The following is a 57,671-nucleotide window of genomic DNA, read 5'->3' on the forward strand; positions in this document are numbered from 1 at the left end:
GGATAAAGCGGCTGTCGCATGGGTTATGAAGCTGTTGACCGTCCAGAAGAAGCTTATCCGTAAGCAAACGCTGTTCTGGATCATCGCAGGAACGGTATTATTTGTGACTTTGCTGTTAATAGGTATCGGTTTCTCATTTGTTCCGGAGAGCCGTTAATTCATAACTAGGAGGCTGCTATGAATTCAGGTTTGGTTAGAAGTATGGCTTTTAATTGCCATCAGCTGCTTGCTCCTGCCCAGGAATGCAGCGACAAGATGAGTACTGCGATCGGAGGCGTATCTGATTACTGGGTAGATATGGGCGGTGAGGAGTTTAAGCAGCATTGCACAGAATGGATTAAGAAAATGAATCAGTTCAAGGCCGCCATTGTCCAGATTGAATCAGAAATGATGAGTTATGCAACTGAATTACAGCGGACAGAAGAGGCGGAGGCTGCAAGAGTGAAGGAAGCACAGCGGCAAGCCAGTGAAAAGGCTGCGGCTGAAGCAGCAGCTGCAGCTGCAGCGAAAAAGACAGGGAAAATCAAATAGGGATGGAAATGAGGTCATGAAGTGGCAGTACGCAAGCGGAAAAAAATGTTGAGATACACGATAATTTCAGGTTGTCTTGTTGCCGTCGCAACATCCGGGGTATGGTTCGCAACCTACCGTCACTACAATGCCAGGCTAATTGATGAGCGGGCCGCTTATGAAGCACAGCTGGCGGACAAGGATGATGTCCTGCAGCGGTATATGGACCAGTCCCAGACAGCCTATGTTCTCGTCTCCGCCAAGCTTGCCGGTGAGGCAATTACCGCAGAGGATGTAATGGCAGAGAAGCTTCCCAAATTCTCTTCTCCGGACAATCTGATCGGCGATTCCAAGGGAATCGTCGGCAAATACCTGAAGATCAATGCCATGCCGGGGACAGCGGTAACTACTGAGATGGTGCGTGATGAGGCGAGACTTGAGCCTTCGGAACGTAAGGAAGAGACAGAGTATATCAAGCTTCCGCTGCGGCTGACCAAACGGGATGTTGTCGATATCCGAATCGTATTTCCTAACGGTGAGGATTACATAGTTGTTGGAAAGAAATCGCTCGAGGATGTTGACCTGGGGAATCAGTATACATTCTTCAACGATAGTGAAGAAGAAGCGCAGCTGCTTCAGGCAGCCTTAGTGGATGCCTATATTAACAATGCTGAGCTGTATATGAAGCAGTATGTGGAGCCTGAGCTTCAGCCGGAGCCAGTAGTGAATTATGTGCCTAACCTGGATGTATTGAAAGTCATTAAAAGCAATCCCTTTATTATTGATCAGGCCAAGTGGAGCCTGGCTGAGGATCTGCGTAAAGAGCTGGAGAAACGGCTTGAAGCCCTTGAAGATGAAGATAACATACGTGTCGGGGCCGACGCCCCTAGCGGCAGCGGTGTAATTAAGCGGAAATCGGAGCAGGGAGCTGCAGCCGCTGAGGCTGCCCAAGTGGACAACAGCCAATCGGTTAACGGAATCATTGACCAGAGTAATCAGGCACCTGTGGATTCCAGCGCAGACCAGAGTTCGGCGGGCGGGATGAATACAGAAGCTACAGGCGAAGACAGTCTGCTGGAAGGAGAGTGACAGATTTGAATATTGTTGTCGCCGGAGATTGTGAGAAACATGATTTCATCCTGGTAGCCGCTATTCTGTTAAAAGGCTATTACAACAATGACGTCATGATCATTTCGGACAATCACAGGCATTATCAATATTTCGATGGAGAAGTATCGGGGATACAGATACGGGATGCTGAGCCGGATGTGGCTGACAGACCGGATATTGTCCTGTATGACTGGCATCATGGTTATCCGGAAGGACTGGAGGATGAGCAGATTGTGTTTGCAACCAGCTACGAGCGCCAGGCTATGGAACATGTGGATAAATTGCTGGATCAAAAGCATATGCCTGCTCTTCTGGTTGTTATCGAAGAGGAATGCGGGCTTGGACTGAAATATGTGGACCGGTATTACCCGGTAATCACCTCCAAGATTAGTTATATTACCAGCGCAGAGCGGAGAATTGACTGGGTTCATGATGGACGGGTGAATCTTAAGGTGGATAAGGATTTTGCCGTGGCTGTAAATGATTTTTTAATTGAAATCGGCAATGTGCCTAAGAATGACATCAAGAAATTATGGCAGTATGCGAGGAAACGGGGGGAGTAAAGGTGCTGGTAGCGTTTTGGGGGCCTGCCCGAGGGCAGGGGAGAACAACTTCAAATATGGCCGTTGTGGCGGCAACGATTGCACTGGATCATCATATCCGGGTGCTGATGACGCACACGCATTTGAAGCAAGGGGTGCTTGAACATGTATTCTCTCAGACAAGGGCGGCTGCTCAGGCGGCGACTTCCGGGGGGATGGATGCCATTGAGCGGCTGGTGCAGTGCGGGATGCTTACCCCGAGGGGATAAGAGATCATGCGGAATCTATTCTTAAAGACCGCCTGGAGCTGTTAAGCGGATCTTTGAATACAGAGAAGCACACGGCCAAGCTTTTACTTCCGCATATTTTCAAAGATTACAGAAGATTTTATGATCTTCTGTTTGTGGACCTCTCGGCCGAAGATGACCCGGAGGTGGTATCACTGGTTATGGAGCAGGCGGATTTGATTGTTGTGAACCTGAGTCAAAATCAGGTGAGCCTGAACACCTACTTTGAGACAAGCGGAAGATCGCCTGTGCCGGGCGACAAGCAAGTGCTCTATTGCCTGGGTGCCTACGAGCGCAGCTCAAGGATGAATAAGGAAAGAATTATTAAACAATACCGGCTGAAAAAATCTGCTGTCGGCATAGTTCCTTATCATACCGGGTTCATGGATGCACAGAACGAGCGCCGGACCGTGCCGTTCCTGCTGAAAGCTAGGGAGGTCCGGACCCGTTTTCTGGAATTTAGTGAAGACGGAACTTTCACTGCTGCAGTGCGGGGGATGGGCCAGCTTATTCTTCAGACGCTGGAAATATCCGCCTTGCCGGAATTGGAAGCTGCAAATGATTAATCTTATCCTGATATTTATAGTCCTGATTATTATTGGAGTATTCCTGTTCTTATGGCTGGGCAGACGTAAAAACTCGGCTCCGCCATCCGTGCAGCTGAAATACGATATGAATGAAATCGTGCTGTTTCTGAGACGTGCGTTCGAGGAGATTATCGCCTCTTCCCTCTATGAAGGCAGTCCGAGCGAAGAAGAATATAACCGCCGCAAAGCACGGCGCAGAGAATTGCAGAAGGCACTTAGAAGCTGCATGCATGGTGATTTATCCGCCAAGAAATACGTCAAGCTGTACATGAAGGATCTGCTGGTGCAGACCTATGGTCTGGATGAAAGAAATGTGGACAAGATCATCAGCTTCGGCCATGCGGGCCGTCTGACTTCACAGGATTGCTTCGATATCCTGCTCCATGTCTTCAAGAAAGATCACGGGCAGGATGCCTTTAATGTAATGGTAAGCAAATATAGTCTGGATACTCTGCAAAGACTGCCTGACGGTTCCCGGGGATATAAGATTACAGAAGAGCAGATCCGCCACATCTATCAATCGGAGCATCCGGGATTGTCCATGCAGGACAAGATTGAAATTATTGTACAACGGGCCTATCAAATTTATAAAGGTCTTGGGGTCATTGATGAGCTGCGGGATCAGAATATCGACGGTGTGAATGGCGGAACAAGCGGGATGCCTCCGGATGTCGTGCAAACCACTGATTTTCTGGAATATACCAAACAGCAGCATTTCATTCCGCAATCCTATGATGCGGTATGGACGTTTTACCGGGGGAAATCGCTTCATCTGGAATTCTTGAGCTTCGGTTCCGAAAAGGAGCTGAAGCGGGTCTGCCAGAACATTTACGGCTTCGGCAATCCAGGCCAGCTGAATGAATCCAAGGGTTATATCATCAACGATATGGCTGACGGTAGCCGTGTCGTGGTGGTGAGGCCCAAAATGGCAGAGAGCTGGGCGTTCTTTGTCCGCAAATTCAATGATTCACTGGTAGAACTGGACCAGCAGATCAAAGATCAGGGTGCGCCGCTTGCTATTCATATGCTGGTCTACCTCATCCTTGGTCATCAAGTAACTGCAATTACAGGAAGACAGGGATCGGGTAAAACAACGCTGCTCAAAGCGCTAATCAAATATATTGATGCGAAGAATATCCGGATTCAGGAGACCTCTTTTGAAATTTGGGCGAGAAAAATGTATCCGGGTAAAAATATCCTTTCTTTTCGGGAAACGCCCTCGGTCAGCGGTCAGGACGGGCTGGATGTACAAAAGAAAACAGATGGTGCGGTTAACATTGTCGGCGAAGCCGCCACTCACAGTGTGGTCAGTTATGTCATTCAGGCAGCCCAGGTGGCCTCTGAGTATACCTTGTTTACCCATCACGGCAAAACACTGGCGAATCTCGTCAGTGCACTCCGCAACAGCCTGATTGCCTCGGGAGCATTCAGCAATGAAAAAATTGCCGAGGTGCAGGTGGTTGAGGCGCTGGGCTTCAACGTCCATCTGGTGCTCAGAGCCGGCAAACGTTATATTGAGCGGATTACAGAGATTATTCCGGCCGACCCTCAGTTCGAATATCCCCGGAGTTACGCGGAGCGCGCTGAAATTACGGACAAGCTGGATGCTTTTATGGATACCATGACTGAATATTTCGGGCGGATGACTGACAGGCGTTCTTATGATTACAAGGATATCATTGTCTGGGAAGCCGGAGAATACGTGGTCAAGCATCCAATCAGCAGCCGGAAAATTGATGAAATGCGCAAAAACATGGATGAGGATGATGCGGCGGAGTTCACTGCATTTATTGATAAGTACTGGGGGCAATCTGCATGAGTCTGCAAAATATAGTGCTGATTGTTCTCGTTACATCCGTCATCCTGCTGGCTCTCCTGCTTGTCCTGCTCAGCATTGTGCAGCGTAAGCTGAAGGGCACGCAATATCAGGAGCAAAGGCGCCTCAAGGCACTGCTGCCTACACGTACCAAGGACAAAAGATGGCTGGAACAAGCTCATAAGGCCTATCCGGTACTTGATGAACTTCCGGTCATCAAAAAACTGCTCCACCGGATGCGGTCCCGCCTCACCTTAATTCATGCCGGAAATGAAATTATGATCAGAAGCCGTGCAGCTGCACTGACTCTAATGATCGTTGCCTGTATTCTGCTGATCTCGCTGCTGTCCTTTCTCTGGACCTCTTCCTGGGTCAGCCGTGCAACCATTATGCTGGTTTCCATTTATCTGGGAGGAATTCTAAGCGACCTCTTCATAGGCCGTCTGGCCAAGCAGATGCTGTATGACCAGTCTTCCATGATTCTGGATATCCGCCATGAATATCATCAGACACATATGGTGCAGGTCAGCCTGGAGAATTCTGCAGAGCGTTCCAAGCCTATGGTGGCTATGCATGCCAGACAGATTGCCGGCATTCTTGCAGCGGTGGACCCGGAAGATGAGCTGCAGCGGTATTATGAGGTTGCACCTAACCGGTATATGAAGCAATTGGCCGGAGTGAGCTACAAGATAGGTGAATATGGCGATGCGGATATTCATAAGGGCGAGCGCTCTATCTATCTGTCCATGCTTGGCAATATCAGAGAAGAGATCCATATGGATATCAACCGCCGTGAGCGGATTGACCGGTTGTTGTACGGGATTGTCTTTGTAGCGGTGTCACCGGTATTCATGCTGGACCCGATCCGTAAATGGGCAGAGAGCATGTTCCCGATTGTGACTAATTACTATAATTCCGCTTGGGGATTGTATTCACTGATTCTGCTGTACATTACGTTTATTGTATCGTTCGTTGCCTTGCGGATTCTGAAGGGTGTTGATGAGGATACGCAGGCTATTAAGGATGAAGGCAAGTGGTTAAACCGGCTATTGAAGAACAAGTGGGTCTACAGAGTAACGGACCGGATTACTCCGGAAGAGCATGAACCCGTCCACTTTAAGGTAGCGGGTGTTCTGAAGGATGCCAACTCCGGCCTCTCCCATCATGCCTACTACTTACAGAAGACCCTGGCTGCAGTGGGCATATTCCTGCTCGTAGTGATTATTCAGTTCTCTATCCATGTGAATATCAGACATAACCTCCTCCATCCCAATGTACTGATTACGACGGGCGGGAATCAGACGGAATCCCAGAAGATGCTCAGTGAGGAACGGTATGCCTTCGAGCAGTCGCTGATTGGAGAACTGGTAGCGAGAGATATTACACCGGATCAGATGCTGCTATATATTCAGGAGCAGGCCGAGCATAAGCCGTTTCTTCAGTCCAGCCTGGACCAGAATGCCTATGCACAGCAGCTGATGAACAGAGTGGAGCAGTACCACCGGGAATATTACAAATGGTATGAGCTGCTGCTGGCATTCGGGCTGGCTGCGGCAGGCTTCTTCCTCCCGGATGCTTACCTGATTATCCGCACCCAGCTGCGGAAATGGGAAATGCAGAATGAGGTGGACGGCTTCAATACGCTGTCGATGATGCTGTCGCAATTTCCGAATATCAGCGTGTATGAAATTATAGAGTGGCTGCACCGTTACAGTTATATCTTTGAGCGGCAGCTGCTGCGCTGCATGCTGGATTATGAAGCGGGAGGCTGGGATGCCATTGAGAAGCTGAAGGAGGATGCGCGTTTTGTTCCCCTGGAACGGCTGGCTGACCGCCTGCAGGTTGCTGCTGATCTGATTCCGGTAAAAAAAGCATTCGATGATATGGATGCCGAAAGAGCGTTCGCGATGGATCAGCGCAAGGAGCACTACGAGAAGGTAATCAGCAGGAAAAGTACACTGGGCAAAATGTTCGGGTTCTTGCCGATGCAGGCAACGTTCACCTTATATTTACTGCTTCCCTTCGTCTATATGGCCTTCCAGCAGCTGGGCGACCTGACTGTTGTGACCGGCAAAATGTGAAGGAGCTACAGGCATGGAGAATATAGCAAGCTTTTTGAAAACAACCATATCCATTCTGATCACGCTGGCCATTATATCCTCCGGCCTGTTCCTGTGGGGGAAAACACAGCCTGTAGTTGAGCTTGCGAACAGCCAGGCGGCGGCTCAGGCGAGGGCGTTGTCGGAGCAGCAATATTCCGCCTTCGACAATCAGCTGGTCAGCGGCTCGCAGATTCTTACGGCTTACCGCCGCTATGAGTCACAGCCGGGCTTCTGCCTTTATGTTCAAAGACCTTATGTCTACGGTCAGGATGTATCCACCAGGGAATTTAGTATGAATCCGAGCGGGGAGGGCTCCTGCCGTAATTTTAATTATTCAAGCGGGGAGTTCAAGGAAGGGACCAGTATTAGTTATACCCGGACAGATGAGGAAATTTCAAATGCCTCCGGCCCGGTTTACATCAGCCCCCAATCCAGGTACAGGGCTAAGCTGATCAAAGACAAGAACGAGCGGATTGCGGCTATTTATTTTCAGGCACAGTAGTGTTGTTGGACTGACAGTATATAGAAGCAACCTTTCAATATAAAGTGAGGAGGAGAACTTCATGGAAAATATTTCAACGGGTCTAAAATGGGTCATCGGCATTATCGTTACCATTCTAATCATCGCCGCAGGTGTAAGTATTTACCTGATCATTAACAACTACTTCATCCGCGCCCAGGAGCAGACACTGGCTCAGACCCAGATGATTAATCAGGCGGAATTTAACAGCTATGACAACAAGGATGTGTCCGGCCAGGATGTAATCAATGCGGCGATGCGGTACAAGGGGCGTCCGCAGTTTGCGATTAAGATCATTACCGGGGAAAATACTACAGGGTTTTATGCAGAGAATACATATGGGAAGAACTATACTCAGCCTACTGATATAAATAAGCCTATTGTTGATTTGACGAAAACTGAAAATTCCGATGCAGGCATCGGTGTTTCAGAAATGCTGGATCAGACCAAGATACCATCCTCCTACGGAGATAAAAATCATTTGGTAAATACGCTATCCGTCTTTAAAGCTGTTGTTTACAGGGACAGTAATCAGGAAGTGCGTTTAATTGTGTTTACGCAGAAATAAATATTCAGGAAGGAGTTATTGAAGATGGAGAATATTTCAACGGGTCTGAAATGGGTTATCGGTATTATTGTTACCATCTTAATTGTTGCTGCAGGGGTAAGTATTTATCTGATTATTAACAATTACTTTATCCGTGCCCAGGAGCAGACACTGGCCCAGACCCAAATGATCAATCAGGCGGAATTCAATATGTATGATAACAAGGATGTGTCCGGTCAGGATGTGATTAATGCTGCTATGCGGTATAAGGGAAGACCTCAATTTTCCATTCTGATTAAGACAGGCGTCAATAAGAAAGGTTTCTATGCCCGGAATACATACACAACTTATTATGTGCCAGCGAAAGCGGCTGTCGAAGGAACAGCGGCTACAGAGCTTAATCTTTCAGATATAAACGATGATGCTGACAATTATTCCGTATCCCAAATGCTCGATCAAAGTGTAAATGCGGCTAATGATTATAACTGCAATATTAATACGCTCTCTATCTTTACAGCCACATTGCATAGGGATAAAAACGGTGAGGTCCGGATTATTGAGTTTAATCAAGACCCTGTGAAGTAATGAAAACCGCCACCCAATTCCTGCTAACCCTATTCGCCTGGATCATGTTCGTAATTGGCGGCTTTACGTTTCTGCGCCTGGAAGCTGACAGCACTGTTCAGGCCAGTCGGCCGGAGCAGCCTACAGTTGCATTAGCCCCCTATACAGGGACTGGTGATTTGAAGAAAGTCTCAGGAGAGCAGCTAATTGGTATGATTCCTCAGGCACTCGAAGGGGATTACATTTTAGTGATAGACGGCATTGTATTTAATGAAGAAACAGACCTTGATGCAGTGGATCTGCGGGGTGTGCCTGGTGTTGCTTATGAGCTAAGGGTTACGCGGACTAATGAGATGGTTACGGAAATCTCTGCTGCCCGCTGAGAAAGGAGGAGCCGCATGGCAGATGCGCTAAAAGGTGTAATTATCGTGATTCTGCTGGCATTTGTGTTTGGAGTCTACCCGGCCTTCCGCCAATCAGAGGTAGTAGAGAGGAATACGAAGCTTGCAGCGAATGCGGCTATGGTGGAGTTCGTAGATACGGTTCGTGCCAAAGGGTATGTGGATGTCGGAGATTATGAGAGGTTTCTTCATACGCTGGATGCTTCATATGCAGTATTCGATGTTCAAATGGAATATTACAAAAAGAACCTGGAGCCTCTATACACCAATCCTGATGATTATTCGACCTTTCAGAACAGCTTCAGTGTCAGGTATGACGGATATTTTAATAAGGATATATTGGGAGTCCTGTATCCTGGATCAGCAGCTTCGCTTGCTGCAGATGCTCCCGGCAGAAGGTTCACCATGCATGTCGGTGATCTGTTCAATGTCCGGGTGGAATCCGCAGGGACGACACTGGCTTCGCGGATGCGGTCCATGTTATTCCATAGTGAGCTGATTCCGCTCAATTTGAAGTACGGGGGAATGGTGCGAAGTGAAGCCCCTTAGTGTAGTGCTTGTTTTTCTGATTATAGTAATACCGCTAGTGCTTATTAATGATACTAGAGAAGACCTCCGGGTCTTTAATGAAGACCAGTACAAACGTTATTCCGATGATTTTCAGGCCGCAGTGGATGATGCCGGAGACTATCTGTCCCGGCTGGAAATGCAGCCGACGATAACAGCAGTCCATTATGGCCGGGAACGCCAGCTGAAGCTGGATCAGGATGTGCTGAGTGTGTTCTACAGTAACCTGGCGCTGAAATTCGGACTGGAGAATAATAGGACTGAATTGAACAATCTGAAAATGCATATGCCGGCCCTTGTGATGTTCGGTTATAGCGGATATACGCTGGTTACGCTCGATGATACAGCCAGTAATGGAGGAGAGAAGGAGCTTAAGCCTGTCAGCTGGCCGGAACGGCCCTACTACTATAAGCTTCAGAATGGTAACTTGCTCTATTTCACTTTGGACGATAATGCACGGGTATACGACACTGGGACCAATGAATTCTATGAAGGAGAGTATGCGGAGCTGGCTGCAGAGACGAGTCTCGCACCTATCAACTCACTTGAGCTATTCCGTGAGATCCGCCAGAGCACGATCACTTCACTGGTCGAACAGGATCTGGCCACGGCCATTAACAGGCACCTGGAGCTGGTGAAGCGGATGGGCTTGTCCATCCAGTTCACACTGCCGCGCGGTCTTCAGGAGCAGTCGATACAGGATGTGGGGATGATGGCTTTTATACAAGGCTATCCGCTTCCCGGCGGAGAGCTGCTGGATGCTTATTCCCTCGGCAGCGGCGCGGTCATGCGGCGCAAAGTGCTAATCGGAACCCGGAAAGCAGGCCGGCGTACAGCCTACGGTGAAAGCTGCTTGCCTGCCGGAGCAAATGTGATTGAGAGCCTGTTCGATCCCGAGGAGGCTGCGAGGAAAGGGTATTTTGTGGAGGATTGTGCGGTTAGGTGAAATCAAATGAATGAGTTCAATCCAATAGAGGAGGGACAGGATGAAAAAAATAATACTTAACAGCCTATTAATTGTTTCTATGGTATGCACAAGTTTGTTGGTGCAGAGTCGTCCAGTGCTAGCAGCAGAGCAGTCTGCTACATTTACGGACATTAAAGGACATTGGGCCAAAGCAGCTATCGATACGGCGGTAAAAAATGGCTACTTCAAAGGTTATGCTGACGGCACATTCAAACCGAATGGATCAGTAACCCGGGCAGAGTTCGCGGCATTGTTGGCAAGGGCGTCGAAGGCACAGCCTGAGACAACACAACCGGGAAATTTCCCGGATCTGGCAGGGCATTGGAGTGAGACTGAAGTGAACCGGGCAATTGGACTGGGGTACATTAATGTCAGTGATTATCCGAATGGGTTCAAGCCAAGCACGCCCATTACACGGATGGAAATTGCCAAATGGATGGCATCCGGACTTGCGGCAGCCGATCCAGAGTATAAGCAGGCCTTGCAGGACACAGTTACAACGGTGCTTCCGGTAAAAGAGTATTTTAAACCGGGAGTCTCACAGTCCCAAGCTCCGTATATTGCGGTTTCGCTGGGGACCAAGCTGATGAGCGGCTATCCGGACGGATCCTTTGGATTAACTCAAAAAGCGACACGAGCGGAAGCATCCGCTATCCTGCTGCGTTTGAATGAGGTCGGTCAGCAGCCGGCAGCCAGTTTCGTGGGATTAAATGAGCTGCGGGAAGTGGGAACCAAGCGGACGAATATGGAGAGCATCAGTCCGTTTACGACGGGTAAATCTTCCTTTAATGATGCTGCTGAGAAAACATTCACATTCAAAAATAAAAGCTGTATTGTCAAATTAAATCATTTCATTTTTGTGAATGCACAGGATCCCAAAAATCCTAAAGGGATTTATGCACCTTTGTTTTTCGATGAAAGTGAAATAATAGCTGAACAAGATAAACCTGGAGTATATAGGGCGTATGTTGAAGTTACTATTTATCCGTTGAAAAGTCCATTCTCCATAGGTGATTATTACAGTGATCATGATAGTGGTTTATTTACAGGAAATAGAACAAGGACTGATAATCTTAAAAATAAATATGGATATAATACTTTACCCTATGATGAACCTCAGCAATTCTTTGCAAACTATATGGACGGAAAAGGGGTTACTTTATGGCAGGTGCAATTCATAGAAGTTGGGCAAAGTAAAAAGGGTTTGACGATGGATGACGGATACTGGCTCTATTATAAACCGAAAGAGGAATAGGTGAGGCGGTATGAAAAAGTGGGGCGTAGGTTTACTCCTTCTAGCTTTAATACTTGCTCTATTTCCAGTTCCGTCTTATGCAACAGGATTTAATCAGGGATACCCGGAGGGGGTCCTAGACATTGATGTAACTCCGCAAGGTCTGGCACCCATGCAGACTGTGAAAGTAAAAGTAAGAGGTGAGAAAGAGGCACGTCCCAAAGTCGTATGGGTGCAATCAGATGGTCCCGAATGGACAGCAACTTATACAGGCGGGCCAAAAACAACTTTAACGAATGGATCTGGAGACTCTGCGGTTCCGAAGAAAGAACGTACCGATTTTATTTTGGATATGAGAGATTATGCCCCTGAATCCATGAAAGACCAAAGAGAAAATGCATTCCCCATATCTGAAATCAAAAATCTGGAAATATCAGATATGGCATGGAAAGCAGTTGGGGCCACTTATACGCCAGCTGTGGCTGGCGGAAATCCGGAGTTTCAGGCAGGTACAATGACAGCTAACATCAAGGTCTATACGGGCTATCCGTTAAATTATAATCTAAAAACAAAATTTGGTACTAGAGCGGATGGGGCGAATAAATATACAGCAGAATACTATATTCCAATGGATGTAAAATACGAAGGATATGTAGTTGAAAAGAAACAAATGCGTGTACTCCAAAATGCTACTCTTCAAGTTAATGATTCGAAAAATCTGCAGGCTCAGGTGCGGACAATGGCTACTGATATGACCGATTTCTCCAACAATTGGAACGATGTGACATCGGCGACAACGAATACGATCTGGAGCTCAGATAATTCAGCAGTAGCTACTGTAGACCAGTATGGGAAAGTAGTGGCCCATGCAGAAGGAACTGCACATATCACAGCCAAGTGGAACAAATATCCATATTCCCTATATGGAACTGCTACCATAACCGTAGGCGGGGGAGAAGGCTCCGGCTCAGGCGAATGCACCTACACCATTCAACCTCCGAACAAGATTGCGGCTCCGCAAGCATCATTTATGGACCCGGCAGCGAGCGGGGTCATTCTGGGTGATGATGCAGCGAATGGGATACATTTTGATGCACCGACCGGAATTCCTACCTCAGATCATTTATACGCCAATGCGTGGGGAAAGAATTATTTGTTTGAACATACCTTTGCCAATATGGCAGGGCAGATACGCTATTCCTGCAGTGTGGATGTTACCTATCCTACTAAATGGGAGGAAGCGCAGCCGGATCTTCCGGGAGAGGATGGTGGAGATCCGATCCCCCAAGATCCAATTCCCAAAGATTCATCCTTTGACAAAACCTATACCTTTGAACTGACGCCTAGAGAATATGCGTACTGGCAGATCGATCAGTTATCTGTCTATCAAATCGACCGGGCACTGATGGAGAACTATGCACTGCCGGATGGTTCAGTCACACTTTACCCTAATAACTATAATCCTCCAGCGCTTGAACTTGCCAATAGCACAGTGGTGGAAGAGCATGTTGTTCCCCAAGAGACAGGAACCCTATCGTTTACGCCGGAGGTGGTTGATGGTGGGGACCATGAACCTGGCCCGGACGATGTTGATGATTCAGCGGAGCTTAAGAGTCTTGCAGAATCGCAAACGAACGATCCAAAGGTGCAGAATGACCGGCTGGTATTCAACGGACAGATAATTATGGATGACACTGTCTCTACAAAGACCGGGCCCGTTCCGGGAAGGATTGCCGATCCGCAGGATACCGGAGGCGATGTACTTTATCAAGGCCAGTTGATGATTAACCGGAGTCTGCTCAACCGGGCAAATGCGGCCAGTTCTGGCTCAATATATTACACGATGCTGCCCGAGAATGTGGAGGGACGCGGAGACCAGTCGTATCCGATCAATGGTATTAACTCCGTAACCGTACACACACCAGTCGTCAACTATTCGCTTCTCCCGGATGATAACCGTCCTTACGACCAGAGGATGGATCCGGATTACGACCGGACGGTGCTGATTCTGGACCGGCCCTTTACTGTTCATTTCACAGAGAGCGGGCAGCACCTGAACATTCCCGGCTACGGCAACCGGGATTATGGCAAGTACACGCAGAACAAACGCATCCAGTTTCCGTTCGATGTGTTCCAAGAGGGGCAGTATTACCCGGAAAACACCTGGATCAACATCCCTGTCGGGACACCGTACATGAACTTTACCATGCCTACTTGGGTTAACGAAGGGGACTATACCATTCATACACAATCCTGGGCAATTAATGCACCTTCAGACGGGGCGGAGTTGTGTCAGGTAAATCTGAACGGTAATCTGGCGAATTACTGCGCAGCGGAGAGCTTCAATGTCGGTGTGGTCGGCCGGCTGTTCGATTTTCGGATCTGGGATATCGGGGATTTCCGATTTGAAAAAGTATTCCGCACGGGAACGGGCAACCTTGACCATAGCAGCGCAATGTATTATACGGGCGGGAACGATGAGAATGGTGCACCAACGGCTTTAAGCGGACAAAGACAGTGGCATCACCCTATCCGCAAAGGTTCACATCCCACGGAGCAATTGACCATTCCGCATAACGGCTATTCGTTTCTATTCGACTTTCGGACCATCGGGAATCTGTGGCAGCCGGGAGAGGGAATCCGGATTGAGCCAAGCTTCTATTTTATTCCGAAGACTGGAGGAAGTGCAGCGCCTGTTGATCTGTATTATGACGTCTCGGGTTCGGGCAATAAGATGATCGGCGTCGGCTCACCGAAGGACAAGCTGAGCTATACCCGCACCTACCGCTTGGCCGATGGCCTGCGAAACATATCGGGCGGCGAGTTATCCACGGCGGCCAGTTATGAGTATAACTATATCCTCACGGAGGCAGAGCGGGGACAAACTAATTGGCTGAAGTTCTACGAGCAGTATGTAAAGCGCAAAACCGAGATTGCCGAAGGTTATAACCTGGAAATTCTGCCTTATACATCCCGTACCTTAGTCGGTCCTACGAATATTCCGAATGGAGTAAACCCCATTGCCGCAGTACGCAGCGTGCAGCACTGGTACGGAGAATACAACCTGCCGATAGCTCCTTACATCCTGCCCAAGGGGACTAACATTGTGACTTTGGCGAATCATTATGGAGGCGCACTGGACGGCCATGAACAGGAGTTCATTACCGGCGGATATATCCTGGTGAAGTTCGAAATTTATACGGTCAAAAATAGTGATGCCGGCACCCGCATTCTGGGCTACAAAGCGCCTGAAGCCAATATGTGGGCGATTGAAGGCCAGATGACTGCAGACACAGATGAAATGGGGCAGACCTTTTCCTTTACCTCGGGAGATATAATCCTGTTCGAATCGGATTTCTCGGTGCGGAATGACTATCAGGGGCAGGGGAAATGAAGATAATTTAAATTAAGGTAAAAAGTTCTTTTAAAGGAATAAAATATAAAATAATTTACGCGTTTATCCGATAAATAAATTAAGTGAAACCTGAGTTATACTAATGAACTTGAAATTCCTTCAAATTAATAATTGTGTTTTTCAAGTTCATTTTTATATAAAAATATGATTTATAAGGAGCGATTTATAATGGCAGACAAAGTAACAGTAAACTATGATGGTTTGAAAACACTTGCAGAGAATATTATAAAACAAAAAGGAGAATACGATAATTTAATGAAAAAAATTACGACTACAGCTACGACGTTGAACAGTATCTGGGAGGATACTGCCGCAAGAGAGTTTGCGGAAAAGGTGAAAGGAATGGATAAAACTTTTACTGCATTTGGCCAAGCTCTTGAGAATATTGGAATTCATATGAGAAATGTTTCGAACAGTTATGAAACTCTTTCTAAAGAAATTAAAGCTGCTCAGAACAAAAGTTTCTAAATAATTTTCTTTATCCAAATAAACAGCAAGAGTCCCACTACATAAGAATGCAATCAGCTATGCAGCATACTGCATAGCTGATTTTATTAGAAACTAGCAGGGGGAAGCCATGGCGACGACGAAACTATTGTTCAATGTCGATGAAGTAGAGCGCCTGCGGACGAAGATTGGACTGGTCAGCCAGGACACAAACCGCCTGCATCTGCAGTTCAAGGGAAAAGCCTCGGACTGGGGCGGCATCCCGCTGGGGCAGGAGCTGCTAAAGGCTCAAGTGCTCATCAAGGAATTAACCAGTGAAGCTGAGAAGCTAGAGGATCTGTTACGCAGTGCCGTCCAGGGATTTCAGAGTGTTCAAGCCGAGAATAAGCGGCAGGCAAGTCAGCTCAGCCAGCAGCTGGGTGTACTGGCAGGGCTATTCGGAAGCGCAGGCAGCCGTGGGTCATTCGGTCCACTTTCTATCCCCTTCCTGGCACAGAAGGCCGTGACCAGCCTGATTCGTACGTTAACGATCCTGAGTGCCCGGGATGAATGGAGCAGCGATCCGGTGGTGCAGAAGCTGCGGGGAATGATTCAGCAGTCAGGCCTGGTAAGCATCGATGGACTGGCCGCGGAGATGAAGCTGAAGGAAATCTACGAAGCACGGGAGCAGATTGGAAAGTCACAGATCGCCTACGAGGTGTACAAGAACTTTGGCAATCAGGCACAAATGGAGGCGGCCCATCAGCAGGCGGAGGAAGCGCGCAAGAAGCTGAAGTCGATGGGGATAAGCGAAGTCCAGTATCAGCCCGGGAAGGACCTCAGCGGATATTACAAGCAGTCCGCGATCAAAGCCTGTGACTACGATCCGAGCATTACAGACAAAAGCGTACCGCTGCTGGAGAAGGAAGAATATGCGCTTTTGCTGCGGATGGCGATGGAGCCGGGAATACAGGGGGAGTGGGCAAAGCAGCAGTTGGCCCTGATCCAACCGGAAGCAACGATAGGGCCGGTAGACCCGCGTAACAGCGTGTCAGAAGCGGATATCCTGAACCGGAACGATCCGGCGGTGATCGAGCGGCTGAAAGGAACGTACTGGGTTACTTTACCAGCTGAGGAACAGGACCGGATATATGAAGAACTCAAGGCGTATTACGAGAAGCTGGATAAGGAAGCAGCAGATCAAGACCGTTTGGCGAGAAGCGGAGTAGGGAATCAGACAGTGGCGAACATCCTAATGGGTGGAAGCAATATGATGGTCCAAGCCATTAACACGGCCACATTTGGACTCCCAAGGATGCTGGGGGACTGGATTGCAGGTCCAATGCCGGAAGGCTATGTGAACCCAATGGACGATCCGTATGGAAAAAAAGCGGGACAAATAGCCGGAACCTTCATTAGCATCGGCCTGCCCTGGAAGTTCTTGGGCGCAGTGAAGACACCAGGCGTGGTAGGTAAGTTCTCGCCCACCTTACTTAAATCGATGGTAGCCGGAGCGATCAGCGGAACCCTTGAAGAAACCATGGACGCGATCAACGATTACCGGGATGATGGGAAGCAAAGCGTGGGAGAGCGCTTAATCTCGGTAGGTGTGAACACGACAATAGCGGGAGCGGGAGATGCGTTATTCACCGCCGCCAGCAAAGGGCTGGCGAGTGTAAAGAAGCTCGTGAACGGGTCTATCCGTGAAGTGAAGTTTAAAGAGGTGGATGGCACCGCTAAGGCCAAGGCGGAGATTGATGGGAAGGGTAAGGAGCTTGAGGAGGTTCGGGTTGGGGGGAAGGGAAAGACTGGAGTGGCAGCAGCACTCCAACAACGAGTTGATGAGATAAGAAGTGAATTACCAAGCTCAATCAAAAAATCTGGCAATCTAGGTGTTGCCAAGATAGAAATTAGTGGACTTCCTAATGAATTAAAAGCTCACAGTAGCGTAAACTTTGCAACTGATAAAGGTTCAGACGGTTTTATTTTATTAAAATCAAAAGAGCAAAGGAGCTTTGAAACAATTAATGTCGATAAGGATGGATATGTTGGAACAGAAAAAGCTTATAGCCGGGAATGGGATACTGAAGTTAAAATATTGGAAGACGTAGCATATAGACTTGGGGAAAACACACAAGCCACTGGAACTATTGACTTATTTACTGAACGGTTGGCCTGTGCTAGCTGTAGTGATGTTATCTTGGAATTTAGAAGAAGATATCCCAATATACAACTGAACATTTATACTGGAAAGAAATAATTCTATTAAGATTGAATGAAGAGAGGATTCCAATGGAGATTTGGAGTTATGAAGAGGCTAGTGAAATAGTTCGTGAAAATTTTGACCAATCCTTAGCTCTTGGACTGAATGTCACCCAATCAGTTGAAAGAGCGCTTTATGAATTTGAAACAGTAATTGAAGCAAATGAATTGGAAAAACTAATGATTTATATTATTTTGGTGAAATTAAGCGTTGAGCATAATGAAGTTCGACCCGATGTTTCTGATGAGTTTTTTAAACTTACAGAAGCCGATATATTATTGCACACACTAAATCAATTTGAGGATGCTGAACTAAACATTGTGAAAAAGGAGATAGAAGAGATACGGAGGCGGCTTTTCAGAGTAACCTAATTAAGGGAATATGTTTTTTAAATAGAGCTAAAAATGAGTTATCTTTAGTGCTGTGACTATCTGATTGATGGTAGATGGTAGATAGATGCATTAAGTGCCGTATGAACTATCGCAATTTTAGTTTGATCAGGTGGAGTAAACAACCTTGATTGACTTCGTGCTTTTCAAAGTTTTTCTTTGTTGGGAAGCTACACAGAGTCTGAATGAAAGCATCAGTCAACCAATAATAATGCCCGGATAAAGTTTTTACTATTTTGATTGCACGTACAAAGATACTTTAATGTTGTAGCCCGAATAATGCTATTCCGTTACCGAAGCAGGCCAATTATAGTCAAAAACGACATAATTGGCCTGTTTTCTCATTTCAGTATTATTGTCAGACCATCCTAGCAGGGTCAAACCATCAGAAAGCCAGTTGCTCATCAAGGAATTAACCAGCGAGGCTGAGAAGCTGGAGGATCTGATCCGTAGTGCCGTTCAGGGCGTCCAGGGTGTACAAGCCGAGAATAAGCGGCAGGCAGGTCAGCTCAGCCAGCAACTGGGTGTACTGGCAGGGTTATTTGGAAGCGGAGGCAGCCGTGGGTCATTCGGTCCACTTTCTATCCCCTTCTTGGCACAGAAGGCCGTGACCAGCCTGATATGTACGTTAACGATTCTAAGTACCAGGGATGAATGGAGCAGCGATCCGGTGGTGCAGAAGCTGCGGGGAATGATTCAGCAGTCAGGCCTGGTAAGCATCAATGGACTGGCCGCGCAGATGAAGCTGAAAGAGATTTACGAAGCACGGGAGCAGATTGGAAAGTCACAGACCGCCTACGAGGTGTATAAGACCTTTGGCAATCAGGCACAAATGGAGGCTGCACATCAGCAGGCAGAAGAAGCGCGCAAGAAGCTGAAGTCGATGGGGATAAGCGAAGTCCAGTATCAGCCCGGGAAGGACCTCAGCGGATATTACAAGCAGTTAGCTATCAAAGCCTGTGACTACGATCCTTCCATTACAGACAAAAGCGTACCACTGCTGGAGAAGGAAGAATATGCGCTCTCAAATAAAAGATCCTAATGTTAAAGGGCGAATAGATTTGTTTACAGAACTAGATGCGTGTCAAAGTTGTTCTAATTTAATTATGGGGTTTAGACGTAAGTTTCCAAATATTGAGTTGAATGTCTATTCTAAAAATATGAAATAAGGACTGATGATATGAATATGACAAGTTATGAATCGATAAAATCATCAATAGGGCTAGATTTTGAGGAATACATTGAAGAAGAAGGTTTAAATGTGGCTCAAGTTTCAGCAAAAACCTTGGAAGAAGACTGGAGAAGAGTAAACGATAGTTTATTTACTAAAACATTATATTTTATTTCTATTGCCATAGAGAGTTTAAAATATAAAGAAATTGCTGATTTTATATATTACAAGCTGGATATTTACCTTGAAAACGTTGAATTCGAAGAAAATATAGATAAAAATGACATTGAAAAGCTGGTGCAAGATATTCAAGTATGTAAGAAATTAATTGATAGTAAAGATGAGTATAAAATTAGGGAGACAAGCTTTGCTACTAAGTCAAGAGTAGAATACATCTTAGGTTTGAAAGTTGATTGACGTTAGTGTTGTAAAGGTGGTACTACGAACTTAAACAGGTGGAGGCTACTTAGTGCCGAATGAAAGCATCAGTCAACAAATAACAGATATAACCATGTAATGCCCTTATGAAGATTTTACTATTTTGTTAGAAAGCACGGGAATACTTTAATGGTGTAACCGAATAACGTTATTCGTCACCGAAGCAGGCTGATTATGGTTAGATACGACCATGATTAGCCTTGCTATTCATTTCAGTATTACTGTCAGACCATCCTAGTAATGAGAAGCTGGCTTCAATGGATAAAGGCGCTTCAGCAGTTACGTGCCAAGAGTGACCGTCCTCACTGGTATTGAGCCTAACGGACACTACTGGTTAAATCTGGGGTATATTTGTCACAGCAAGGTATTCCTTCGGAATTGAATCAAGCTATGGAGAACGGAAATCCTTAGCGATAAGGGTTTCCGTTTTTTTGCAATAAAATGCTACAATACTCGTAATGACAGCCTGCGAATGCTTGCTTTGAATCATAAATTCAGGGGAGTGCAGGTATGAATAGTGACCGGTTTACCGATAAAAACGAAATGCCAACGGAAGACGAGCTGTATTCATCTCTTGGAAGTGGGGCGAAGGATGCCTGGGTTCAATTAATGAGCTTTGCAGAGGAGCATTACGACCATGTAGCCGAATGGAATTATGGCGGCAAGAATTACGGCTGGAACGTCAGGTACCGTAAAAGTGGAAAAACCCTATTTAACATGTTCCCGGAGAAAAACGGATTTACCGTCCTGCTTGTCCTTGGAAAAAAGGAGATTGAAGGATATCAGGACAGATGTGCAGAGTTCAGCGGCGCTTTCCGCTCCGTGTATGATTCTGCAGCCCAGTATCATGACGGGAAATGGTTATGGATAAGGGTCGAAGCTGCCGGACAGCTTGAGGATATCCAAAGGATGATTCTGATCAAGAGGAAAGCGAGAGTCCGCCGATGAACTGGACGGTTGAACGTATTCTGCATTTTGAAGAGCGGAGCACAATTATCGACGGATACTGTCATTTCGGTTTTCACGACGGTCAGGGGAACCGGTTCATACTGGATCATGATACACATTGGCTGGGGAAAATAAGCAGGAGCAGCAATACGCTCAGCTGGACGGCCGGGAAGTCACCGGTGAGGGCTGGAGTCCGGCATATCCATGTTGATCTGGCTAACCCCACTTATATGACTACAATAGATTCAGATACAATCATGGTTGTAAGCAGCGGGAATAACAAGGTATTCCGGATAAATCACTTTACAGGCAGTTCGCAGCTATTGATCGCCGGAGACGTATGGGGGCTGAAGGACATCGGCAATTGCGAGTATGATCCGGGCGGTTTCTTGTGGATTAATGAGGTGACCGGATGCAGAGTGCACAAGTTCGACCTTGAAGGCCGGCTGCTTACCACTTTCGGTAACGGTGTACCAGGGGTTGCGCAGGATAAGGCAGCAAGGGATGAAGTGCAGTTTAATTGGATTTTTGATCTGCGGCGCGGGCCTGATGGCAATATCTATGTTCTGGATAGCGGGAATTATTGTGTACGGATGATTGATGTTAGCTGTGATGTAGTAATACGAGTGGCAGGTACGGGGACAGGTGGTTATTCCGGAGATGACGGCCCGGCATTAGAGGCAACCTTCGGATCTAATCAGGATGAGCACTTCGATGGGCCCTGGTCTTTGGCGATTGATGAGGCGGGCAATCTATTCATTGGAGACACACAGAATCATGTGGTTCGAACGGTCGAACACGAAACGGGGCGGATAACCACGATTGCTGGCCGTACTTCAAGAGTCCCTTCTTACATTAATGATTCAGCTATATCTATAAATCCGCTTGCTCTGCAGCTACCCAAAATTTGCAGTCTTGACTATTATAACAACCACTTGTTTATTCCCGAATGGGATGGAGAATTAATTATTCTGGCAAGGTCTCGCTAACAGAGCTTATTAACAGGATTCACCACTTCAGAGCCGCCGCATATTTCGGATACAGCTCGCGGATACAGTCCGGGCAGATATCATGGGTGAACTGTAAAGAGAGCTGCAGCTTCAGGAAACGTTCGATGGTGATCCATTCCTCCTGGCTGTTCCGGACTGACTTGCAGGCTGCACAGATGGGCACGAGCTGGGGGGTTGTATGAAGATGGACGACGCTGGGGCTCTGGGTTACAGGGGCAGGACCGGCAGATTCCTTTGCATTAGGGGAAGGGCCGATATCTCGAAGTGTAAGGACGGCGGTCTGATGCGCGGGTGCTTGTTGTTCAGTAATGAGCGGGAAGATATCCAGGTGAAATATTCTGCTGCTGCCACTGCCGGTCAGGAGAGTTACTTCAACACTGGAGGCAAGGCGGATTCCTTCAAAAATATCGCGCATGAGCTGCTCCAGCTTCACCATCCCGTCCGGATCAGCCAGCTTGTGCCGAAACAGCTCCAGCACATTCAATTCGAGCCAGTCCCCAGCACTTGAGAAGCCGTACAGCCGGTTAAAGTCTTCCCAGTGATCGCTGGCGAAACGGATGTCCCCAGTGCTGCCGATTACCAGCGAGTTATGCTTCATGGCATTCAGGGATTGAATGATGGAAGAAGAGATACTGTCCGGCAATGGTAATCGCTCCTTGGGTGGTGCAGGAATGACAAGCTAGGATGGCGGGAGGTTCAGCAGTTCGGCGACTTGGCGGCGGTAGCGGTCGGCTTTACGTGTGCCGTGAATCAGGTTGGATAGCCGATAGGGTGGGATGCCGTGTAACTCACAGAATTTCTTCTGGTCCAAATGCAGTTCTGTCAGACGCTGTTTGATAGCCCAGCCATATGGAGTAATAGGTCGTTTGCTGTTCAGATCACTCACCTCTTATCGACTATCCAGCCGCTATGTTATAATTAGGAAAAGACATAATAATAGTTAATTATATACTTTTTTACGTCATTTTACAATAAAAAATAACGTTTTTACGTATAAAACATTTTGGCGGAAGGCGGGTTACCGAATGCACTCCATTTACGAACGAATTGAATCTCTCATCAAACGGCAAGGACTTACGAAGAAAGCTTTCTGTGAGCAGCTGAATATCAGCACCGGCAACATGGGAGACTGGAAGCGGGGCAAGTCGACGCCCGGCACGCATAAGCTGATTGAGATCGCCGCATTTTTTAATGTGAGCCTCGATTGGCTGATTCTGGGCAAGCGGAGTGTGGACACGGTGAAAGAAAGCGGAGAGGATTATTTTTTTGGCCAAATACGGCAATTGAATTGCCAAACGGATGAACTGCTGCAGAAAGAGAAGGAGTTTATCAAGGAATACATTGAATTTACAGAGTACCGTAAGCGCAAGGCGGATGACGGGAATTCTAATTAAATAAGCGATGCTCTGACAGGAGTGAAAATTCTTAAAAGGGCATCTTTACTTTTTGCGGCAATGGATTTATAATATTGAATGTTGGCCTCAAACAAAGCTTTAACATTTGTTCACACCGCGCGGTAGTGGTGGAATGGCAGACACGCTATCTTGAGGGGGTAGTGGGTGTATACCCGTGGAGGTTCGAGTCCTCTCTACCGCATAACATGTAACAGCAGAAACCTGAAATTCCTTATCCATAAGGGACTTCAGGTTTTTTGCTGTTTATTTGGGTTTGCAGCTGCAGGAGCATGGAGTGAAATCAAATAAGAAGGGGATGAGGATGATGTATACCGGACGGAGTAAAGAATGGAGTGGGAAGCGGAGTCTGAACGGGCGCTGCCTGATTATTACTGCGGATGATTTCGGCATGTGCCACTCTATGAATGAGGCGATTATGAAGCTTTGGGACACGGGGGACATTACTTCCGCCATGATTATGATGCCAGGGCCCTGGGCTAAGCAGGCAGCTGACTATGCCGCACATAACCGCGAAGCGAATATCGGTGTGCATCTTACGCTTACTTCCAGTTTCCCGCAGTATAAGTGGGGGCCGGTGACGAGAGATGGAAGGGTTCAATCGTTAATGACTCAAGAGGGGTACTTTTGGGGGACATCGGCTGAAGTGGCGCTTCAGGCTGCTGAAGAAGCAGTCAGGACTGAAGTACGCAATCAGATCGAAGCCGCCATACGGATGGGGATTGATCCGACACATCTGGACAGTCATGAGGGCAGTCTATTGGGACTGGCGGGCGGACGCGATTTTCTGGAGCTGGCCTTCGACTTGTGTGAGGAATACCGGCTGCCGTTCAAGCTGCCCCGGAACATTGTGAACCAGTCTTTTTTATCTCCGCAGATGCGGGAGTTGTTCCAGAAGAGAATTCATTCGGCAGACCGCCGGGGAATCCCGCTGATTGATGATTTAATCATTCTGCCTTATGAGCAGGAGCAGGGGGAAGGTTATCCTGATGTGAGGCGGCAATTATCGCAGGCCATCCAAGAAATGAAAGCTGGAATAACGGAGCTGGTCGTGCACCCTTCAAGGGATACTGCCGAAATGCGCACCCTTACCCCCTCTTCGGCCAAAAGAGAAATGGAATATAACTTCTATATGGACAAGGAATTCAGACAGCTGCTGGTGGACGAAGAAATCCGATTGATATCCTGGAAGGACGTACGTGAACAGATGCGCTTGGGCTAGATAAGGCAAGGCTTGCGCCGGGGTTAATTACAGGAAGTTACCGGTAAGCTTAAGATGAAAAAAACACCCTTTACACCCGGCATTCATGCGGGCAGTAAGGGTGTTTGTATTTTGCGGCAGACAGATGAATTAGGTCGCTCTACTCCAGCAGCTTGGCGATGTCTGCTTCAATCTGGTCCGGTGTGGTTTGCGGTGAGAACCGCTTCAGCACGCGGCCTTCCTGATCCACCAGGAACTTGGTGAAATTCCATTTCACGCTCTTCGAGCCGAGTACGCCGGGTGCTTCTTTGGACAGATATTTGAACAGGGGATGAGCTTCGCTGCCGTTAACATTTATTTTCTCATACATAGGGAAGGTTACACCGTAATTAATCTCGCAGAACTCGGCGATGTCTTCACTCTCGCCCGGCTCCTGTTTGGCGAATTGGTTGCTGGGGAACCCCAGAACTTCGAATCCGCGGTCTTTGAATTTATCGTACACTTCCTGGAGACCCTTATATTGAGGAGTGAAACCGCATTTGCTGGCTGTGTTCACGACAAGCAGTACTTTACCTTTGTATTTGGAGAGTGATTCTTCCTGGCCCTTAAGGGTGTTGGCTTCATAATCATAGACACTCATGGATAATTCCTCCCGAACATTGATTTATCACAATTTAATTGTACACTATTCACCGTCAGAAGCAACCCTCCAGGTTGTGACAACATTGCATAATCGTTTCAAAATGCAGGGGATGTTTAAGTTAAAGGTATGTGTCGGTACAAAATCCGCTTGAAAAAGGAGAAGATCAAAGATGACTGCAGTGCAACTGAAGGCGTTATATACAGCTACAGCAACCGTTCGCGGGGGCCGCGAGGGTTCAGTGGAATCATCGGATGGAGCCCTTAAGCATGACCTCAAAATTCCGAAGGAGCTTGGCGGTCCCGGCGGTGCCGGTACGAATCCTGAGCAGCTGTTCGCGGCAGGATATGGTGCCTGCTATGAGAGTGCGCTAGCCAACATTGCCCGTAAGGAGGGCGTGAAGCTGCAGGATGTGGAGATCACTTCCAACGTGCTGATTGGCAAGGACGAGAGCGACGGAGGCTTCAAGCTTGCGGTTAAACTGGATGTGAAGCTGCCGGGTATTGAACGGTCTGTAGCGGAAGATCTGGCGAAGAAGGCTCATGATTTCTGCCCGTACTCGAAGGCGACCCGCGGAAATATTGAGGTTGAACTGAACGTACTGTAAGGTATGGTGAAGTTATATCATTGAAAATGATATGTTCCCGTATAAGGCCGGACAGCCGATGTCCGGTCTTATACTATGTGGAGCCGCAGAAACAACGGGTAGGAATGAACAAAGCTGGGAATAATGGCTAAATAGAGTCGGAGAAGGTTAGAAGTGCAATAAATAGCGGGCGCGAGCTTGCTGTTTGGTTGACATCACCCCGGAAATTCTTTAATATGTCTAAGTATCTGTTAATGTCGCGTGTGCTATTAACTACCAAAAATTTAAATAATGGGTGATGAAGATGTCTTACAGACCGAATATTACGAATGTGACTAAAGCCAGCAGCAATGATAAGGAAGGATTGTACGAGTTCATTATCAAGCTTGCTGACGGAACGGAGTGCCGCGCGTTCTACAATCGGTTTCCGGAATGGAAAATGACGAACATCAGCCGCCTGCTCAAGACGCCATGTCCGGTATGCCGCAAAGATTTCATCTGCAGATGCATGGATTCCTTCACAGCTGATTTCGAAGGGCAAATGATCGGGGACGAGTGGATTAACAAGGCAATTGCTGAATAATTACACGTACGGACGTTGTAGGCGCGGGAGCTATCCCGCGTTTTTTGTTTTTTTTCAGAAGAGGATATGAAGGGTACACTATGATTAAGAGGAAGGGGGCGGCGAAGTGGCTGAAGAGTACAAGGAAATGCAGGGTAAATCCATTGTGCTGATTGATGGAGTCTGTCATCTGTGCCAGGGGCTGGTCCGGTTCATTGTTCCCCGTGATCCCCGGGCGAACTTCATGTTCGCCTCCTTGCAGAGTGAGGCGGCCAAGGAATTGCTGAGGGCTGGCAGCCTGCCCGGCAATCAGTTAAACACTGTGGTGCTTGTGGAGAACGGCTGCTATTATACAGAGTCGGCTGCAGTGCTGCGGATTGCCCGCAGACTGCGGTTTCCGTGGCCGCTCGCATATGTGTTCATCCTGGTGCCGAAACCGCTGCGTAACGCCTTGTACAGGCTTGTGGCAAGGAACCGCTACCGCTGGTTCGGCCGGGATGAGCAGTGTCTGCTCCCGTCACCGGATCTGAAGCGGAGATTCCTGTAACCGGAAACCGGGTTTAATACAAAGCAGTGCCGTCCTCTGAGGGCGGCGCTGCTTTTTGGGTTGCAGATTATTTTGACGCAGATGAATTCAATGTTTCCTGAGCAGTTCCTTACGGCTTCAAAGGTTCCGTTTTAAGCATATAGCTCTGGGAAAGCTTCCATTTGCCGTCAGCAGACTTCTTCAGGGTTGTCACAGTGGTGGAGCGGCTATCCGGTAACGCAGGACCGCTTAGTTTCTTGGTCGTCTGCACCAGATATACGGAAGCTTCATCGGCTGTATAATCAATGATCTTGGAAGACTCGATAGCGGAATCCAGATCATAGACCTGGAACATCTGGGCATACACCTGTTTGGTCTGAGTATATGCGGGAGAAGTCTCGTCAATGGTCGAGAGCAGGCCGTCCAGGTTCTCTTTGTTGGTATAATCAAAATTAGCCTGAACCACAGCATTGATCAGATCTTCCTCAGCTTTGGGGACCGAAACTGCTGTTTCGAGTGTCCCCTCCGGAAGGGAATACTCTATTGCTTTGATCTGCAGATTGCTGATCTGCCACTGTGTGCTGCCGGTACTCCGGGTCAGGGAATAGATGTACTCAGCTTTGCTGTTCAGCATAAAAGCACCGCCGAGCTTCTTGCTGGTTTCGATCGTCTGCACAGTTGCTTCACTCTTCTGCACATCAATAATGTTCAGCTGCTCAATGGTGGTCTTGGTATCATACTCCGCCATTTGTTCCTCAAGCTGCGGACCAATCGCGGTTAGCGGAGACTGCGGATCGATAAGCGACACGAAACCTTTGGCATTCTCATTATTCAAATAGTCGGCGTACTTATCGAACAGGGCTGAGATTTCTTTGGTGGATGCAGCAGTGTCTGCTGCGCTGGTAATCGCTACGGTATTAGTTTTGGCATCCCAGCTCACCTGGTTGCCGGTAGCTTCACTGACGAAGCGCAGCGGGACATACGTCACATTATTAATCATCCGGGGAGCGGATACCAGCGACTTGACCGTTCCATTCACGCTGGCTTTTTTGCTGCCGATCTGCAGCTTGATGCTCAGGCCTTCCTTACTGGCGGTGACGGTGCTGGTCTTGGCATCCCAGGTAAGGTCCAGGCCCAGCTTCTCGAAGATCGGGCGCATAGGCACGAGGATAGAATCGTTGTCTTTGACCGGCGAGCTGGAGCTCAGGTTCAGCTTCTGCTGATCAATCAGGACTGTAATAGGTTGTTCTGCTGCGGCAGCGGATAAGCTGACTGCACCGGATAAGGCAAGAACGGCAAGGAATCCGGGAATTAGTTTCATAATTGTAAAACTCCTCTCTTAATCTGGACTAACTTATGTATGTACGAATGTATTATAAAGGTACGCGGAGAATGATCACATATCCCTTGCAGGACATGTAAGGTAGGGGGATTCTGGGAGGTTCACTCGGATATTGGTAAAAAAGATATTGCTGAGCTCTTATATATATGCTACTATAGCTGTAAATTAAAGGAACAGTAACGGAAGCACCGTTCAATGACCGTATCCCACGGTTATTGGCGGTGCTTTTTTTGCTGCCATTTTTGCCAATATTCTGAGAGGAGAGTGATTTCATGACGGCAAGAATTGTACTTGCAGTCCGGGAGAGCGAGTACATTGAACCGCTGCTGCATTATCTTCACCATAGTGAGTATGGGGAAATGCTGAGGATCACAGCGTTCAGCAGGCTGGACACTTTTATGGAATTTATGAAGGGAGACGAGATTCCGGATGCCGTTGCCGGTGATCCTTCCTTCATTGAAGCCTGGCTGGTGGAAGGAAGGAGCACGGTTCCGTGGGCAGTGTTGAGTGATGCGGGAGATCTGCCGAATGCCGGTAATGTGGCAGGAGGAATGAGGATTGCCAAATACCAGGCGCTTCCCTCGCTGCTGGAGTCCGTTCTCCAGCTGTGTGATCTGAAGCGGGTCAGGACTGCTGCTGCTCCCAAGGAGCAAACACTGCTGCTGGGGGTTGTCTCGGCAAGCGGCAGCAGCGGCAAAACAACGCTTGCCCTGAATATGGCGAAGCAGCTTGGTGCACTCGGCCTCTCGGTGTTCTACCTCAACCTGGAGAGTGTGGACAGCAGCGGATTATATCTGCGGATGCCGGGCGGTAATGCTCCGGGCTTTGAACGCCTGCTCTACGAACTCAAGGCTGGGGGAGACAACAAGGGAGGGAGGGGGAAGCCCTTATGGAAGGAATATGCGTTCAGGCATGATAGCCTGCGTTGTGATGCATTCAGACCTGTGGAGAATTTCAGGGAAATGCTTCAGATGTCACGGCAGGATACGCTGGAGATATTAGAAGGTCTGGCTGCGTCCGGAAGCTATGATGTGATCATTGCGGATACCGGAAGCATTGAGGAGGAGCGGGCTCAGGCTGTATTACACAGATGCGGACTCCTGCTGTGGGTACTGAAGAACGAGCAGGTAAGCCGGCACAAGACGGAACGCTGGCTTACCTACTTCGACAGCCCGCATTCCGGCATGCCCACGGAACTGAGAGCCAGGAGCAGATTCGTGATGAACTGCTGTTCGGATGCGGTGAATGACAACCTCGCGGATGCCCGAACCGGGCTGGCGGGTACACTTCCGTATATTCCTTCCTGGGAGATGCAGCATTACGGAGAGCTCTGCCTGAGCTCACCCCAATTCATAGCGGGAGTACAGCAGCTCTGCAGAAGCATTATTGAACCGGCATTGCCAGGCGTATTTACCGGGAGTTCTGCATGAATGAAGAAATGTTCAGAGCACTGCGCAGCGACATCCGGGCAGGGCTGGACGTTACTTCGGCCATAGGAAACCATGAGCTTGCCGCTTTTATTGAACGGATTATTCTAGGACGGGATAATTTGCAATTTTTGACGGCCAAGGAGAAGCATGAGCTGGTGAAGAAGCTGTTCGACTCCTTCCGGGGGCTGGATATCCTGCAGCCGCTGATAGATAATCCGGCCATTACCGAGATTATGATCAACAGCCATGAGGAGATCTTTGTGGAGGAGGACGGGATGATCCGCAGACTGCCGCTGGCTTTTGAATCCAGAAGCCGGCTGGAAGATATTATCCAGACTGTAGTCTCAGGTGTTAACCGGGTGGTGAATGAGTCTTCGCCAATTGTAGATGCCCGGCTGCAGGACGGTTCGCGTGTCAATATCGTGTTGCCGCCTGCTGCGCTAAGGGGCCCGGCAATGACCATCCGCAAGTTCCCTGAGACACCTATGACCATGGCCGAGCTGGTGACGCGTGAAGCGCTCAGTCAGGAAGCTGCAGAGCTGCTGCAAATTCTGGTTGCGGCCAAGTACAACATCTTCATCAGCGGGGGGACAGGCTCGGGAAAGACTACCTTTCTGAATGTCCTGTCGCAGTTCATACCGCCGCAGGAGCGTGTGATTACGGTAGAGGATTCTGCGGAGCTGCAGATTGTCACGGTCCCGAATCTGGTCTCGCTGGAGACCAGAAATGCCAACACGGAAGGAAGGGGTGAGATTACCATCCGCGATCTGATCCGCACTTCACTGCGGATGCGGCCGAACCGTATTGTTGTTGGTGAGGTGCGTGGAGCAGAATGCCTGGATATGCTGCAGGCGATGAATACCGGCCATGACGGAAGTTTATCAACAGGCCACTCCAACAGTGCGCATGATATGGTCAGCCGGCTGGAAACTATGGTCCTCAGTGCTGCGGAGCTGCCGGTCGCTGTAGTCCGTCAGCAGATCGGGTCAGCAATTGATATATTCGTACATCTCTCACGGCTCCGGGACCGTTCACGCAGAGTCATGGAGATTTGTGAAGTTACGGGTCTGCGCAGCGGAGAGGTTGAGCTGAATCCGTTATATGAATTTCGGGAAACCGGGGAAAGGGATGGCCGGGTACTTGGCGGCCTTGCCGCCTGCGGCAATCCGCTGCTGCATATAAACAAACTGCGAATGGCCGGAATCAGTGATTATTCATTGCTGCGCTTCAGCTCAGCCAGCCGGAAGCCAGAGGAGGTTGTGTCCTGAATGCCTTGAAGAACAGAAGCCAGAGTGTACCCAAAGCGGATAGAAGGATATTCGCGAAAGGAATAAAGCCGGTTCAGCCGCCTGGCGGATCTGCTGCGGGCGAGCAAGCAGTGCTTCCGGATTATACCCGGTACGAATTGAACGCCATGCAACGAATTCTGGTCATTCTGACAGGGGGTGTACTGTTATTTGGCCTTGGTTACCTGTTCTATCATCATCTGCTTCTCTCTGTGCTGCTTGTGCCGGGCAGTGCAGCCGGCCCCCGCCTGCTGCGCAAATATCTGCTCCAGCGCCGGCGCTCAGCGCTTAATCTGCAGTTCAAGCAGATGCTATTCTCGCTCTCTTCATCGCTATCTGCCGGACGGTCGGTAGAGAATGCATTTCGCGAGGCGGTGCTTGATCTACGGATGCTTGACCCTGAGGGAAGCGGTGACATGATCGCTGAGCTGAATATTATCTGTACCCGCATGGAGTACGGGGAGCCGGTAGAAGAGGCGCTGTATGATTTCAGCAAAAGGGCAGGCATGGAGGATGTGGAACGTTTTGCAGATGTATTCATGGTCTGCAAGCGGACGGGCGGGGATCTCGTGGAGATCGTGCGCCGCACTTCTACAATTATTGGAGAGAAGCTGGATATTCAGCAGGATATTGCGGTCAGTATTGCCCAGAAGAAATTTGAGGCCAAGGCCTTACTCGTCTCTCCGCTGATGATGGTGATGTTCATGAGCCTGACAGCGGGAGACTATATGCAGCCGATGTATACAGGTGCTGGAATAGGGGTCTCCACGCTGGCGCTGATTGCCTTATTTCTCTGCTATCTCTGGACCTCCAAGATCATGGATATTCCATTGTGAAGAGGAGGGAGGGTTGACATGTCACTGTTATGTGCTGCAGTCATGCTTATCTTCACCGCCGGCTGGATGATTCTGCGCTTCAAATGCAGCGGCCGCTACGCAGCGCTGCGTGAGCTGCCCATGGCAGGGCTCCGGCTGCGGTGGCTGGGCGAGCCAATCCTGCTGCTTGTGGAGAAGGGGAAGGTCGTTAGCCTAATCCCGGCAGTAATGTTCAAAATTCAGAGCTCACTGCAGCGGATCTACGGCATGCGCCATAGCGCAGAAAGAACTTTGCTATTCATTGGAGAGATGTTCAGCTACAGCTGGCTGTTGATCACAGGAGGCAGCGCACTAACCTTGTTTACGGGTGAGCAGGCGGGAATCTCAATTGGCGGCCTCCTGGCAGTTCTACTTCCGGTTGCGATGGTCAGTGACCTGCACAAGAAGGTGCGCCTGCGGGAGCAGCAAATCCTGCTTGAGCTGCCGGAGCTGCTGAATAGCCTAGTCTTGCTTGTTGGTGCAGGCGAGACGGTGCAGCGGGCAATCCTCCGCTGTGTCAACAGCCGCCAGGGAGACAACGCCCATCCGCTGTATGCTGAACTGCTGAAGATGACAGCGGAATGGGAAGGCGGCTATTCGTTCCAGCAGGCGTTTGAGAACTTCAGCAAGCGTTGTGCGGTGCAGGAAGTCTCCATCTTCACAACTACAGTACTGCTAAATTACCGCAGAGGCGGAGCTGACTTTGTTCTGTCGTTGCGTGATCTGTCGCGGATGCTCTGGGAGAAGCGGAAGGCTATCAGCCGGACCCAGGGGGAACAGGCTTCCTCAAAGCTGGTCTTCCCGATGGTGGTTATCTTCTTAATTGTGATTGTGCTGGTGGGGACACCGGCGCTGATGATGTTAAAAATGTAGGAGGTAGAAGCATATGATGATGCTGATTGCAGAAGGTGTGAGGAATTTTTGGAGAGATGAAGATGGACTGGGCACGCTCGAGATGATACTGATTATTGCGGTGTTGATTGCGGTAGTGCTGGTGTTCCGTGAAGAGATTGTAAAGGTAGTTAAGGACTTGATTAGTACTGCCGGGGATAAGAGTCAGGAAGTATTTGAGTGATCCCTCTGCAGGAGGAGGAGGGAAGCTTCACAATCGAGGCTTCGCTTCTGCTGCCGATCATTATGTGCATCACAATGCTGCTGCTGTTTTTCTCCCTCTACAGCTATCAGAAGTCGATGCTGCTGCAGGTGGGCTCAGCTGCAACCGAGCGTGCGGCCTATAATTGGGAGAATAGCAACAGGGCGGTGGATGGGGAATTCACGGCAGGCAATTATGATCCGCTGTACTGGAGAATCAGCGAAGATGGATTATTGGGGTCCTTGTTCGGAAAGAGTGCACAGAATGGAAGTGAGGTAATTGTACTGCCTGGTGAGGCGGAGGCTGGGGGCGAATTGCCCGTAGTGAAGCTGCGGCAAGCTTCGAAGATTGTCCCGTTGAATCTGACGGGAGAGCTTAGCTACACTTACGGATTCACAGGCCGCAAGATCAGTGCTGAATTAAAGAAGGTGCTGAATTTACCTGTCTTGGATGAATTATTGGCGGATGAGGCGGTTCCCGAGATATCTGCCAGCTCCTATGTTACTGAGCCTGTTGAGTTTATTCGAACCGTAGACCTCATGCGTTACTACGGGTCCAAGTTCAAGAATCATTCATCCGGCAGCAAGGAGGACACGGGCATGGAGAAGAAGAACGCTGCCCTCATGCTGGACAAGCTGCACTAAGCTGCCAATATCTCGGCGGGACTGGTTCAGGTGATGGGGCTGGAAGGAGGTGATAACGGATGCTGCATTCCAAGGAATGCAAGTTGTTCAGCAAGCTTCCTAGCCCGGGCCGCTGCCGGAATTACGCAAGGCGGAGCGGAACTAGGAACAGAAGTAGCAACAGAAGTAGCGATATTAATAGAACCGGAAGGTTAGTTAGGTGTACTTTCAGATATCTGCATACAACTGAAGGATCTGTCTCCATTTTTCTGATTATGATACTGGCTTTCGTATTTCTTTTCACCACTGTGCTCATAGATTACGCACGGATAGCGGCTGTGAATGTGCAGGAGGAACGTTTGGCGAGAGCCGGGGTCCGCTCCGTAATGTCCTCTTATGATATTACTTTACGGGACCGGTACGCTCTGTTCGCCTTCGGCGGTAACGACGGCAATCAGCTGCTGTCCAAGGTGCTGAACGATAATCTGTATGAGAGTGGACGGGCGGATGCTTTTAATCTGCTGCCTGTAAAGCTGGATTCCTCTTCGCTGAACTGGAGCCGGCCGCTTGGCAGCTATGATATCTTCCGGCGGCAGATTATAGAAGAAATGAAGTATAAAGCACCTGTTGATTTCGCACTGGAGCTGGCAGGAAAGCTGAAACCCCTGTCTGCTGCAATGACGGAGGCTTCACAGGCAACACAGATACTGGGAGACCTGCAGCCTTTATATACTCAGCGTGAGGAAGCATTGGAACTTATGCTGCAGAAGAGAAGGGAGGCCGCTGACAGTACAGGGAAGCTGCAGAAGCTTCTGATGAATCCTCCTGCTGATCATATATATCCTACTGAGCTGGGCTCCATTACTTCAGCAGCGGATATCCCGGCGATGTATAACGATTATTTCGCCAAGTATTACGAGGATTTGTTCCGGGATACTAAAAAATCGCCGAAGTACTCAGGTGTTCTATCGCTGTATAGAAATCAAGTATCTGATTTGATCAGCCGGATACCTGGTGTTCTGGCTGAGGTTCAGGCAGATCATAACTCCCGGTTACAGGAGGCCAGATCAGCACTTACGAAGGCTGAGGATTTAAACCGGCAGATGAAAAGCATGCTCGATCAGTCAATGGCTGCCGCAGATACTGCCGGAAATGATCCTGCGCGGAACTGGGACATCCCGGGGAGCGTGGAAGAAATGAATTCAGAGCCGCTCAGGAAGCTGAGGGAACAAGCAGCAAGCCTTATTCTCCCTTCATCCGAGTTCAGTACTATGGACAATAACTTAGGGGAACAGGAACAGGCTGCAATGAACCTGGAGCCGGCAGTATCCGGATTACCAGCCGTATTGAGTGCATTATCAGGATCATCTGGAGAGTATTCAGGCATGGTTACAGGTGTTCTGAATGCTTCAGGGACAATTCATAGTTATATACAGAATTATGGCGAGCATGGATCCATTATTACAGCTGAGGCCGCGCAGATTGACGGCCGCCGGACTTCGGACAGTGGGCGCAGGCAAACGGAACAACAGGCCAAAACCAAGCTCGGGGAGGCCATGAAACTGCTTAATGAGATCCGCGGTCTGGGTGAAAGCGCAGAAGAAGCCGCGGAACGGTACCGTAGTCTGCGTCAATACTACGAGGAGAATGTCTCTTTCAATGAGGGTATAGAGCAGGAAGCGGCAGTTACCGTGAATAGCGGTGATCAGTATACTGCCGGAAAATCATCGATGAAAAATATGGACGGTTTATACTCAGCGATGAGCAGTGTTCTGGAAGGCGCCAGGGACAGATTGTATCAAACAGAGTATTCAGCAATGTATTTCCGTCATTTTGATCTATCGGCGCTGACTCCGCTGGCTTCCGGGTCTGCAGAAGGATTCGGAGAAAAGCTCGGGGAACAACTTGATCCTCAGGCTCAGGAGCTGGAGTATATTCTGTACGGCTTCTATAATCCTGCCGGGAATGTAGCGGCGGCATATGGGGAGATCTTTGCCTTGCGCCTGGCCGTAAGGACTATGGAGGGAATGATAGAGAAAGCCAGTCTGGGCAATCCGCTGGCGGTCCTGGCTGCTGCACTTTTGTATGGAGTTGAACAGGCTGTTCAGGACATGCTTCTGCTCTGCAGGAACGGGGAGATTCCCTTATCCAAATATATGACCGCGAAGCTTACCTATCGTGATCATTTGCGGTTGTTTCTTCTGCTTCATGGAGGAGGGGAGGAACAATTGGCCCGGATGCTTGCACTTATCCGCCTGAATACCGGCACTGATCCGGCGGGGAAGTTCACATATGCCTCAGCAGAGCTCACAATGGGCATGCCGCTGTGGTTTCTCCCTGGAGTAGTGAAGCTGGTGGATTATAGTGCAGGACTCTCGGGGGACGTCCGGGGTAAGAATTATTTCAGGAAAGTAGGGGCCGACTTTTCTTATTGAAGGAGGATTGGCCGAATGAAGCTCTGTCTGCGGAAATCACCGGACCCGCGTGATGAAGGCAGCATGGTTGTAGAAGCGGCGCTGGTTCTACCCATGTTTCTGTTATTTGTCCTGTTCCTGATCTTTATTGTGCAAATGACACTATATTCCACGGCGCTGCAGAGCACGGTATCCGATACGGTTAAAATAGTCTCGGCGCATATGTATCCTGCGGCTTTGGCCGCACAGCAATGGGATGATGCAAGTGAAGCAGAGAACACAGATTCGTCCGCTGGCTCTGCCTCCCCGGGTGTATGGAGTATTCCGCGGTTGTCGATTGCTGAATGGAGCGAGCATTATGTGAAGGAGCTTCCTGAGCCTATGGAATCTTGGGTCAGCGCTGCTATCCAGCAGGGAGAAGGGCCGCTCCAGAAGGTGCAGGCCGGGGCTTCCGAGGCCGTATTGGATATAGCACTTAAGCCTATGCTGAAGCCGTATCTGTCTTCGGACTGGCTTAAATACAGCCGGATTCATGTGTCTAATGTAACCGTTCCTGATCTGAATAAAGGAACACATCCTTACTTCGGACTGGTAGTCAGCTATGACTTGCCGATGAAAGTTCCGTTCCTGAATCAGAAGATTGTACTTGAGGCCAGTGCAGTCGAACGCTTATGGATCGGCAACACAGATGTATCCGGAGATGGCGGTGCGGCCGGACCTGATGAAGAAACAGGCACCATTGTCGTCCTGGAGAAGCCTAATCCAGGCGTGGCGAACCATCAGGGCCTGATAAAGGTTAAGGTGCCTCCGGGTGCTTCGGCGAACCTGGCCATTTTTTACAAAAGCGGTCAGAGCACGGCCAAATATCTGGGCTGGAAGCAGGCGGATGAGAACGGATATATCGAATGGGAATGGAAGATAGGCGTAAATACAACACCGGGGACCTGGCCCTTCGTCATTTGTTTGGCTGACGGCACCTCCTTGGAGGCTACTTTTACAGTTGTGAAATAACTGAAGTTTACGGGAAGGGGAGTGGGGATGACAGAATGGGCTTTTTGGGGCTGCCTGCCGTTCCTGACAGCAGCATTAATCACAGATATACGCTGGATGAAGATCCCTAACTGGATCACATTGCCTGCACTGGTTGCAGGAATATCCCTGCAGGTGATTATGAGTGGCTGGCATGGACTGCTCTTATCTCTGTGCGGTGCAGGTTCGGGGTTTCTTCTGCTGCTGATCATGTATTTCATCGGGGCAGTGGGGGCTGGAGATGTTAAGCTTTTTGCCGGAATTGGTGCCTGGACTGGTGTATTGTTCTCCCTGCAGGTAATTGTGTATTCAGTGCTGTTGGGAGCCGTTGTCGGCTGGAGCATGATTCTCTTCAGGCGGGGAGCAGGCCGGAGGGTACGCGGTATATTAAGCAGAAGTGCGGGATTCCTGCTGCTCCGTAATACGGATATGTTCAAAAAAGGACAGGCGAGTGATCTGCTCCGGTTTCCGTTTATGCTGGCTGTTTTTCCGGGATTTATCTGTGCGTATTATTATTTCTGACTTGAGGTTTGGAGTTATAACAGCTCAGGAGGTGAAGCTGCTTGTTTGGACTGGAACGTGATTTCGTGCAGCAGGATGGGATAACGATGCTACTCGGCAAGCCTGAGGGATTGGCGGCAGGAGAGCTTAACATGGTTCAGGCCCGCATGCTGATGAACACCGGCATTCCGCATCATCTGCGGCTGCTTCTTAGAGAGATAGACCTGCAGGTGACACTGGAATATACCGTATCAAGACGAAAAATGCTGGGGGCTCTGCTCAAAAGTGAGAGGCTGAGTATGCTTGAATTCTTCGGGCTGCTGCTGCAGATCGCTGCAGGAATGGAGGAGGGGCGCCTGTATATGCTGCGTGCAGAGCAGTACGCGTTGCATGAAGACTACATCTTCATTGAGGGTCCGTTAAACAGTGGAAAAGTGTTCCTTACCTACCTTCCACTGCAGCATACAGAATCAGCTGTAAGTCCGGGGGAGTCACTCAGATCACTGATCATGGTTTTTATGGCGGCCATCCATGAGCTGTCCGGTGACGGAATGCAGCGGCTGCTGCAATACTGCGGGGAGGAGGCTTTCAGCCCTGCAGGGCTTAAGGAACTATTAGCAGAATTGCTGACAGGGGCAGACCAATACAGGGCTCCTCCTGAAGCCATGGGGCTGGTTCAGGGGAAGCTGGCAGGAGCGCCGATTCGGTCAGCAGACAGAATGGAACAGCCTCCGCTCCTTAATCTGGAAGAGCCAAAGACGGCTTTCCCGGGGAGAGCAGCCTTCGCGTGGGAGCAAGGAGGTAAGGAGAGTGTGCCTCCTGCTTCTGGACAGGCGCCAGATCAGGCTCCATGGATGAGCGGCGCACCGCGGCTGAAGCGGAAGGATGGGGGAGCAACCGGAGAACAGCTGAGGCCTGATATGCCTGAACAAACCCTCCAAGCTGCTGTGGACGGAACATCATCGTATCGGACGTATATTGTACTTGGTGCAGTGCTGTGCGATGCGTTGTTATGGAAGTTTCTCTATTTAAATAATCCCTTGACGCTTTGGCTCGCGGTCTGTGCAGCAGTAACTCTGGGGCTGGCAGTTGTATGCTGGATGGTGTGGAGCGGTAGGATTACCCGGGGCGGATCTGAGGAAGAGGAAGAATTTTTGGAGGAGGGGATAGAGGACAGGAAGGGTACAGGCCGGAAGCTGAGGAATGAGCTGGAATGGGATTTTGGCAGAAATCCGGTAGCGCCGTTCCGGACTTCAGCTCCCGCTTACATGCGTTCAGAACAAGCATCATCTGCTGAAATCTCTTATCTTAGGGGGACAATGGCAGGCGGACAGGGTACAGCCCCGGAGATTGCCGAGGAACGGCTTCATGTGAAAGAAGCGCCTGCTGCTGTAGCTGCCACGGCGCTGCTTATCCGGGAACCGGAACCGGTTAAAGGGGGTGGGCTCCCATCAAGCGGGCGGGCAGTTCCTTATCTGGAAAGAAGCGAGGCGGATGACGGCGGAACTCCTGAGAGAATTGAACTGAACCGCCCCAGCTTCATTATTGGCCGCTCTTCAGAGGTCGCCCAGTATATAGAGACATCTGAAGGGGCATCGCGGGTGCATGCCGAAATTTCCAGAAGCTCCGGCGGATATATCCTGAAGGATCTGGACTCCAGGAACGGCACGCTTCTCGCTGGTGAGGTTATGGTTCCTTATAAAGAGTATCCGTTGACCGAAGGAGCGGTGTTCACGATTGTTAAGGGCTGCTATACGTTTCACACTTGAGATTTCAGCTGTTCAAGTGCCGGCTGCAGGGTTGGATAGGTGAACGTGAAGCCGTTATTCACTGCTTTGGAAGGAAGTACGCGCTGTCCCTCAAGCAGAATTTCCGACAGCTCACCTACGGCAGCCTTCAACAGAAATGCCGGGACGGGGAACCAATGCGGACGATGATAGACTTTGCCGATCATGCTTCCGAATTGTTCGTTCGTAACCGGCTGCGGTGCAGTGGCATTGACAGGACCCTCGATCTCAGGATGAAGAATGCAGAATTCGATTAGCCGGACGATATCCGTCAGGTGAATCCAGGACAGCCACTGCTTGCCGCTGCCGATTCTGCCGCCGAAGCCAAGGGAGTACGGCAACCTCATTTTGGGAAAAGCACCGCTCTCATTGCCCAGCACAACGCCTGTGCGCAGTTTGATCAGCCGGCAGCCCGAATATGCTTCATCGGCAGCCTCTTCCCAGGTCTTGACGACTTCTGAAGGGAAGTCTACAACGCGGGTTGGAGAAGATTCATTATAGGTATCCTGCCGTGAAGTCCCGTAAATGGCGACAGCAGAGGACTGGACGACTACCTGGGGCTTATGCTGCAGCGACTGCAGCAGCTTCCCTGCTGCGGTAACGGTTTCCAGCCGTGATTTCATAATCGCCTGCTTGCCGCTTTGAGTCCAGCGCTGGCTAAGGGAAGCTCCGGCAAGATTAACCAGTGCATCTGCGCCTTCGGCAGCTTCTGGATTTGATTTCAGACTGTCCCAGGTAAGATAGCTCAGACCCGGATGAGCTCGTGGGTTCGCCGGAAGCTTGCGGCCGACACTGATGAGCTGATGCCCGCTTTGCAGCCAATATTCGGTTAGTTCGCTGCCGATGAAGCCGCTGCCTCCGCAAATGATATATTTCATAGGGGTGCTCCTGTTCTGGACGCCTGACCATGGCGTGACCTGATTAGCAGTTATTTGACTAAATGTTTATAAGGTGTGTAGTCGATGCCGTTCTTTTCCAGGAAGGTAACCAGAAAGCGGTTATCGCGCCGTGGTGTGGCTATAATATAGCCTTTGATGCAGTGCTCGCGGGTTACCTCCGGAGCGTTGCTCTCCACAGCAATTCTGCCGATCTCGGCAGCAATGGAATGTTTGGCGATGTCGCGGAAGGGGCCGGGTACCGGCTGAACCAGCTGGTCCAGAAAAGCCTTCATCTCGTCGCTCCATAGTGGACGGCTGCGTTCTACCCAGTAATTCTGCCAGTCCAGCTTGGACTTGCCGTCAGCCTTGGGCAGTACCTTAAGAAATTTGCGGAACATAAAATAGCCGCCGATGCACATACAGCCCAGCAGTAAAAAGGTCCAAAATGCGATGGAATTCATAAACCAGTTGCTCGGAGCTGCAGATAACAAGCTTGAGGGTGAATGAAAATGCATGTATACACCGCCTTTGACAATGATGATTGTCACTTTCCTTTTACTCATCTAAAGTATAGCGTATTTCCAAAGTTTTGCGAAGCGGAAGCAGCCTTCTGGGGCTTGCCTAGATTTATTTTCCCGATCACGGTAGAATAAGGGTTAATTCGTGAAGGAAAGAGGGAAATAGGCATGCTGAAAATAGGTTCACATGTGTCCTGCGCGGACAAGGGTCTCCTGAGCGCGGCCAATGAAGCAAATGAGTACGGATCTACCTCGTTTATGATATATACGGGAGCGCCGCAGAATACGCGCCGTAAGCCAATTGAATCGATGTTCCCTGAGGAAGGGAAGCTGGCTATGGCGCAGAATGGCGTCGAAGAGATTGTGGTTCACGCCCCATACATTATTAACCTGGGCTCCTACAAGGAAAGCACCTACCAGCTGGCAGTTGATTTCCTGCAGGAGGAGATCCGCCGTACCCATGCGCTCGGTGTTAAGCATATCGTCCTGCATCCGGGTGCATTCACTGACAAGGATGCCGAATACGGCATTCAGCGTATTGCAGACGGACTAAATGAAGTGCTGGGCGGTACGAATGAGACGGAAGTGCATATTGCTCTGGAAACAATGGCCGGCAAGGGAACAGAGGTCGGACGCAGCTTCGAGGAGATTGCTTCCATTATCGATAAGGTCGTACATAATGAGCGGTTGTCCATTTGTCTTGACACCTGTCACATTCATGATGCCGGATACGATATTGTGGGCGATCTGGATGGCGTGCTGAAGAAATTCGATGATACCATCGGCCTGGGACGGCTCGGCGTTATCCACATTAATGACAGCAAGAATCCGCGGGGAGCGGGCAAAGACCGTCATACTCCGATCGGCTCGGGCTATATTGGTTTTGAGACGATCAACAATGTCGTACATCATGAAGCGCTGGCAGGTCTGCCGTTCATTCTGGAGACCCCGTGGATTGGCAAGGATGCCAAGAAGCTTCGTCCAATGTATGAAGTGGAAATTGCTCTGCTGCGCGGCAATGTGGCTGAACGTTTCGGAGCGGAGTTCCTGCAGGAGCTGGAAGAGCTGCATGCTTTTTTTGCCAAACAGGAGCTGGACTCCCGCCGCTATGTGCTTGATGTATGGGAATTGCTGAAGAATGATGCCAAAGCCAAAAAAGCCGATCCCCGTGAACCGCTGGAACGGCTCTATGACAATGTAATTGCCGCCGGATTATTCCCTCAGCTTAGTGAGGAAGCTGTCAACCAGCGGCTGATCGCCTGGCTGGCAGGCAAGCAGCTGCTCGTGAACGCTTAATCCAACAACAGATTGCGCAAGCAGATGAGAGGATGGACGGAGAAATATGGAGTTACATGTGAAAAGAGATCATTCATCAGGCGGACAATATCCGGACCGGGCGCGTATGCTCATTTCCTGTCCGGACGGGCCGGGAATCGTAGCGGCAGTGTCGCATTTCTTGTACCAGCATGGTGCAAACATTGTGCAGTCGGATCAATATACGATGGACCCGGACGGCGGAATGTTTTTTATGAGAGTGGAGTTTGACCTGCCTAAGCTGGATGAACGGCTGGAAGAGGTGCGTACGATTTTTGGCGGCGTTGCCGAGCGCTTCAAGATGAACTGGCAGATCTTCAATGTAAGCCACAAGAAGCGGCTGGCGATCTTTGTATCCAAAGAGGATCACTGTCTGGTGGAGCTGCTCTGGCAGTGGCAGGCCGGTGATCTGGATGCGGATATTGCTCTCGTGGTCAGCAACCATACGGACATGCAGGCTTATGTCGAATCCTTCGGTATTCCATTCCATCATATTCCGGTAACGGCAGATACGAAGGAAGCAGCCGAGAAACGTCAGCTTGAGGTGATTGGTGATGATATCGATGTGATCATTCTGGCCCGGTATATGCAGATTATCTCGCCTTCGTTCATCGAGCATTACCGGCACCGGATTATCAATATCCACCATTCGTTCCTGCCGGCATTCGTCGGCGGCAAGCCGTACGCCCAGGCGTATCAGCGCGGGGTCAAGATTATCGGCGCTACTGCCCACTATGTGACTGAAGAGCTGGACGGCGGTCCGATTATCGAGCAGGACGTGCAGCGGGTCAGCCATAGCGATGATGTGAACGAGCTTAAGCGCATCGGACGCACCATTGAACGGGTAGTTCTGGCCCGTGCGGTGAAATGGCATATTGAGGACAGAATCCTCGTGCATCATAATAAAACAGTAGTTTTTAATTAAGCAGCGAAGCATTCCAGTTAACCTTTACAACCACCCCGGTAAAAGTCAGGAATCACACGGAACGCGGATGTTCATAACATCCTTCCGGCCTGATTTTTACCGGAAACATCTTCAGCCGGGAGCTTCTCCCGCAGCCTCAAGCTATACAACAACCTCACAGTAATAATCTAATACACTTCTCACCACTATAGGTAAAAAAGCATTTTACCGGCATTTTGGATCTTAAGCCAAAGTGTATTTTGTTATGTGCAGATTTCACATTCAAAGGGGGTAAAGGGCTTGTCATCGCAACGCGGACATTTATTAAAACGCAATTACATCTTTGCCTTTCTCATCCTGACCACCGGCTTCGGCGGACTGCTTGGCTATGATCTCTATTTCAAACCCTATGTACTCTCTCAGACTGTCGTCAAAATCAAGGTGGATGGCGGAGGCTTTTTACCGAAAAATTATGAGCTGAAGCCCGGAGATCTCTATCTGGATTCCGTGCAGACCAAAGACATTCCGGCTGGTGTTATCCGAAGCCTAAATCAGGTGGAACGGAAGATTACGAATGTGAATCTGACGGATGGCAGTATTCTGACCGAATCACTGATTGATGTGAGCAATCTGGAGCCGCAGCAGGATGAGGGGATATTTCCTATACCCAAAGAGGCGATCTATGCCATTAACGGTTCTCTCCGCAGCAGAGATAAGGTGGATATTTATCTGGTAGAAGGGGATTCGCCGGTTAAGGACCGGACAGGCTATAGCCCGGCAGCCGGGGCAGCAGATGCTTCCGCAGGCGTGAAGGTTTCAGGACCGGCATCTGCGGTGGATGAGGAAATTCAGCCGGCGCTTCCCGGCCGCAAAGTATTTCTCAGCGGAGTAACCGTGAATTATGTGCGCACTGAAGACAACAATGATGTGCTGGATTCGGAGAATGGCAACAACAATAACCGCTTCACCTCGACCGGGAAAGTAGCTACGCCGGAGCTGAAGCTGAAGAAGAGCGACGGGGAGCTGCTGGGGGCATTTTTGGAACAGGGCAAGAAGCTGTGGATCGTAAGAGTGGAGTAGGAGAGTGGAGCAGACAGGAGGAAAGATGAGCTTGAAAATATTCAGTCTGGGTATGGATCAGCTGACCATTAATGAAATAAAGCTTGCCGGATTTACGGTCATCGCCCAAAGCGTGCTGCCTGAGCCGGCGCAGGCCGGAGGACATCTGCTGATGGTGACAAGTGAGCAGGTACCGGTATCCGGACTCAGCGGGCTGCGCCGGAGTTATGCGGATTCCAACATTTTGTATGTATATCTGCAAAAAGGAGTGAGGGGGTATCAGGCCATTCATATGCAATGTGAGAGCCTGGGGATTTTCTTCATGCCTCCGCGTTCCACCTCATCAGCGATCATCGATAAGCTGCGCTACATGCTTGAGGATGAGCAGGCAGAGCGGGGAAATCTGATCGGATTCTTCGGGTCCGGGCCGGGCATTGGCTGTACAAGTGCAGCTAAGCTATTCGCCAGACGGATTGCGGCTTCGGGGCTGCGGGTGATCGTGCTGGGTCTTGATCTGTACGATCCGGGTTATGACCGTAAGACAGCAGTCAGTCTGGACAGGCTGCGGCCGCGGATTACCGGCAAAATGCTTCACGATGAGGACTTTGCCGGGTTTGTGAAACAGGAAGGATATTCGTATCTGCCGGGCAACTTCGATTATTTAAGCGCTCAGGACTATCAGGAGGAGGAGATCGAGTATTTGCTGGCCAGAGCAAGTGACAATGCCGATGTAGTGGTGGCTGATTTCGGGTCCATTCCGGAAAGTGCCGCCTGGTATGTGGGTATGCAGAAATCCGTGCTGCGGATGATTGTAACGCATCCCCGTCATGAATACAGGCTGCAGCCTCTGATGGAGCTGGCCGGGCATATGGATCTGCATCCGCAGGATTTCCAGTGGATCATTAACCGCAGCAATGTAGAAGAGCTGACCTCCTCCAAGAATCTGGCGCTGCGCTTTGGCAGTGAGATCCTGCTGGAGCTTCCGTATTACCAGCCTTTCCTGGAGAGCCTGCCGCTCGGCAAAAAAGAACTTCAGCATGTAGACGATAAGGTTCATGCATTGTTGGTTTCACTGGGTCTGGCCTTGGAAGTCCGAAAGAAGGGAATATTTCAATGATTGAATATCCGGATGAAGCTTGGCCGCTGAAGCAGGGGCGAATTCCATCAAGATGGACTCCGCTAGACCCTGAGCATGGAAGACGGCAGGAAGAGGAGGACGGGAGCGGACAGGCACTGCCTAGATTAGCGAAGGAGACAGAGGACATACGGCTTTTCTCACTGAAGCCGAGCGTGCTCCGTACCAGTAAACCCGGCAAGGAAGACTTCTACGGCTTTCTGCAAAAAATGAAAAGTGAAATGAACGCCGGACTGGAGCGTGAGGATGACAGCTATTTCGAGCTAAATGCCAAGGCGTTGATTGGTGATCCGCAGGCAGTCAGCTTTTTCATGAACGAGATCGAAAAATATTTGCGCCGTACCCCGTTTACGGGCAAGGTGCCGGAGGCTTACCGTACAGCCGCTGAAGCGCTGTTTCATGAATGGAAAGGGTTCGGACCTGCGTACCGCTGGTTTACGGACCGGGCTTATAGTGAATCAACCGGTCTGCAGATGATCGGACGGCAAATTTTCTATAACCACCAGGGCAGGTTTGTAGCTTATCCGTATGAGATGCCTTCGCTGGATCGTGTAGAGCAGCTCAAGCGATCCCTTTTGAAAAGCGATCCCAACAAAAAGCTGAACAAGGATAACCCTTCGGTGGAATTCAAAATGGACGATCCCCTCTGGCCGGGCCGGTTCATCCGGTTAGCCATCTGGGTGTCGCCACGGGTCTGGGAAGGCTTCACCACCATATCGCTGCGCCGCCAGGTCGTCGAATTCCTGGATCTGGATGATCAGGCCGGCACAGAATGCATCCCTGCGGAAGCGATTGAACTGATCCGTGCGCTTACGGGGACGTTTCGTAATACGATTATCGCGGGTGCCGTAGGCTCGGGCAAAACCACTTTTGCCAATACAATTGTCGGAGAGCAGCTGCTCGGTTCCTCCTCCTGCATGGGTGTGGTGATGATTGAGAAGCATCCGGAGTCAATTCTGCCGTATCAGATCAAGGGCCACCGGATCATTCCAATCCAGGCATCCAATGAGGAGCTGATGGAGGTCGGCGTGGAATCGCTGCGGCATGACCCGAACATTCTCTATATGACGGAGATGCGTTATAACGAATGGGAATTCTATCTGTGGAGCGGCGAGAAGGGCTACGACGGCATTACCGGAACCTTTCATACGGTGGATTCGGAGGATATTCCTTACCAGGGTGCATTTGCCGTATCTACACGGATTGGCGGCAGCCTGAAGGGGCATTTAATCTCAGCGCTGAAATCCTGTGAGCTGGTATTTATTCTGGAAAGTGTGCCCGATGGGAAGAAACGGCTCGCGCGGATATCCGAGGTTTTTTATGAGGAAGCCAGCAACTCGGTATTCGCTAATGATCTGATGCGCTGGGAGCCGGAGCAGTCGGCCTGGAGCTACAATGACAAGCTGACGCCGGGACTAATGCTGAAGATGAAGAAGAAGAATGCACGGGCCACGCGGATTATGCTGCAGGAGCTTGGACATCTCGCTGCTCAGAAACCAATGGTGGACCCGCTGAAGGAAAGCTTGAAATCCAGGATTGTTTTGAACGAATGAGGGGGGGAGCCTGTGGCGCTGCTGTACTATATCATCCAGTTTGTCTTTCATTTACTGGCCGCGGGCGGATTGTGGCTATTGGTGAAGCCGCTTATTGAGCGGCATTTATCGCAGTGGGGACAAAAGATGGATTTCCGGATGAACCTGAGGATGAGTCTGTTCGGCAAAAGGGTAAGCATGATTAATAAAAGAATGTGGCTATACCGCCATCTGGATGATTTGCTGTATTTTGCCCATAAGAGGTATGAGCCGGGAATCAGTGTTATGCGTTTTGTCACCCGTTCAGGCATGCTGTTCACGGGGGTTTTTCTATCGGGTCTGCTGACTCTGCGGGAGCTGCCGGGACATATGAGCTTTAATAATCCTTTCCTGGAGGGGATTGTGTTAAATGACGGTACAGCTGTGCAGGACGCTTGGCGGCTCCCGCTGTTTCTGGCAGTTCTCTCGGCAAGCATTCCATATTTACGGATGAGGTATACCTATGCTCAGAGGAAAGTGCGGGGGAGCTACGATCTGCTCGATGTGATCAAAATCGCCACCAAATTCACTCATTTATCTGCGGATTCCATTTTGTCGAGAACCAGTGATTTGCTGGCCGGGGATAATGTGCTGAAGACTCCCTTGAAGCTTCTTGGAGCGGCGTTTGCCAATTACAGTAATGAACGGGAGCTGAATGAGGAGGCGGGGCGTTTTGCCGGAGCGATCGGAACTACCTTTGCCGTAGAATTCGTATCGGATCTGCTCTATTGCGAGAAGGAAGGCACACGTTATCTCAAAAGCTCGCTCATGATGCTTAACCGCTCCATGGAGCAGCAACGGGAGACGATTCTGACGGTCAAAGCAAGCAGCAGGGATGCGATTAGCCTGGGACTGTACGGAAATCTGGTTGTGCTGGTTTCTTCGGTTGGAACATTTATGTACATGCTGAAGCCCGACGTCTATTTCAAACTGCAGTTTGAGACTACCGTTGGTCTTACATTTATGATGGTCATCATTGCGGGAATGTTCATCTCGTTCATGATCAGTACCATCCTCGCCAGGCCCAAGCTGGACTACCACTAAGGTGATGAATAATGGATAGATTACTACTTTTGATAGCCGTAACAGGTATTGTGTATCTCGCTCTATTGGTTTTTGTCAGCAGCAGCAGCCGTCAGGAACGTTATGTGCTCCGTCTCGGCGTGAAATGGAAGGCCTTCGGGGAACGGGTGCAGAATGAACGGCTGCAGCACTTGCTTAATCAGAGCGGTCTGTCTATATCAGCAGCCAAAATCACAATGTTCCGGTACTCGGCGGCTCTGATTTATCTGCTGGTTCAGACGGCAGGTGACTTCGTACGTTCAGAGCCTTTATCTGTTTATGATCCGCTTATTGCTGCGCTTATTCTGCTGATTACCAGTCCGCAGCGGGTTCTGCCCCTTGGCTGGCTGCTGGTCTGGCTGCATCAGAAGACACTTATTCAAAAAGACGGGGAGCTGATTTCCTTCATCCGTCTCTATGAGAATAACCGGCTGCGTAAGCGCGGGTATGTGGAGTTTGGCGCTTTTTGTGCAGGGACAGCCAGTCACTTCAATTATATCCGTCAGGATCTATATGAGCTCTCGGAAAGGGCGGTAGATGAGGGAACCGAACGTGCGATTGAATGGTTTTGCGGCAAATTTCCAGAGAACCACGCTTTCATTAATGATATCCGTTCGATTCTGCTGGCGACAGAGGGCATGGATGATGATCATGAAGCAGCGAATTATTTAAGGGAGCAGGGCAAGATTATCACCAAAATATCGAGCGACCAATATCTGAAGAAATGGTCCTTCATCGGCGATGTATCGACCATCATTAATGTAATTCCGTCTATCGCTACCTTCCTGATGATTGTATGTCTGGCTATGCAGTACATTATGCTGATTAAGGGCAATTTTAGCGGTGTGGGGATGTTTCAATGAGTGAATTTTTGTATATTCAAACAGCACTTAAAAATATAAAATAAAAAGGGAGATATTAACAATGAAAAAGGACGCTATTTCTACTGGTTTATTTATCGCTATCGGATTTCTGTGTGTGGCTATCGTAATCGCAATACTGATTCCTGTCGTACGGGACGTAATTGACGATGCAGATGATAACAGACCGGTCATTCCGGCGGTTAGCCTGGTTGAGCCGTCAGGCTCGGGAGAAGCAGCCGTAACGTATACCATCGTTCCTCCTTTGGTTTAACGGAGATGAAGAAGGACTCGATTTCCGTCGCACTGTTTCTGGCTATTGGCTTTGTGATTGCGGGCATTTTTATCGCCGGGGCAACAAGCATTATCGGCGGCAGCCAGGATGATATCATTACCCATGTCAAAGCAGTTGAACAGTATTAAAAGGAGGCGCTGCGCTTGAAGGCAACCGTCCTCCGGGCATTGTTTATGTGGCTGGTGCTGTTCATTATCCTGCAGCCGATTTTTACGTATATTGATTATCTGCTGGATTTGCAGGTCAAAGCCAACACATCCTATATCACACAAAAGGCCGCAACCGAAGGAATGGTTACAGCCTCTATGAGAGGCGAGGTCATCTCGAACCTGAAGGCTGTCGGTTTTCCGGAGAGCTCTATTGAAATTACTAGCAGTACGGAAATGATTCTTGAGCGCAAGCAGCGGATAGATGTGTATGTAACAGCGCCAAGGGTAAACCTGTTTCCCTACAATTTCTCCGGCGTCTCCCAGCCGACACGTTATTATGGGCACGGATCGATCATGAGTGAATATCTCGATTAACTAAGGGATGAAGCTGACCAATGGATTATATTATTAAGCTGGCATTTGTCCTGCTGATCTTTATCTACTCCTGGTTTTTTCAAATTCAGAATCAGGAGTGGGACATCATGCGCAGTATGCTCAAGGATGCCAACAATATGGCGGTTCACGATGCATCACAGGAGTTGAACGAAGCAGCGCGGGCACAAGGTAGGTTGATTATTGACCCATCTGCGGCGTATGAGACCTTCCGCCAAACGCTGCAAAGTAATCTGGGACTGGACGACGGCTTATCCCCCTTAGCGGGGAGCCGGCTCCAGGCTCAAGTGAAGATCGTCAAGTTCGACATTGTGGATGAAGCGACGGGTAATACGTTTCCCATGCTCTATGAAGACCCTGCTTACGGCATCACCAAATACATACAGGGCCCTTCGGTCATCGCAGTTATTGAAACAGAGCATCCGGCCCTGATCTCCAGAAACAAAGTACAAGAAGCAATTACTGTGCCGGCGGTTCAAGAATATAAGCTGAATCATTAGCCATATGAGCTTCGGCGGGTTCTGATCCAACTACTACAATTAAGGGAGAGTACGATTATGAAAAAGACGATGCTCAGCAAAACAATGATGGGGAGAACAGCTGTAAAAGTTTTACTGGCAACAACATTGTTAGCCGGTGTAATTGTAGGTCAAGTTGGGCCTGCCAGTGCAACAGCTGCAAAACCGACGGCGGCTCCGATTATGAGGGATAATCTTTCGAAATATGGGTTGGTGAAGGATGTAGAGCTTCCGGTAACAGTTGAGGCTGGGGGACTTAGTTATACGCTGGAGAAGATTATGATTTATGATATTAAGTCCGAAACGGCCCAATCATTGATAAAGAAATATGAGTATAACAACTATGGAAAATATTTTGTTTGGACAAAAATTACACTGGAAAATAAAGGAGAGAAAACAATCGAAGTTAGCTCTAAAGACCCTAATCCAAAATGGATGATTCGAGTGGGTGATGGAGCTGTGCTCGATCAAGACATGCCGGGAAAGTTGGTTCGTGAAAAAAACAGTAAAGAAGCCTTGTGGACTTATAGTTTAAAGCCAGGGCAAAAATTGAGTACATATCAGGGACTGCTTTGTTATGGATCAAAGCTTGATCATCTTGTAATAAGTTTAGATGTTAAAGGAAAATCGGCAATCAAGTATATTGTAAACCGCAAAGAGGGTTAGATGGAAAATATGAAAATGAAACTCAGCCTACTCTTACTATGTTTTTTGCTAGGGTTAACTATTTTTACCGACTCGGCCGCACATGCTTCTGGGTCAAAATCAGCCTCTATAAGTATTCCGGTTGCCAATGGATTAACTGGGGCGAATAATGGCGCAAAGACTTTCTACCTAGACATGCCCAGCGGAGTGAGCAGCTCAATGATTAATTCAGCTACACTTAAATATAATGGTAATAACAGTGTTGTGGGAACGATTGCTGTGGAAAATGGGAAAATAAAGATCACACTTAAAGGTAAAGAAAGTGTAGAGAAGTTATCTAATGTTCAGGGTTTTTATAAGGATTATGGAACCCCTTATAGTACAACTCCTGGTAATTCCATTTGGTTATATTCGGATGGACGGCGATGGCAGATCAATGACTACAAAGCAACAACCAATACAATGGACTCCTATGATGTAAATGCCACGGACGGAAAAATCCCATCGCTAGATCCGCCATTGAGATTAATTACGACCCAATCCATTCTCGGAATAGATGGTCTTTCCTGGTATAATAATTCTGCGAAAATGGCTATAGATTCAGGTTCTATTATTCAATCCACAGTTAAAGTATTAGAATTTTCTAATGATTTTTTCAAAAGGACTCCAAACATTAAAGGAATATCCTTTAAAAATCAGCGAATTATCATAGATTACTTTATTCCACAGGCCAGTAATTCTAGTTTCAAAACGAAGTGGACTCCAGAACAAGATGATGGACACCACGATCTGTCCGGACATGCAGAAGGTCGGCGGTATCAAGTAACAGGCTATTATTATTATCTGGCTGACGCAAACGTCACCACCTACAGCTACGGCGGCTTAGTCACCTTCGACTACAACCTCCCCGATGAAGCAACCCTAACCGGTGCAGCAATTCTTGAAAAGCCTTCACCCACTCCGGCAAAGTTCGAGGATAAAGACGTGCCGGTACAAATTAACCTAAAAGGGGAGCTGTTGGCATATAAAGATTCGTCTAACATCGAGGAATGGGTGTTTTATGCCAAAGAAAAAGGCAATGACAGCACGCTGAAAACGCTAAAGGATTATTCCAAAACCCTTACGTCAGCAAAAAAGATTGATTTTACTATTTCAAAATCAAAAGTGAAGGCACCTAGTATCACACAGGAATACGAATTAAGTGTAGTCGTGAGGTTCAAGAAACCCGTTGTAACCAAAACGGGAACCATCACTTCATTGAAGGAGTCCTACACCGTGAAAGCCGGAGTGTATACAACTCCAACTCCTCCAGGCGGGGATTTTCCAGGACCAACTTCTCCTCCGAATCCTCCGCGAGAGCTGAAGCCGCCGATTGCCCTTATCTCAGCACCAAAGACGATTAAGGCAGGACAAGAATTTGAAGCCAGCGGCGCAGGCTCCTACGATCCGGATGGCTTTATCAAAAGCTATTATTGGGACACGCCGAATGCTATAGGAGAATTGACAGATCAGCCGCGGGGGACCCTTTGGTACGATAAAGAGCACTTAGGTGAGCAGTCGCTGGCACTCACGGTTTTGGATGATGATTCAATGGCCGGGAGCACCAGTACTGAAATTACGGTCATTGAGCCGGTCCCGAATGCATCTATTTACGCTGAAGGAACCTTAAAACAGAACCGGAAGGTCATTATCCGCAGTTATAGCAGCAGCCCTACACATTACCCGTTGGTAGATTCTAAAACTAAAATCACCATCACTGCCGTTTCTGGCTGTACCAACGCAGACATTAAATACAGCGGGTCGCTGAATGACGTGCCAAGTAAAGATGTACTGTTTAAAAAGCCCGGCAGATATAAAGCAACAATCTATGTCGAGAATACCCTGGGGCTGTCTGCGAATAGCGAAGTGTCGTTTGATATTGTACCGGATGAGAAGCCCTTTGCTTACTTCACACTTCCTGGCTCTGCGTATCGTAACCCTGCAGATGGCAATCAGGCGACGATCTCTATCGATGACATGTCCTATTCTCCGGATAAGGATATTGTGGCCCGGAGGCTATGGGAATATCGCTACGATTCGAATAACAACGGGAATTTTGCAGATGAGAGCTGGGTCATCTTTAGTAACGAGAATTTAGATCATCTCAATTTTAAAGTGCGGGATGTTGGGCAGTACCAGGTAAGGCTCACCGTATTTGAAGAATTTGGTCAGCCCACGATTGATGAATTTGTTACCCAGGATGATCGCCAATCGAACAACTCAGACATCACACAGAATGCTATTGAACGAATCTTTAAGGTTAAAAATCAGGCACCAGATGTGGATTGGTCATGGTAGAAAGGAAAGAATATGCAGAAATTTAACAAGGTACTCTCAATATTCATGGCTGCTGTGTTATTGCTTCTAACCTGTCCTGAAGCTTTTCCGGGAAAGGTGCGGGTAGCTGCTGCGGGTGATCCCAATGTAATTAACTATATCGACATACATGTAGAGGCATTTAGCGATACTAGGTATTGGGAACCATATATGGGGGAAATCGGAGATGTAACTCTTGATATGCCAAGTCTTACTCTAAAAAATGTCCGATTTGACCTAACAACTCTTAACTTTGAATATGACGTCGTTCTGGATTCACCAATTATAATGAAATCGTCAAATAAGGATTGGTATTTTGACTACTGGAGAACTAGATTTGTGAGCATTTCCACAAGTTTTAGTTCGCCAACAAAGAGCGCTACAGTTAATTATAGGGAATGGTTAGTAAATGAGTTCCCGGCTACTCAAACATATAATACATTGAGTCTATCAGGACCACCTACGAGTCAGGTGAGTGTACCATGGGATCGGGAACTTCCTACCAAGTTAGATATTGTGGTCTGGGCAAGAGATAGTCATTGGTATAACACTCCCATGAATGGTTGGGCGAATGCCGCCCAACGTTATTTTTACGATGTGCCGTTAATTATCAATTCAGCTCCAAGTCTAACCGTAACGACTCCGAGCGAACAGCAGCTCATTAACGAGCCGGGCTTCAGCGGGATGAACATTGAAGGATATGTACGCGATGTGGACAATAACGATGTGGTGGTCAGTGCGGAGATCCCGAATGTTTTCTACAAGAAAGTAACCATTCCGCAGGCATTATATAATAAACCATTTTCCATACCCATAGACGTTTTGGCAGACGGGATACCTCCTGGACGGCATACGATCACTGTCAAAGTCGTAGATCCATACAACTTCAAAGACGAGAGGACACTATATGTAAATGTGTCCTATAGGTTAAGGAATAAGTCTTTTATCTTAATCAATACACCTGTAGACATCACGACATCCTATACAGATTATGAAGGGGACCCGAAGTATCAAGACAGGTACCGGTATGATCACGATCCGAACTTTTTTGACAATTCGATGGGGATCATTGGTGACAGTGGTCTATGGCGGAATTCCCAGTATCAGTCATTCCCCTACAGCGGGGTGTATGTGGCCACCTTCCAGGCTCGAGATAATCCAAAAAGTGATGATCGGTTCGATGATTACCGGCTATGGAGCCGCGATAATTTATCATCCATGACGTTTCACGTACACCGCAAGCCGATTGCTCTGTTTAGTGCGAAGCTAACGGGGGGATGGCTCCAAATCACAGATAGCTCCTACGATCTTGATCATATTAAGGCGTATAACAAGGGCTTGATGGATTGGCAATGGCAGTATAAAATAACCGAATCTGAAATGTGGATGGACGGGCAACCGCCTGCGCAGCTGCCGACATCTGATCAATATGATATCCGGCTGCGGGTGCGTGATGTGGACGGAGAAAATGGAGCAGGAGTTTGGAGTGACTGGTGTGTGCGTACTGTTGGCAATGGGGGGAATCTCCCACCGGTTGCACTCTTTACGGTAGATCCCAACATTGTATCCTATCGTAAGTCTACGACGGTCACAGACAAGTCCTTTGATCCGGATAATGATCCGCTTGATGTGTATAGCTGGACGGTGGTTAAGGACGGCTGGCAGCAGGTATGGAGTCATTGGGGCGGGGCAACTACACCTCCGAATATTGCCGCCTACGGAGTGGGGACTTACCAGTTAACCTTACAGGTCCATGATAATCGGGGGCTTTGGTCAGAACCCTACAGCCAAACCGTGCAGGTCATGAATCATCCACCTGCAGCTGCATTCTATATGCCATCTGAAGTGTACCGGGATACGGTAATTCCGCTGGAAAATTTGACGCCCGATCCGGACGAGGATGGGGACAGACTGAGTTATGGCTGGAACGCACGGATCAATAACTCAGGCTATTATTATACCAGCGGTAATCGGAGTCCAGTGATAACGATCCGTGATTTAATTTCAAACTACGGGATATCACAGCAGCAGGCCATCTCTGATGGGTGGGAAATGCGGCTTACAGCATCGGATGGATTGCTGAGTTCGAATGCCACTCGGTTGTTTACGGTCAAGAATCATGTTCCAACGGCAGGAATCAATGGACCAGCGGTTGTATACCAATATGACAACAAAACCTACTATGGTGTGGATACGGATGAAGACTCGTCGGATGCAAGCAGCTTACAATACTACTGGAAGGTTACCAGCAGCGATGGAACCACAACAATGTACCGCACAGCCAATATAAATATAGATTTCCCGGACACAGGGTCCTACACCCTGGAACATTGGGTAGTGGATCAAATCGGTGCAAAGTCAAACGTGGCTAAGCTAAAGATTGATGTCATTGAAAACCAGGCTCCAGCTATCACGCTTACGGCTCCGGCAGGTACGGTTACAAATCCGACTGTTCTGGATGCAGAGCTGCAGGGCGATCCTCTCATTGGGTGGAACTACAGTGATCCGGAGAACGATCCGCAGGAGAAATACCGGCTGGAGTTCTTCGCGAAAGACGGACAGTTGGCCAAAACAGTCGAGAATACAGATTCTACCGGCGGATTGCGTCAGTATCAGGTGCTTAATCCCACCTTTGAACGGTTCGCGATCTTCAGCCTATACGCCCGGGCTTATTCAAAAGGCTCCTGGTCGGAAGTCTCCAATGAAAAAGCCTTCATCATCGATAATCCGCCGCATGCCGGTTTTACCCTGATGACGGATACGGGCCGCAATGCAGCAGCGGTACCCATTTACCGGACGGATGTACTGCAGATCACTGGCACTGCAACAGATGCGGATATCCCGAAGGGCGACAGTATTAAATATCAATATTTCCTTAAGCCTTCAAGCGGGAACGAAGGGTTGGCCAGCATACAGGAGAGCTTCACCAAGCAATTCACGTCAAACGGAACCTTCGCGCTGCGGCAAGTCGTCACGGACAGTCTGGGACTATACCGGGAGCTGTCGCAGAATATCACGGTCGTGAACCGGATTCCGGCTGTGAATATTATTTATCCAACCAGCACCAGCCCATCCAGTCCAACCATTGTTAGTACACTCACCCCTGTGATTCAGTGGGATTATCAGGATGAAGACGGCGATGTGCAGCAACGCTTCAAAGTACGTATTATTAATCTGGCAAGCGGGGCGGTAAAGGCCCAGTCCGGTGAACAGGTATCCGGCGCTAAGCAGTGGAAGGTTCCTTCCGGCATGCTTGCTGAGAATGAGAAATATGCTGTGGAAGTTGAGGGGGATGACGGGTTCGGCTGGAGCAGTGTGTCTCCGCGCAAATATATGATGGTCAATCTGCTCAGCATTAAGGGGGCTGTCCAGCACACAGAGGAGTGGAACAGCAACCGTCAGGCTTACAATTTGAATAAAAGCGGGAATGCGGAGAGTCCGCGGGGGTATACTGTTTATTGGGCGGGGGAGAAATTCGTGCTGCAGGGCACGGCAACCGGATTGCCGGATACCGTTCAGGTTACAATGAGCGGAGGGTATACAGCGCAGCTGAGTCCGACCGGAAGTGACAAGACCAAGTGGACAGGCGAATTGGCAGACCCGTCGTTTGAACAGCTGCCGGATGGTCCGGTTACGTTCACTTTTACCGCGACTAATGAATTCACCACCAAAGTCGATTCAGTTACGGTAACCATTCTGGGGGATTGGTCAGAATATTATCAGAGTCATCGCGTAAAATAACGGAACTTAGTCACTCAGCTACCGGTATCTTATTCTATCTGTTCATATCACGCAGCATCCTACGGGCGGAGGGAGATCGTTCAGACGATCCCCTCAGTCCGTTCTTCGTTTAAGCGGAGCATTCGTGCGGCAACCGCCCCCGGAACGGGTGAACTGGTGGTATGTAAGCTGGATGTGAGGAGAGCCACACGATTATTACGGCGCATATAATAGGAAAGTTTGCCGCTGAATATCTTGTGGGCACACAGGGACGAGGCGAAATCCTCCGGAGTTACGAAGCAGGAGGGCTTGGCCACCGGATGCACGGCCGTTTCTTCAAATACAGAGGCTACAAATTGTGAGCAGAAAAAAGCATCCTCCCTGTCGATCCGGATATTCAGCAGCACACCCACCAGGCCTAGCAGATGATATTTATAGCGCTCCTGATTCTGCATCATACCTTGGACATGGTTGTACATGGTGTCATACTCTTCGGCACTGACTCTAAGCTGATAGATGGCACAGTCTGCACTGCTGTAGAACGGATGGATAAAGTTCTCATGGATCAGTCCGGCGATAAACGGATTGTGCACTCTTTTTCTCCCGAAGCTGTAGACCTCGCGCAGTTCACTGTCAAAGGCGATCGAAGCATGATTCAGCTCTGCTTTGGTGAACCATTTAATAATTCCGCTGAAGGCCGTACCCGTTCCGGTAAGCACAACATAGATATCTCTATTTGCAGTCATCTTCGAAATCCCTTTCTGCTGGAAGTAATGGATAATCCGGTAAAAAATATTGCTGAGGTACTTCCATCTTACTGTATAAATCAGCTTTGTAAAACAAACTTTAGTCTTAGATAGAAACTAGACTTAAGGCTAAGTTCCTCCATCCCAGTATTGCATCCTCCCCAACCCTTCCGAAACTCTGCGAAGCTGGTGGTAGAGTGCATAGACCTGGCAGAAGCCGCTAACTATAAGCTGTAGCAAAAACAATTGGAAATGCTTCCACTTACGTGATACAATAATAGTCAAAATGACATTCTTGATTTGAGGAGGATTATTTTAATGACTGAACAAGCAAAAAAAGATCAAGCCATTCATAAAGAAGAAAACTCGACGGTGGACAACCTGGCCATCACTACGATCCGTACACTTGCTATTGATGCGATTGAAAAAGCAAATTCCGGACATCCCGG

Annotated in this window: 61 protein-coding genes and 1 tRNA gene (2 of these 62 cut by a window edge); 55 read left to right on the top strand and 7 right to left on the bottom strand. The window is 49.0% G+C overall.

Annotated features, from left to right (window positions below):
- The 24 genes from P40081_RS06690 to P40081_RS06800 all read left to right on the top strand — a co-directional run.
- On the top strand, positions 1-157 hold the end of the coding sequence (locus P40081_RS06690) for a hypothetical protein (protein WP_042134269.1). 1,295 nt of this gene lie to the left of the window's left edge; 157 of the gene's 1,452 nt are visible here — the last part of the coding sequence; its start codon lies off the left edge, out of view; it ends in the stop codon at positions 155-157.
- A gap of 20 nt (positions 158-177) precedes the next feature.
- Positions 178-531, top strand: a complete 354-nt coding sequence (locus tag P40081_RS06695) for a hypothetical protein (RefSeq protein ID WP_144025951.1) — start codon at positions 178-180, stop codon at positions 529-531.
- Between the two features lie 21 nt (positions 532-552).
- Entirely contained in the window at positions 553-1,599 is a 1,047-nt protein-coding gene (locus P40081_RS06700) for an SAF domain-containing protein (protein ID WP_042134274.1), read from the top strand.
- Positions 1,600-1,604: 5 nt separating this feature from the next.
- Positions 1,605-2,183, top strand: a complete 579-nt coding sequence (locus tag P40081_RS06705) for a hypothetical protein (protein ID WP_042134276.1) — start codon at positions 1,605-1,607, stop codon at positions 2,181-2,183.
- Between the two features lie 2 nt (positions 2,184-2,185).
- Positions 2,186-2,431 carry a hypothetical protein gene (locus tag P40081_RS06710; RefSeq protein ID WP_156118549.1) on the top strand — a complete coding sequence of 82 codons (246 nt, stop codon included), beginning with the start codon at positions 2,186-2,188 and terminating at the stop codon, positions 2,429-2,431.
- Entirely contained in the window at positions 2,404-3,015 is a 612-nt protein-coding gene (locus tag P40081_RS06715; protein WP_042134280.1) for a hypothetical protein, read from the top strand. The genes P40081_RS06710 and P40081_RS06715 overlap by 28 nt, the downstream gene beginning before the upstream one ends.
- On the top strand, positions 3,008-4,855 hold the full coding sequence (locus P40081_RS06720) for a Flp pilus assembly complex ATPase component TadA (RefSeq protein ID WP_042134282.1): 1,848 nt from the start codon (positions 3,008-3,010) through the stop codon (positions 4,853-4,855). The genes P40081_RS06715 and P40081_RS06720 overlap by 8 nt, the downstream gene beginning before the upstream one ends.
- Positions 4,852-6,933, top strand: coding sequence for a hypothetical protein (locus tag P40081_RS06725; RefSeq protein ID WP_042134284.1), 2,082 nt, complete (start codon positions 4,852-4,854; stop codon positions 6,931-6,933). Before P40081_RS06720 ends, P40081_RS06725 begins: the two co-directional genes overlap by 4 nt.
- A 13-nt stretch (positions 6,934-6,946) precedes the next feature.
- Entirely contained in the window at positions 6,947-7,456 is a 510-nt protein-coding gene (locus P40081_RS06730; RefSeq protein ID WP_042134286.1) for a hypothetical protein, read from the top strand.
- 61 nt (positions 7,457-7,517) lie between these two features.
- Positions 7,518-8,042, top strand: a complete 525-nt coding sequence (locus tag P40081_RS06735; RefSeq protein WP_042134287.1) for a hypothetical protein — start codon at positions 7,518-7,520, stop codon at positions 8,040-8,042.
- Positions 8,043-8,066: 24 nt separating this feature from the next.
- A complete protein-coding gene (locus P40081_RS06740; protein WP_042134289.1) occupies positions 8,067-8,606 on the top strand; it encodes a hypothetical protein in 540 nt (179 codons plus the stop codon).
- Positions 8,606-8,968, top strand: a complete 363-nt coding sequence (locus P40081_RS06745; protein ID WP_042134291.1) for a hypothetical protein — start codon at positions 8,606-8,608, stop codon at positions 8,966-8,968. Before P40081_RS06740 ends, P40081_RS06745 begins: the two co-directional genes overlap by 1 nt.
- A gap of 15 nt (positions 8,969-8,983) precedes the next feature.
- Positions 8,984-9,535 carry a hypothetical protein gene (locus tag P40081_RS06750; RefSeq protein ID WP_042134293.1) on the top strand — a complete coding sequence of 184 codons (552 nt, stop codon included), beginning with the start codon at positions 8,984-8,986 and terminating at the stop codon, positions 9,533-9,535.
- The gene (locus tag P40081_RS36220; protein ID WP_052421702.1) at positions 9,522-10,499 is read left to right on the top strand and encodes a hypothetical protein; all 978 of its coding nucleotides are present in this window, start codon (positions 9,522-9,524) and stop codon (positions 10,497-10,499) included. The genes P40081_RS06750 and P40081_RS36220 overlap by 14 nt, the downstream gene beginning before the upstream one ends.
- A gap of 40 nt (positions 10,500-10,539) precedes the next feature.
- Positions 10,540-11,775 carry an S-layer homology domain-containing protein gene (locus tag P40081_RS36225; RefSeq protein ID WP_081969848.1) on the top strand — a complete coding sequence of 412 codons (1,236 nt, stop codon included), beginning with the start codon at positions 10,540-10,542 and terminating at the stop codon, positions 11,773-11,775.
- 418 nt (positions 11,776-12,193) lie between these two features.
- Positions 12,194-15,148, top strand: a complete 2,955-nt coding sequence (locus tag P40081_RS06765; RefSeq protein ID WP_197074339.1) for a DUF5704 domain-containing protein — start codon at positions 12,194-12,196, stop codon at positions 15,146-15,148.
- 189 nt (positions 15,149-15,337) lie between these two features.
- The gene (locus P40081_RS06770; RefSeq protein ID WP_042134296.1) at positions 15,338-15,637 is read left to right on the top strand and encodes a WXG100 family type VII secretion target; all 300 of its coding nucleotides are present in this window, start codon (positions 15,338-15,340) and stop codon (positions 15,635-15,637) included.
- Positions 15,638-15,746: 109 nt separating this feature from the next.
- Positions 15,747-17,855 carry a deaminase domain-containing protein gene (locus P40081_RS38930; RefSeq protein WP_052421705.1) on the top strand — a complete coding sequence of 703 codons (2,109 nt, stop codon included), beginning with the start codon at positions 15,747-15,749 and terminating at the stop codon, positions 17,853-17,855.
- Between the two features lie 32 nt (positions 17,856-17,887).
- Positions 17,888-18,229, top strand: coding sequence for an Imm3 family immunity protein (locus P40081_RS06780; protein WP_042134298.1), 342 nt, complete (start codon positions 17,888-17,890; stop codon positions 18,227-18,229).
- A 415-nt stretch (positions 18,230-18,644) separates the two neighbouring features.
- Positions 18,645-19,289 carry a hypothetical protein gene (locus tag P40081_RS06785; RefSeq protein WP_042134299.1) on the top strand — a complete coding sequence of 215 codons (645 nt, stop codon included), beginning with the start codon at positions 18,645-18,647 and terminating at the stop codon, positions 19,287-19,289.
- Positions 19,264-19,416, top strand: a complete 153-nt coding sequence (locus tag P40081_RS37315; RefSeq protein ID WP_081969850.1) for a deaminase domain-containing protein — start codon at positions 19,264-19,266, stop codon at positions 19,414-19,416. The genes P40081_RS06785 and P40081_RS37315 overlap by 26 nt, the downstream gene beginning before the upstream one ends.
- 11 nt (positions 19,417-19,427) lie before the next feature.
- Positions 19,428-19,835, top strand: a complete 408-nt coding sequence (locus tag P40081_RS06790) for a hypothetical protein (protein ID WP_042134301.1) — start codon at positions 19,428-19,430, stop codon at positions 19,833-19,835.
- 531 nt (positions 19,836-20,366) lie between these two features.
- A complete protein-coding gene (locus tag P40081_RS06795; RefSeq protein WP_042134303.1) occupies positions 20,367-20,804 on the top strand; it encodes a DUF3788 domain-containing protein in 438 nt (145 codons plus the stop codon).
- Positions 20,801-21,793 (top strand): NHL repeat-containing protein, encoded by a 993-nt coding sequence (locus P40081_RS06800; RefSeq protein ID WP_042134305.1) that lies wholly within the window; start codon positions 20,801-20,803, stop codon positions 21,791-21,793. The genes P40081_RS06795 and P40081_RS06800 overlap by 4 nt, the downstream gene beginning before the upstream one ends.
- A 19-nt stretch (positions 21,794-21,812) precedes the next feature.
- Here P40081_RS06800 and P40081_RS06805 read toward each other — a convergent pair whose 3' ends face one another.
- Together P40081_RS06805 and P40081_RS39235 are read right to left on the bottom strand one after the other, a co-directional pair.
- Positions 21,813-22,457, bottom strand: coding sequence for a nitrogen regulation protein NR(II) (locus tag P40081_RS06805; protein WP_042134307.1), 645 nt, complete (start codon positions 22,455-22,457; stop codon positions 21,813-21,815).
- A 36-nt stretch (positions 22,458-22,493) separates the two neighbouring features.
- Complete coding sequence (locus P40081_RS39235; RefSeq protein WP_076242814.1) at positions 22,494-22,691, bottom strand: Rha family transcriptional regulator; 198 nt, start codon at positions 22,689-22,691, stop codon at positions 22,494-22,496.
- A gap of 148 nt (positions 22,692-22,839) precedes the next feature.
- Between P40081_RS39235 and P40081_RS06810 the strand changes: the two genes are divergently transcribed.
- From P40081_RS06810 to P40081_RS06820, 3 genes are all read left to right on the top strand, one after another.
- Positions 22,840-23,208, top strand: coding sequence for a helix-turn-helix domain-containing protein (locus tag P40081_RS06810; protein WP_042134309.1), 369 nt, complete (start codon positions 22,840-22,842; stop codon positions 23,206-23,208).
- Between the two features lie 119 nt (positions 23,209-23,327).
- Positions 23,328-23,410, top strand: a tRNA-Leu gene (locus P40081_RS06815).
- A 93-nt stretch (positions 23,411-23,503) separates the two neighbouring features.
- Positions 23,504-24,448, top strand: a complete 945-nt coding sequence (locus tag P40081_RS06820; protein ID WP_081969851.1) for a polysaccharide deacetylase family protein — start codon at positions 23,504-23,506, stop codon at positions 24,446-24,448.
- A gap of 139 nt (positions 24,449-24,587) precedes the next feature.
- Here P40081_RS06820 and P40081_RS06825 read toward each other — a convergent pair whose 3' ends face one another.
- The gene (locus P40081_RS06825; protein WP_042134311.1) at positions 24,588-25,067 is read right to left on the bottom strand and encodes a glutathione peroxidase; all 480 of its coding nucleotides are present in this window, start codon (positions 25,065-25,067) and stop codon (positions 24,588-24,590) included.
- Positions 25,068-25,254: 187 nt separating this feature from the next.
- On the opposite strand from P40081_RS06825, the gene P40081_RS06830 reads away from it, so the two are divergent.
- The 3 genes from P40081_RS06830 (at position 25,255) to P40081_RS06840 (ending at position 26,762) form a co-directional block, all read left to right on the top strand.
- Entirely contained in the window at positions 25,255-25,674 is a 420-nt protein-coding gene (locus tag P40081_RS06830; protein ID WP_042140820.1) for an organic hydroperoxide resistance protein, read from the top strand.
- A gap of 283 nt (positions 25,675-25,957) precedes the next feature.
- The gene (locus P40081_RS06835; RefSeq protein WP_039296361.1) at positions 25,958-26,236 is read left to right on the top strand and encodes a hypothetical protein; all 279 of its coding nucleotides are present in this window, start codon (positions 25,958-25,960) and stop codon (positions 26,234-26,236) included.
- A gap of 127 nt (positions 26,237-26,363) precedes the next feature.
- The gene (locus P40081_RS06840; protein WP_042140821.1) at positions 26,364-26,762 is read left to right on the top strand and encodes a thiol-disulfide oxidoreductase DCC family protein; all 399 of its coding nucleotides are present in this window, start codon (positions 26,364-26,366) and stop codon (positions 26,760-26,762) included.
- Between the two features lie 109 nt (positions 26,763-26,871).
- Here P40081_RS06840 and P40081_RS06845 read toward each other — a convergent pair whose 3' ends face one another.
- A complete protein-coding gene (locus tag P40081_RS06845; RefSeq protein WP_042134312.1) occupies positions 26,872-28,062 on the bottom strand; it encodes a copper amine oxidase N-terminal domain-containing protein in 1,191 nt (396 codons plus the stop codon).
- A 293-nt stretch (positions 28,063-28,355) separates the two neighbouring features.
- On the opposite strand from P40081_RS06845, the gene P40081_RS06850 reads away from it, so the two are divergent.
- The 10 genes from P40081_RS06850 to P40081_RS06895 all read left to right on the top strand — a co-directional run bounded on the left by P40081_RS06850 (position 28,356) and on the right by P40081_RS06895 (position 39,082).
- The gene (locus P40081_RS06850) at positions 28,356-29,513 is read left to right on the top strand and encodes a P-loop NTPase family protein (RefSeq protein ID WP_042134314.1); all 1,158 of its coding nucleotides are present in this window, start codon (positions 28,356-28,358) and stop codon (positions 29,511-29,513) included.
- Positions 29,510-30,781 carry a TadA family conjugal transfer-associated ATPase gene (locus P40081_RS06855; protein WP_042134316.1) on the top strand — a complete coding sequence of 424 codons (1,272 nt, stop codon included), beginning with the start codon at positions 29,510-29,512 and terminating at the stop codon, positions 30,779-30,781. The genes P40081_RS06850 and P40081_RS06855 overlap by 4 nt, the downstream gene beginning before the upstream one ends.
- A gap of 62 nt (positions 30,782-30,843) precedes the next feature.
- On the top strand, positions 30,844-31,635 hold the full coding sequence (locus tag P40081_RS06860; RefSeq protein WP_042140822.1) for a type II secretion system F family protein: 792 nt from the start codon (positions 30,844-30,846) through the stop codon (positions 31,633-31,635).
- 18 nt (positions 31,636-31,653) lie between these two features.
- Positions 31,654-32,526, top strand: a complete 873-nt coding sequence (locus P40081_RS06865; RefSeq protein ID WP_042134318.1) for a type II secretion system F family protein — start codon at positions 31,654-31,656, stop codon at positions 32,524-32,526.
- Positions 32,527-32,539: 13 nt separating this feature from the next.
- The gene (locus P40081_RS06870) at positions 32,540-32,728 is read left to right on the top strand and encodes a Flp1 family type IVb pilin (protein ID WP_042134320.1); all 189 of its coding nucleotides are present in this window, start codon (positions 32,540-32,542) and stop codon (positions 32,726-32,728) included.
- Positions 32,725-33,390, top strand: coding sequence for a TadE family protein (locus P40081_RS06875; RefSeq protein WP_042134322.1), 666 nt, complete (start codon positions 32,725-32,727; stop codon positions 33,388-33,390). Before P40081_RS06870 ends, P40081_RS06875 begins: the two co-directional genes overlap by 4 nt.
- Before the next feature lie 338 nt (positions 33,391-33,728).
- Positions 33,729-35,804, top strand: coding sequence for a hypothetical protein (locus P40081_RS06880; protein WP_156118551.1), 2,076 nt, complete (start codon positions 33,729-33,731; stop codon positions 35,802-35,804).
- A 15-nt stretch (positions 35,805-35,819) separates the two neighbouring features.
- Positions 35,820-36,794, top strand: coding sequence for a TadE/TadG family type IV pilus assembly protein (locus P40081_RS06885; RefSeq protein WP_042134323.1), 975 nt, complete (start codon positions 35,820-35,822; stop codon positions 36,792-36,794).
- A gap of 27 nt (positions 36,795-36,821) precedes the next feature.
- Positions 36,822-37,334, top strand: a complete 513-nt coding sequence (locus tag P40081_RS06890) for an A24 family peptidase (protein ID WP_042134324.1) — start codon at positions 36,822-36,824, stop codon at positions 37,332-37,334.
- A gap of 41 nt (positions 37,335-37,375) precedes the next feature.
- Complete coding sequence (locus tag P40081_RS06895) at positions 37,376-39,082, top strand: DUF6382 and FHA domain-containing protein (RefSeq protein ID WP_042134327.1); 1,707 nt, start codon at positions 37,376-37,378, stop codon at positions 39,080-39,082.
- Here the strand turns inward: P40081_RS06895 and P40081_RS06900 are convergent.
- Both P40081_RS06900 and P40081_RS06905 read right to left on the bottom strand, forming a co-directional pair.
- Entirely contained in the window at positions 39,073-39,978 is a 906-nt protein-coding gene (locus tag P40081_RS06900; protein ID WP_042134328.1) for a TIGR01777 family oxidoreductase, read from the bottom strand. The two genes, P40081_RS06895 and P40081_RS06900, sit on opposite strands and share 10 nt — an antisense overlap.
- A gap of 50 nt (positions 39,979-40,028) precedes the next feature.
- Positions 40,029-40,493 carry a DUF2621 domain-containing protein gene (locus P40081_RS06905; RefSeq protein WP_042140824.1) on the bottom strand — a complete coding sequence of 155 codons (465 nt, stop codon included), beginning with the start codon at positions 40,491-40,493 and terminating at the stop codon, positions 40,029-40,031.
- 171 nt (positions 40,494-40,664) lie between these two features.
- Between P40081_RS06905 and P40081_RS06910 the strand changes: the two genes are divergently transcribed.
- The 14 genes from P40081_RS06910 to P40081_RS06970 all read left to right on the top strand — a co-directional run bounded on the left by P40081_RS06910 (position 40,665) and on the right by P40081_RS06970 (position 56,497).
- Positions 40,665-41,792, top strand: a complete 1,128-nt coding sequence (locus tag P40081_RS06910; RefSeq protein WP_042134329.1) for a deoxyribonuclease IV — start codon at positions 40,665-40,667, stop codon at positions 41,790-41,792.
- Between the two features lie 46 nt (positions 41,793-41,838).
- Positions 41,839-42,735 carry a formyltetrahydrofolate deformylase gene (gene purU, locus P40081_RS06915; RefSeq protein ID WP_042134331.1) on the top strand — a complete coding sequence of 299 codons (897 nt, stop codon included), beginning with the start codon at positions 41,839-41,841 and terminating at the stop codon, positions 42,733-42,735.
- A gap of 279 nt (positions 42,736-43,014) precedes the next feature.
- The gene (locus P40081_RS06920; RefSeq protein ID WP_042134333.1) at positions 43,015-43,794 is read left to right on the top strand and encodes a hypothetical protein; all 780 of its coding nucleotides are present in this window, start codon (positions 43,015-43,017) and stop codon (positions 43,792-43,794) included.
- A gap of 31 nt (positions 43,795-43,825) precedes the next feature.
- Positions 43,826-44,890 (top strand): CpaE/TadZ family protein, encoded by a 1,065-nt coding sequence (locus tag P40081_RS06925; protein ID WP_156118552.1) that lies wholly within the window; start codon positions 43,826-43,828, stop codon positions 44,888-44,890.
- A complete protein-coding gene (locus tag P40081_RS06930) occupies positions 44,887-46,461 on the top strand; it encodes a P-loop NTPase family protein (RefSeq protein ID WP_042134337.1) in 1,575 nt (524 codons plus the stop codon). Before P40081_RS06925 ends, P40081_RS06930 begins: the two co-directional genes overlap by 4 nt.
- Positions 46,462-46,473: 12 nt before the next feature.
- A complete protein-coding gene (locus P40081_RS06935) occupies positions 46,474-47,523 on the top strand; it encodes a hypothetical protein (protein WP_042134339.1) in 1,050 nt (349 codons plus the stop codon).
- A gap of 11 nt (positions 47,524-47,534) precedes the next feature.
- On the top strand, positions 47,535-48,404 hold the full coding sequence (locus P40081_RS06940) for a hypothetical protein (RefSeq protein ID WP_156118553.1): 870 nt from the start codon (positions 47,535-47,537) through the stop codon (positions 48,402-48,404).
- A 61-nt stretch (positions 48,405-48,465) separates the two neighbouring features.
- The gene (locus P40081_RS06945) at positions 48,466-48,675 is read left to right on the top strand and encodes a hypothetical protein (RefSeq protein WP_042134342.1); all 210 of its coding nucleotides are present in this window, start codon (positions 48,466-48,468) and stop codon (positions 48,673-48,675) included.
- 5 nt (positions 48,676-48,680) lie between these two features.
- The gene (locus P40081_RS38305) at positions 48,681-48,824 is read left to right on the top strand and encodes a hypothetical protein (RefSeq protein WP_156118554.1); all 144 of its coding nucleotides are present in this window, start codon (positions 48,681-48,683) and stop codon (positions 48,822-48,824) included.
- Between the two features lie 15 nt (positions 48,825-48,839).
- Positions 48,840-49,220 carry a hypothetical protein gene (locus tag P40081_RS06950; RefSeq protein WP_039296416.1) on the top strand — a complete coding sequence of 127 codons (381 nt, stop codon included), beginning with the start codon at positions 48,840-48,842 and terminating at the stop codon, positions 49,218-49,220.
- A gap of 20 nt (positions 49,221-49,240) precedes the next feature.
- The gene (locus P40081_RS06955) at positions 49,241-49,738 is read left to right on the top strand and encodes a hypothetical protein (RefSeq protein ID WP_042134344.1); all 498 of its coding nucleotides are present in this window, start codon (positions 49,241-49,243) and stop codon (positions 49,736-49,738) included.
- Between the two features lie 57 nt (positions 49,739-49,795).
- Positions 49,796-50,422 carry a hypothetical protein gene (locus P40081_RS06960; protein ID WP_042134345.1) on the top strand — a complete coding sequence of 209 codons (627 nt, stop codon included), beginning with the start codon at positions 49,796-49,798 and terminating at the stop codon, positions 50,420-50,422.
- Positions 50,423-52,738, top strand: a complete 2,316-nt coding sequence (locus tag P40081_RS06965; protein WP_042134348.1) for a hypothetical protein — start codon at positions 50,423-50,425, stop codon at positions 52,736-52,738.
- Between the two features lie 573 nt (positions 52,739-53,311).
- On the top strand, positions 53,312-56,497 hold the full coding sequence (locus P40081_RS06970; RefSeq protein WP_042134350.1) for a hypothetical protein: 3,186 nt from the start codon (positions 53,312-53,314) through the stop codon (positions 56,495-56,497).
- An 80-nt stretch (positions 56,498-56,577) separates the two neighbouring features.
- Here P40081_RS06970 and P40081_RS06975 read toward each other — a convergent pair whose 3' ends face one another.
- Positions 56,578-57,222: a hypothetical protein gene (locus P40081_RS06975; RefSeq protein ID WP_042134351.1), complete on the bottom strand. Its 645-nt coding sequence runs from the start codon at positions 57,220-57,222 to the stop codon at positions 56,578-56,580.
- A gap of 318 nt (positions 57,223-57,540) precedes the next feature.
- On the opposite strand from P40081_RS06975, the gene tkt reads away from it, so the two are divergent.
- Positions 57,541-57,671: the beginning of a transketolase gene (tkt, locus tag P40081_RS06980; protein WP_042134353.1), read on the top strand. 1,921 nt of this gene lie beyond the right edge of the window; 131 of the gene's 2,052 nt are visible here — the first part of the coding sequence; it begins with the start codon at positions 57,541-57,543; its stop codon lies beyond the right edge, outside the window.

This window comes from Paenibacillus sp. FSL P4-0081, from assembly GCF_000758565.1.
In the GTDB taxonomy this organism is placed as follows: Bacteria; Bacillota; Bacilli; order Paenibacillales; family Paenibacillaceae; genus Paenibacillus_AQ; species Paenibacillus_AQ phytohabitans.

Coding starts and splice junctions, on each gene's coding strand:
- P40081_RS06695 (WP_144025951.1), top strand. CDS start 178: ATGAATTCAGGTTTGGTTAGAAGTATGGCTTTTAATTGCCATCAGCTG.
- P40081_RS06720 (WP_042134282.1), top strand. CDS start 3,008: ATGATTAATCTTATCCTGATATTTATAGTCCTGATTATTATTGGAGTA.
- P40081_RS06725 (WP_042134284.1), top strand. CDS start 4,852: ATGAGTCTGCAAAATATAGTGCTGATTGTTCTCGTTACATCCGTCATC.
- P40081_RS06730 (WP_042134286.1), top strand. CDS start 6,947: ATGGAGAATATAGCAAGCTTTTTGAAAACAACCATATCCATTCTGATC.
- P40081_RS06735 (WP_042134287.1), top strand. CDS start 7,518: ATGGAAAATATTTCAACGGGTCTAAAATGGGTCATCGGCATTATCGTT.
- P40081_RS06740 (WP_042134289.1), top strand. CDS start 8,067: ATGGAGAATATTTCAACGGGTCTGAAATGGGTTATCGGTATTATTGTT.
- P40081_RS06745 (WP_042134291.1), top strand. CDS start 8,606: ATGAAAACCGCCACCCAATTCCTGCTAACCCTATTCGCCTGGATCATG.
- P40081_RS06750 (WP_042134293.1), top strand. CDS start 8,984: ATGGCAGATGCGCTAAAAGGTGTAATTATCGTGATTCTGCTGGCATTT.
- P40081_RS36225 (WP_081969848.1), top strand. CDS start 10,540: ATGAAAAAAATAATACTTAACAGCCTATTAATTGTTTCTATGGTATGC.
- P40081_RS06765 (WP_197074339.1), top strand. CDS start 12,194: ATGGCATGGAAAGCAGTTGGGGCCACTTATACGCCAGCTGTGGCTGGC.
- P40081_RS06770 (WP_042134296.1), top strand. CDS start 15,338: ATGGCAGACAAAGTAACAGTAAACTATGATGGTTTGAAAACACTTGCA.
- P40081_RS38930 (WP_052421705.1), top strand. CDS start 15,747: ATGGCGACGACGAAACTATTGTTCAATGTCGATGAAGTAGAGCGCCTG.
- P40081_RS06780 (WP_042134298.1), top strand. CDS start 17,888: ATGGAGATTTGGAGTTATGAAGAGGCTAGTGAAATAGTTCGTGAAAAT.
- P40081_RS37315 (WP_081969850.1), top strand. CDS start 19,264: ATGCGCTCTCAAATAAAAGATCCTAATGTTAAAGGGCGAATAGATTTG.
- P40081_RS06790 (WP_042134301.1), top strand. CDS start 19,428: ATGAATATGACAAGTTATGAATCGATAAAATCATCAATAGGGCTAGAT.
- P40081_RS06795 (WP_042134303.1), top strand. CDS start 20,367: ATGAATAGTGACCGGTTTACCGATAAAAACGAAATGCCAACGGAAGAC.
- P40081_RS06800 (WP_042134305.1), top strand. CDS start 20,801: ATGAACTGGACGGTTGAACGTATTCTGCATTTTGAAGAGCGGAGCACA.
- P40081_RS06810 (WP_042134309.1), top strand. CDS start 22,840: ATGCACTCCATTTACGAACGAATTGAATCTCTCATCAAACGGCAAGGA.
- P40081_RS06825 (WP_042134311.1), bottom strand. CDS start 25,067: ATGAGTGTCTATGATTATGAAGCCAACACCCTTAAGGGCCAGGAAGAA.
- P40081_RS06835 (WP_039296361.1), top strand. CDS start 25,958: ATGTCTTACAGACCGAATATTACGAATGTGACTAAAGCCAGCAGCAAT.
- P40081_RS06840 (WP_042140821.1), top strand. CDS start 26,364: ATGCAGGGTAAATCCATTGTGCTGATTGATGGAGTCTGTCATCTGTGC.
- P40081_RS06845 (WP_042134312.1), bottom strand. CDS start 28,062: ATGAAACTAATTCCCGGATTCCTTGCCGTTCTTGCCTTATCCGGTGCA.
- P40081_RS06850 (WP_042134314.1), top strand. CDS start 28,356: ATGACGGCAAGAATTGTACTTGCAGTCCGGGAGAGCGAGTACATTGAA.
- P40081_RS06855 (WP_042134316.1), top strand. CDS start 29,510: ATGAATGAAGAAATGTTCAGAGCACTGCGCAGCGACATCCGGGCAGGG.
- P40081_RS06865 (WP_042134318.1), top strand. CDS start 31,654: ATGTCACTGTTATGTGCTGCAGTCATGCTTATCTTCACCGCCGGCTGG.
- P40081_RS06870 (WP_042134320.1), top strand. CDS start 32,540: ATGATGATGCTGATTGCAGAAGGTGTGAGGAATTTTTGGAGAGATGAA.
- P40081_RS06885 (WP_042134323.1), top strand. CDS start 35,820: ATGAAGCTCTGTCTGCGGAAATCACCGGACCCGCGTGATGAAGGCAGC.
- P40081_RS06890 (WP_042134324.1), top strand. CDS start 36,822: ATGACAGAATGGGCTTTTTGGGGCTGCCTGCCGTTCCTGACAGCAGCA.
- P40081_RS06900 (WP_042134328.1), bottom strand. CDS start 39,978: ATGAAATATATCATTTGCGGAGGCAGCGGCTTCATCGGCAGCGAACTA.
- P40081_RS06905 (WP_042140824.1), bottom strand. CDS start 40,493: ATGCATTTTCATTCACCCTCAAGCTTGTTATCTGCAGCTCCGAGCAAC.
- P40081_RS06910 (WP_042134329.1), top strand. CDS start 40,665: ATGCTGAAAATAGGTTCACATGTGTCCTGCGCGGACAAGGGTCTCCTG.
- purU (WP_042134331.1), top strand. CDS start 41,839: ATGGAGTTACATGTGAAAAGAGATCATTCATCAGGCGGACAATATCCG.
- P40081_RS06930 (WP_042134337.1), top strand. CDS start 44,887: ATGATTGAATATCCGGATGAAGCTTGGCCGCTGAAGCAGGGGCGAATT.
- P40081_RS06940 (WP_156118553.1), top strand. CDS start 47,535: ATGGATAGATTACTACTTTTGATAGCCGTAACAGGTATTGTGTATCTC.
- P40081_RS06945 (WP_042134342.1), top strand. CDS start 48,466: ATGAAAAAGGACGCTATTTCTACTGGTTTATTTATCGCTATCGGATTT.
- P40081_RS38305 (WP_156118554.1), top strand. CDS start 48,681: ATGAAGAAGGACTCGATTTCCGTCGCACTGTTTCTGGCTATTGGCTTT.
- P40081_RS06955 (WP_042134344.1), top strand. CDS start 49,241: ATGGATTATATTATTAAGCTGGCATTTGTCCTGCTGATCTTTATCTAC.
- P40081_RS06960 (WP_042134345.1), top strand. CDS start 49,796: ATGAAAAAGACGATGCTCAGCAAAACAATGATGGGGAGAACAGCTGTA.
- P40081_RS06965 (WP_042134348.1), top strand. CDS start 50,423: ATGGAAAATATGAAAATGAAACTCAGCCTACTCTTACTATGTTTTTTG.
- P40081_RS06970 (WP_042134350.1), top strand. CDS start 53,312: ATGAATGGTTGGGCGAATGCCGCCCAACGTTATTTTTACGATGTGCCG.
- P40081_RS06975 (WP_042134351.1), bottom strand. CDS start 57,222: ATGACTGCAAATAGAGATATCTATGTTGTGCTTACCGGAACGGGTACG.